Consider the following 45,058-nt stretch of genomic DNA (forward strand, 5'->3'; position numbering starts at 1 on the left):
TCACTGAGTTGCCGGGAGCACGCCAGTCGCGCGCTGGTGTCGAGCGGCCGGCCGGACAGGTCGGTACTGCGGTACTCCCAGAACCGGACCCGGCCGGCGGCCGCGCAGTCGTTCGGGTTGGTGATCTGGAAGCCCTGCTTCTTCACGTGGGCGTCCATCGCGGAGTCGATGAACACGACCTGGCTGGTCGGAAACCGGTTCAGCTCGACCCGGCCGAGGAACACGCTGTCGTCGGGCACGTCCGGCCCGCGGGTCAGCCGCACGTTCACGAAGATGTTGCCCGACCCGTCGTCGCTGTTGCGGACCTGGTTGTAGTAGCCCTCGTGCAGCGCCTTCAGCTCCGAGTCCTGGACGAAGACCCCGCCGGTACCCCAGACGAAGTCGACGTCACCCTCGACGTAGCTGTCGGTCACGAAGCCCTTGCCCTGCAACCGCAGGCTGTCCTGGTAGCCGAGGATCCGGACCCGGGCGAGCACGATCCGCTCGCCGTTTCCGCGGAACGCCTCGGCCTGTGAGCCGCGGTACGGCGTCAGGTTCTGCACGGTCGCGTCGGTCAGGGTGAAGTCGTCGGCGTCGACACCGAACGCGGCCCGCCAGCAGTTGAAGCGGTCGGGGTGGGCGAGCACGCGCCGCGGGCAGTACGCCTGCTCGATCGGGACGTTCGCCATCGCGTAGTCGCCGTTCAGCAGGTTGTTGTTCGGGTAGCCGATGACCGTCCGGCCCGCGCCGGCACCGATGATCGTGATCCCGGGTTTGGTCTGCGGCACGTAGATCAGCTCACGATAGAAGCCGGGCGCCACGGCGATTCGCGAGGTGTGGCCCTCGGTCACGAAGTCGATCGCGCCCTGGACCGAGCAGAAGTCGCCCTTCGGCCCTACGTGCAGCCGACCGTCGGTCGCCGGGTCGTGCCGGGTACGGAACCTCCACAGGCTCGGAACCGTGATCCCAGGATGGCCGACGACGAATCCGTGGTCGACGGTGACGTAGTACACCTGGCCGGGCGCCAGCCGCTGGTGCGGATGGATCGAGACCGTCCGGCCGTCGACGGTCACCGCCTCGTACGTCCAGGTGTGCGGCTGCCCGTAGTCGGACCGGGCGCCTCCGATCAGGCGCTGGTACGACGTCCGGTCGGCGAGGTCGATCGTGTCGACGACCTCTCCGCCCGCCCGGTGGATCCGGAGCTTGCCCTGGACACCGAGCTGCACAGGTCCGTCGAAGGTCAGCCTGAGTGTCGTGTCTGAGCAGGTGGCATCCGCCGTACCCCGCGGAGACAGCTCGGGGACGGTCGGACGCGTGGTCTTCCAGCCGGTCAGTTGCTGGAGCACCTTGGTCAGCTCGACGGCCGCGACCTGATGACCCTTGACGTTCGGATGGGTGCTGCCGTTGAAGTCGTCCGCGCCGAGCCACCCGGTCGTGTCGACGTACACGATCCTGCTGTCCTGTGTCGCCGCGACCGCGGCCTTGATGTCCGCGCTGTGCGTCCCGTTGAAGGGGCGGATGGCGAGGATCAGGGTACGCGGGTTCGCGGCGCGGATCTGGCGGAGGTAGGCCAGGTAGCCGCGGGTGAACCGGCTGCTCGGGTACGGCGCGTCGTTCGTGCCGAAGTTGACCACGACCGCGTCCGGGTCGAACGGCGCGGCCGGGAAGCCGGCCAGGTTCCAGCCGAACGACTCGGCCGCCGTACCGACGTTGCCGTGTCCCGGCTGGATGATGCCTTGTTTGCCGAAGCCGACCTGGTTGAGGTCGGCGCCGAACACCTTGCCGACCAGGTGGGGGTACGCCTTCGTGCCGTCGGCGCAGTCGCTGCCGAGCTCCGGGCAGAGCGCCATCACGCCTTGGGTGATCGAGTCGCCGTAGAACTCGATCCGGTGCTCGGCGGCCGTCGGCAACGGGATCAGGGTGGCCAGCGGCGCGAGCTCGATCTTCTCGAGGACGACACCGGACTGCAGCGGCACCGTCCAGCGGTTGACGTACTCGTCGACGTCCTTGACCAGGATCTCGGCGGTGTGCGCGACGTCCGGGTCGAGCCCCTCGACGAACACCTTGTGGTCCTCGTCGACCTTCACCAGCACGGGCTCCGCGCGGTCGACGGACACGTAGAGCTGGGCCGGCGACGTGATCGACGCGGTGTCGAACCAGGCGCCGAGCCGGTCGCCGGTGAAGCGGAAGCGCAGTGACGAGCCGGAGTTCACCGTGATCGCCACGTCGTCGTCGCGTCCCCAGTGGCCGTCCAGCTCGATCCGCGGGTCGAACGGTCCGAACGTGGCCGGGTTCGCGGCCGCGACGGCGCGCGCCGGCGCACCGGCCGGGGTGACGAGGACGCCGAGAACCAGGGCCAGACAGAGGCCGGCGGCGGACCAGCGGACGGAACGGAGGCGGGCGATGGGGCGGTGTGTCACGGGAGTCTCCTCGCGCGGACCGCCGTCCGGAAGGCCCGGGGCGGTGGGCGGGTAATCCTTTTCCTCGGCTACCGTCGCAGCGCGCCGGAGCTTCGTCAAGAGCTCGCCGAGAGAAGTTCGGCGCAACGGGAAAAGGTTTACATGTTTGCGGTAGCAGCGAATCGCGCCGCGGCATGGTCCAATGTGCGCGTGAGAAAGTCGACCAGGGATCGCGCCGGCCGGGCCACGATCCACGACGTGGCGCGACTCGCCGAGGTCTCGACCGCGACCGTGTCCCGGGTGCTCAGCGGCGGCAAGCCGGTCTCGGACCAGGTCGCCGAACGCGTCCGCGCGGCCGCCCAGGAGGTCGGCTACCGGCCGAACCCCGCGGCCCAGACCCTGCTGCGCGGCAGCAGCCGGACGATCGGGGTGGTCGCGCCGGACCTGGGCAACCCGTACTTCGCCGAGATCCTCAAGGGCATCTCCGCCGAGGCCGCCACCGACGGCAACCACACGCTGGTCGCGGGAACGGACGAGGACCCGGAGCGAGAGTACCGCGCGGCGATCGAGCTGGCCCGGTGGGTCGACGGCCTGCTGCTGTGTGCGCCCCGGATGAGCACGCCGCGGCTGAAGGAGGTCGCCGCCGCCAGCCGGAAGCTCGTCCTGATCAACCGGGTGCTGCGCCATCCGTCGGTGGGAGCCGTGGTCGTCGACTACCACCACGGTGTCCGGTTGCTGTGTGAGCATCTCGGGTCCCTCGGGCACAAGCGGATCGTCTACCTCGAAGGTCCGCCGCAGGCCTGGTCCGACCAGCAACGCCAGCGCGGGTTCCGGACCGCGGAGGCCGCCGGCCGGACGATCATCCGCGTGCCCTGCGGCTCGGCGCTCCGTGACGGCTTCAACGCGGTCGACGAGGCCCTCGGCCACCGCCCGACCGCACTGATCGCCTTCAACGACCACGTGGCCGTCGGGGTCCTCAGTCGCCTACGCGAGCTGGGCGTGTCCGTCCCCGACGACCTCTCGGTGGCCGGCGTCGACGACGCACCCATGAGTGCACACACCGACCCCGGTCTGACGACGTACGCCGTCTCCACGGTCGAGCTGGGCCGTCAGGCTTGGCAGCACTTCAACCCGACGGCCCCGGCCAACACCACACATCTCACCGGCGAACTGGTGATCCGGGGGTCCACGGCCCGTCCTCCGCGTCGCCGGCGTACCGCTCAGGCCTGAGCGGTGAAGCTGTAGCGGCCCGACTGCACCCGGCACACCAGCGCCCGATCGGCCGATCCCAGCACCTCGACACCGTCCTGCGCCGAGATCGGCTTCTCGGACTCGCGCACCGAGTCCGCGTCCGTCGTCGGCACGTGGACCGTCGCGGTCGCGCCCGGAGGGACCGTCACGTCCAGGGTGACCGTGCCGTCGGCCAGTTCCCAGCGCGTCGCGACCCGGCCGGTGGGAGCGTCGTACGCACCCTCCGCCCAGGTCAGCCGTCCGCCCGGCCGTGGCTTGATCACCAGGTCCCGGAACGCCACCGAGTCGGCTGCCTGGTCGATGCCGGCGACCCCGCCGTACAGCCACTCCCCGACCGAGCCCAGCGAGTAGTGGTTGAACGAGTTCATCGCCACCGGGCCGAAGCCGCCCTCCTCCGTCCAGCCGTCCCAGCGCTCCCAGATCGTGGTCGCGCCGTGGCGGATCGAGTAGCCCCAGGAGGGATACCGGTCGTCGTGCAGCAGGTCGTACGCCAGCTCGAGATGCCCGTACTTCGCCAGCATCGGGCACAGCAGCGCGACACCGGCGAACCCGGTCGTCAGTGATCGGCCGCGTCGCTCGAGATCGGCGACCAGGTGCTTGACGGCCGCCTGCTCGGACTCCTCCGGCAGCAGTCCGAAGGCCAACGGCAGCAGGTAGCCGGTCTGGGTGTCACCGCGAACCCTGCCCCCGGCATCCACGAACTCCCGGACGAACGCGTCCCCGATCCGTGCCCGCAGCTCGCCGTACGCGGCGGCCTCGCCGTCCAGTCCGAGCACGCGCGCCGCGGCGGCGGTGAGCTCGGCGCTGCGGGCGAAGTACGCCGTCGCCAGCACGTCGCGGTCCGTGCGGACGCCGACCTGCAGCCAGTCGCCGTAGTGACCACTGGTCCGCTTGCGCCAGATGAGGTCCGGGTTGGCCCGGTGGACGTAGTCGACCCAGTGCTTCATCGTCGGCCAGGCCTGCCGCAGGACACGTTCGTCGCCGTACGTCCGGTACAGCGTCCAGGGGACGATCGTCGCGGCGTCCGCCCAGGCGGGGGTGCCGTGCCGGCCGGTGATCACGTGCGGGATGACGTCCGGGATCGCGCCCTCGCCGGTCTGGGCGACCGCGAGGTCGCCGAGCCAGTTGCCGAAGAACGTCAGCACGTCGGCCTGGTACGCCGCGGTCGGCAGGAAGATCTGCGCGTCCGCCGTCCAGCCGAGGCGTTCGTCGCGCTGCGGGCAGTCGGTCGGCACGCTGACGAAGTTGCCGCGCTGACCCCAGCGGATGTTGCTGAGCAACCGGTTGACGCCCTCGTCGGAGCATGTGAACCGGCCGGCGACCGGGGTGTCCGAGTGCAGCGCGCGGCCGGTCACGTCGGCCGTGGTCAGCTCACCCGGGTAGCCGTCGATCTCGACGTACCGGAAGCCGTGGACGGTGAAGACCGGCTCGAAGAACTCTTCGTCGCCGCCTGCGCTGACGTAGTAGTCGGTCGCGTCGGCGGTCCGGAGGTTGGCGGTGTAGAGCTCGCCGTCGGGCTCGAGCATCTCGCCGTGCCGCAGCCGGATCCGGTCACCGGACGCGGCACCCCGGACCCGCAACCGGACGCGGCCGGCGATGTTCTGCCCGAGGTCGACGACGTAGCGACCCGGCCCGCGGGCGTCGACCGTCAGTGCCGGGAGGGCCTCCGTCATCCGGACGGGTTCGGTGCTGGCAGCAACCAATGTCGACTTGTCCGCACCGGCGTCACCGGCCGGCGCCCAGCCGGTGGCGTCGTACCCGGGACTCGACCAGTCGCCGAGCTCGAGGCGGGCGTCGTACGACTCCCCCATCAGCAGGTCAGCGAACCGCAGCGGGCCGGTGCGCTCGATCCACTCGCTGTCGGTCGCCACGATCGTCTGCGAGCCGTCGGCGTGGTCGACGACGAGCTGCGCGAAGAGTTGTGGCTTCTTGCCGTAGTGGTGCGCGTGACTGCGGGTGTCCCAGCCGACGTACCCGGACCACCAGCCCTCGCCGAGCACGGCGCCCAGGACGTTCTCACCTTCGCGCAACAGGTCAGTGACGTCGTACGTCTGGTACGCGAGGCGGTAGCGGTAGTCGGTCCAGCCGGGTGTCAGCTCGTCGTTGCCTACGCGCCGGCCGTTCGCACTGAGCTGGTAGAGGCCGTGGGCGGTCGCGTAGACGCGTGCTCTGGTGATCGGCTTGGTGAGGTCGAACGAGCGGCGGTAGTAGCGCGGTGCGGCCAGTGTGGCCTGGCGCACCGAGCGGGGCTCCTGGCGGTCGACCGGTGGTTCGAAGTACCCGTCGGTCTCGCAGTCGTGCTCGATCCAGCGTGCATGCCACTCTTCCGGGTGGAAGATTCCGGTGGCGAACGTCGCCGACGCCTCACACACCTTCCCCGCGGCGTCCCGGACCTCCAGCCGCCACACGTAGTCGGTCGACGACGTGAGCGGTGCGCCGCCGTGGTCGACATACGTCTGTTCGTCGGTGCGCCAGCTGCTGTCCCACACCCGGACGCCGTCGCGCTGGAGGACGACCCGGAAAGCGGATTGCCGGTCTCCGCGCACCGGCGACGCCAGGCGCCAGCTCAGCCGTGGCCGGTCGGTCCCGACGCCGAGTGGCTCGACCCTGTGCTCACAGCGCAGGTCGTACGGCGTCAGCGCCGGAACGCTCGGCGGATCGGTCAGCAGCCAGCCAGATGTCACCAGGACCACTCCGTTTCGGGTCGGTGAAGCTCGTAGTCGCGCAGACCGCCGGCGTGCTCCGTGCGGTCGCCGTACATGGGCCGGGACCGGCCCGGCGGGTCGATCGCGATCACGTCGTCACCACGCCAGGTCGTCCGGAACTCGTTGCCGGCCGCCGACTCGGTCGTGGTCTGCTCGACCATCGGGAAGGTCACCACGATTCGCTCGCCCTTGTGCGGCCGTGGAATGGAGAGGTAGCCGTCCGGCGCCCAGATGCGCTCGGCGCCAGTGCGCACCTCGTCGTTGCGGTGCAGTTCGAGGCGTGCGTAGCCGGCCCACTCCGGCGCCCGGACGCGCAGCTCGTCCACCGGCTCGTTGACCGTCAGCTCCATCTTGCCTTCGACCGGCAGATGGCTGATCACGTCGACAGTGCGGTGTGCGCGGGTGAGCAGGAGATTGACCCGGGTCACCGCGTCGTCTCCGGTGACGATGCTGTTCCATGCCCAGAACAGCCCGCGGACACCGGAACCGACACAGCAGGCTTGGACGTCGTTGGTATGACCGCGCCCGAGCGGTACGTCGGAGACGTAGTCGTTCGGAGCGCCGTACCCACAGAACGCGCCCAGGACGCGCTCGCCGACGTCGACGTACGTCCGCCAGCCCGGCTCGTCCCCGGACCGGTCGGGTGCGGACTTCACCCAGCTGACGTCCTGCAACTGCGACGCGGCCAGGTGGTTGCGCACGAACCGCTCCACCACCGGCCAGTACGACGTGAGCCCGCTGCCGGCGAGCGTCGTCCCCAGACCGATCAGGTCGACGAGTGAACAGGTCTCGTGCTCGTAGCGTTGGTCGGCGAGGTCACCAGGCGTCCAGCCGAACCGGGTCGCCTGCGTGAGCACCCAGTCGTAGCTGCGCCGCGTGAACTCGGTCAGGCCGTGGTCACCGGTATGCCTGGCCAGTCGGGCCAGCCCTTCGAGCGTGCCTACCCGGGTGTGGAAGTGACCGCTGCGGTAGACGCGGGCCGGGTTGAAGCTGCCGTCGTCCAGGTAGACGCCGCTCTTCTCGACGATCAGGCGGGCGAACCACTCGCACAGCTCCAGCGCGTCCTGGTTGCCCGTGGCCTGGTGATAGCGCAGGAGCGGCATGATCAGCCGGCCGGAGAACGACGCCGGATCCGGCGCGAGGTGGAGATCGATCGCGTTCGAGGACGGCCAGCCGTCCGGCGTGTACTCCGACGCGGGGTAGAACCAGACGTCGCGTTCCTTGATCGCGATTCGCTTCAAGGCCGCGACCTGCCGCTCCGCGGCCTGCTTGGCGCTCTTGTCACCGGTGGCGATCACCGTGGTGGTGAGGGCCAGCAGGGTCGCACGCTGGTCGATCAGGTTGGCATTCGCCCGCCAGTGACCGCGGGGGTGCTCTCGGCGATAGGTGAGCCCGTCCTGGTGCAGCAGGCCGAACAGGGTCTGCCGGTAGCGGTCGGCGACCTTCTCCCAGTGAGGCTCCCAGTTCTTCCCGCCGGTCATCTGCTGCGCGAGCAGGTACGCGTCGGTCAGCCGGCCGTGGCTGGAGCCGTAGTCCCAGTCACCGTGGTCCAGCCGGGCAGGGCGGGCGAGCAGGTTCGCGCTGAAGAACGGAATGCCGTCCAGGTCGTCGTCGGCCAGACCGGTCACCGCGTTCATCGCCAGCGCGGCCCGTTCCTCGAGCAGCAGGGTCGCCGGGATCGTCACCATGAGGAAAACCTTTGCCCCTGGAGTCGGCGATGTCAACGCTCCATCCACAGGCTGGCCGATCGGCCTTGTTTTCTTGACGTCTGCAGGCGGAGACTTGCGGGACTCGATGGTGGGAGGACTCGTGAGAGCAGCACTGCTTCAGGCACCGCGGCAGGTGTCGGTGGTCGACGTACCGGATGCCGCGATCGATCCCGGACTCCATTCCGGGCCCGATCCCGGACCCGATTCTGGGCCCGGTTCTGGGCCCGGTTCTGGGCCCGGTTCTGGGCCCGGTTTCGGGGCGGGTGGCAGCGTGCTGCTGCGGATGCGTGCGGTCGGGTTGTGCGGGTCGGACCTGCACACCTGGCGAGGGCATCATCCGTTCCGGAAGCCACCCGTGGTGCTCGGGCACGAGGGTGCGGGTGAGGTGGTGGCGTCGCGCGATCCCGCGTTCGGCGTGGGCGATCGGGTCGCCGTCCTGCCGGCGCTGTCGTGCTGGGAGTGCGGGCAGTGTGAGGCCGGGCGTCCACATCTGTGTCGTCGCAAGCAGGTCCCGGGTGGTGGGTGGCCGGGGATGCTGAGTGAGTACTTCGCCGCTCCGGGGCGGGTGCTGGTGCCGCTGGCCGACGGCATCGGGTACGACGAGGGCGCCTTGATCGAGCCGCTGGCGGTGGCGTGGCATTGCACGACCGGCGCGGTCACGGCCGGTGACTCGGTGGCGGTGCTCGGCGGTGGACCGATCGGCAGTCTGGTGGCCGCGGTGAGCCGGATCCGCGGGGCGTCGACCGTGCTGGTGAGCGATGTCAAGGCGTACAACCGTGAATTCCTGTGTCAGCAGGGCGTTCCGCACGTGGTGGACCCGGCCGTGGACGATCTGCTCGCGGCGGGCGCCGAGCTCACCGGGGACGGCTTCGACGTCGTCGTGGTCGCCTCGGGGCATCCGACGTGTCTGGCCGAGGCGATGGCGCTGGCTCGGCCACGGGGCCGGGTCGTGTTGCTGCCGATGTTCGCCGGCCCGTTGTCGGTCGACCTCAACCCGGCCGTGCTGAAGGAGATCACCCTCCAGGGGTCGACCATCTACACACCGGCCGACTTCGGCCAGGCGGCCCGACTGGTCAACGAGCGGATTCTGGACGTCCGTCCGTACCTCACCGCGACGTTCCCGCTGGCGGAGACTCCCGACGTGCTCACGTCGATGGACGCCGGAGTCGACCACCTCAAGCTGCAGATCGACCCGACCCGATGAGCGGCTCGGAGGTTGTGGCCACCTACTTGGTGGAGAGCTATCTGCCGCTGGCCGACGCCGCCGAGGTGATCGCGGGTGAGCAGTCGACCGGGACGTTCGTGGCGGTGGCTCGCGAGACGGCGGAGTTGCGGTCGCAGTTCGCCGCCCGGGTGCTGTCCGTGGAGGAGCTGCCGCCGACCGGCCATGGCGATCTGCCGGGGGTGATCCGGCCGCCGGGAGCGCGGCGGTCGAGTGGGCGGGTGCGGATCGCCTTCGGCGTGCAGAACTTCGGCCCCTCGTTGCCGAATCTGCTGGCCGCGGTCGCGGGGAACCTGTTCGAGCTCCGGCAACTGGCCGGGATCCGGTTGCTCGATCTCGAGCTGCCGTCCGAGTTCGCTGCTCGCTATCCCGGTCCGCGGTTCGGCGTGAGCGGCACCCGCGACCTGATGGGCCGGCCGGACGGCGTGCTGCTCGGGACGATCGTGAAACCCAGCATCGGGCTGCCGGTCGAGGAGTTGCGGCTGGTCGTCCGGGAGCTCGCCGAGGCGGGGATCGACTTCATCAAGGACGACGAGCTGGTGGGGAACCCGCCGCACTCGCGCCTCGCGGACCGGGTCGCGGTGGTGATCGAGGAACTGGACAAGGTGGCCGCGCGCACCGGGCGGCGGCCGATGTACGCGTTCAACATCACCGACGACCTGGACCGGATGGCGGCGAACCACGACCTCGTCCGGGCGGCCGGCGGGAGCTGTGTGATGGCCTGTGTGAACCTGGTCGGCCTGGCCGGTCTCGCGTGGTTGCGGGAGCGGTGCGACCTGCCGATTCACGGGCACCGCGCGATGACCGGCGTGTTCACCAGAGCGCACGGGCTGGGTATCGACTTCGTCGCCTGGTCGAAGCTGGCCCGCCTCGCCGGCGCCGACCATCTGCACACGAACGGCCTGTCGAACAAGTTCTACGAGACCGACGACGAGGTCCTCCGCTCGATCACCGCGGTCCGGCAGCCGCTGTTCGGCGGGTATCAGACGCTGCCGGTGCTGTCGTCCGGGCAGTGGGCCGGCCTCGCTCCGCAGACCTACCGCCGCACGGGAACGACCGACCTGCTGGTGCTTGCAGGCGGCGGGATCCACGGCCACCCCGACGGCTCAGGTGCCGGCGTCACCGCGATGCGTACGGCGTGGCGGTGTGCGGTCGAAGGCGGTGACCTGGACGCGTGGGCTCAGGCGGAACCCGCTCTGCGACGCGCCATCGAGACCTTCGGAGCCGGCCGTGGTTGAGGCGGCGTTCTACGGTGACGACTTCACCGGCTCGACGGACGCACTGCTGCAGTTCGCGCGGTGTGGGCTGCTGGGCGTCCTGCTGGTCGACCTTCCGCCGATCGACGAACTCCACGCCCTGGCCACGAGGTACGACGTGATCGGCGTGGCCGGTATCGCTCGGTCGCTACCTCCCGACGAGCAGGAGGCCGAGCTGCGGCCCGTCCTCACCGCCCTGCGTTACCTGAATCCGCGCGTCGTCCAGTACAAGATCTGCTCGACGGCGGACTCGTCTCCTGAGCTCGGCAGCATCGGCCGCGCCCTCGAGGTCGGCCGCTCGGTCTTCGGTCCCGCGACCGTACCGATCCTCGCCGCCCAACCCGACCTCGGCCGCTACACCGTCTTCAGCCACCACTTCGCCGCCGAGTCCGGCACCGTCCACCGACTCGACCGCCAGCCTCCCATGGCCTACCACCCCGCCACCCCCATGCGGGAATCCGACCTTCGCCGTCACCTGGCCGGTCAGACCGACCTCCGCATCGCGGGTCTCCACCTCACCGACTACGCCGACATCTCCGGCAACCTTGCGCGGTCGACGGCCGATGCTGTCGTGCTCGACGCTCTGACCGACAACGATCTCGAACGGCTGGGCCAAGCCATCGTTGCATCCGGCAACGGGATGCCGAGCTTCGCGATCGGCTCGGGCGGCCTGTCCCGCGCGGTGGCACTGAGCCTGTCGTCCACGGCGCGGGCCGCGGACCGAGCCGCTCTGCGTTCGGCGCGCGCCGCTCCGCGCTCGCCCGACGATGCCGGGAGCGGGCCCGCGCCGACCTCTGCCGACCGGGCGCAGGCTCTGGTCGTGTCGGGTAGCCAGTCGCCCAGGACGAGACAGCAACTCGGGCACGCCCTGGCCTCGGGCTGGCTGATTCTGACGGTGCCCGACCCCACCGCCGGTCAACAGGCCGTCGCCGCCCTGCTGAACGGGACTCCCGGAGTCGTCGTTCACACAGGTCGCCACACGGAGCAGCCGGCGCCGCACCTCGTCGGGACCTTCGGTGAAGTTTTGGCAGGTGTCGTCCGCAAGGTTGTGCACAATACCGCCGTACGTCGGGTCGCCATCGCCGGTGGCGACACCTCCGGACGCATCGTCCGCGCCCTGGGCGTCGCCACCCTCGAGGTGCTCCCGGCCGATCATCAACTGTCTCCCGGCACAGTGCTGTGCCGAGCCACGAGTTCCGACGCCCTGCTCGACGAACTTCACCTGCTACTCAAGCCCGGCCAACTCGGCGCTCCGGATCTCTTCGAGACCTTCCGTACGCTGTGCGCTCCGTCGGCCACCGTCCCGGATCCGGGCGGTGGTGAGACTCAGGCTCTGGACAGGTGAGCGTGGGGTGTCGCGGAGTTCCAGGGTGGTGGGAGATTGCTCGACCCGCAGGCCGGAGATGGTGATGTCCCGGACGGCCGGGTGGTGTGCGCCGGTGACCTCGGGGTCGGCGTGATGGGTGTCGATCAGGACTGCGGCCGCCGCGGTGGCGGCGACGTGTGTGTCGCGCAGCTCGATGTGCTCGATGATGCCGCCGCGGTGGGAGTTCGTCTTGAGGCGGAAAGCGTGGTTTACGGCGGGGCCGGTGACGTGGAGGTCGCGGGCGATCACGTTCCGGACGCCACCACTGGCTTCGCTGCCGATGGTGACCGCGCCGTGGCCTGTGCCGAACCGGCAGTTCTCGATCAGGATGTTCTCGCTGGGCCGGCCGACGCGGCGACCGTCGGCGTCGCGGCCGGACTTGATCGCGATGCAGTCGTCACCGGTGTCGAACGAGCAGCCGCTGATCACGACGTCCCGGCAGGAGTCGGGGTTGCAGCCGTCGTTGTTCGGGCCGCGGCTGTCGACGGTGATCCCGCGGACGACGACGTCGGAGCTGAGCACCGGGTGCACCACCCACATCGGCGCGTTGACGATGCGGACGTCCTCGATCCGCACGCGACGGCACTCGTATGCCTGGATGAAGCTGGGCCGGAAACCGTGGCCCGGCAGGAAGGTCCGCTGCTCGACCGGGACGTCGTCCTCGACCAGGCCGAGCAGGCGGTTCCAGTCGTCGACCGGTTTCGTGTCCCGCCACCAGGTGTCGTACGACGCGCCTCCGTCCAGCGTGCCCACTCCGGTGACGGCCACGTTCACCTCGTCGTACGCGTAGATCAGGGGTGAGTGGCTGAGGCACTCGATCCCCTGCCAGCGGGTGCGGACGATCGGGTACGCCGCCGGGTCGGTGAGGAACCGTACGGTCGCCCCGGCCGCGAGGTGCAACTCGACGTTGCTGCGGAGCCGGATGGGGCCGCTCCGGAACAGTCCCGCGGACACGACGACACGCCCGCCGGTCAGTTCACAAGCACCGACCGCCCGCTCGAACGCCGCCGTACAGTCTGCGCCCGGGCGGCCGCCGTAGTCCGTGACGAGGTGATCAGTCATGCGGGCGGTGTGCGGAGGCGCAGGGCGTTGGTGAGCGGGACAGCGATCACCCACGAGGGGTTCCAGGTGTTGCTGTGCCCGCGGCGTTGCCAGTGGGTCTGAAAGACGGCTTCGCCCTGTTCGCCGACGATCTGGAAGCCCCAGTCCCCGACGGCACCGCAGATGCCTTGTCCCAGCGCGTTCACGGTGGTCTCGGCGGCGGCGACGTACTCGGGCCGGCTGGTGACGGTGCCGAACTCGTGCAGCTCGTAGGTCGGGAAGAACGTGTCCAGGTGGTGGTTCTGGACGCTGACCGTCGGCCAGCCGATCGCGTTGAACCCGGCCGCTCGCAGCGGCGCGTCCAGGTCCTGCTCGGGCGACCAGACATAGACCCAGGTGAGCAGCCAGTCGGCGGCGACCTCGGCCCACCCCGCGTAGAGATCGTCGCCGGTCAGCTGAAAGAGCTCGTACGCGGCGAGGAAGTAGTACATCCCCGCTTCCTTGTCCTCGCACGCCGCGTCGAGCGTCGACCGGGCGAACGGGCGGTCGAACGTGCGCGCGTGCTGACCGTGGTAGCGGGTCAGCCACGTGGTCGCCTCCGGCAACAACCACGAGTCGTCCAGTACGGCGGACGCCTTGAGCGCGGCCAGGACGCACGGGATCCCCGCGGCCGACACCGCGGCCGACGCAGGAGTGCCGTCCAGCCGCCAGCCGATCGGAAACGTGCCGTCCGGCAGCAGCGCAGTCCGGAGGAACTTCACCGACGCGACCAGGGCATCCGGCCAGGACGGCGGAACCGGCTCACCGTGCGAGCGGAACAGCGCGACGATGTCGGCCAGGTCGGCGACCGTCTCGCCGTACGCGCGGCTGGACACCATCGCGCGCCCGCCGGTGCGGAAGCTGGTCCAGCGCCGGCTGCCGACCTGGTAGGCGTTGTGCCGCAGACCGGGCGTCCGCGTCGAACTGCCCGCCAGGTAGAACTCGACGGCCGCGCGGCACCGGTCGATCCGCGACCGGTCGCCCGACTCGAAGCCGAGCCGGGCGTCACACCAGGCGAGCTTCAGTGCCTGGCCGGTCCAGCCGTACAGGAAGTGCCGGGCCTTCACCGGGCCGTTCCCGGTGACGTCGCTGAACTTGGTGTAGCCGGCCACCGTCCCGGCGCGGTACCACCGGTTGTCCAGGGCAACGGTCTTGCGGTCGACGACCTCGTCCAGGGTGAGCGGTCGCGCGCCGGGTTCGTCGAAGAGCCCGCGCCCGGTCCGGACGAGGTTCCGGAACGCGTGCCCGCGATCGTCCTGCGATCCCCAGTCGAGCACCAGCCGCTGCGTGTAGACCTCCCCCGGCAGCAAGGTGAGGTAGCCGTCGTCGGTCGACTCGGTCTCGGCCTTGCTGACGTACCGGACGTCCTGCTTGCCGTCGAACATCAGTACGCCGCTCAGCGCCGCGACCACCGGTCCCTCCCGGCGGATGAGACCGAGCGAGCCGTAACGCACCGAACCGTCGGCCGACCGGCGCGCCGCCGGGCGGGAGAACACGCTCAGCCAGCGACGCTCCCGACCGGCCCGCCACTCGAGGTTCACCCCGGGGATCGGCAGCCGGTCCTCCTCGGCGACGAAACCGCCGCCGGGTGCCGGCCCGATCCGCGGGACGGCGCGCGCCGGGTCGGCGGACGGGTTGTCGTTGTAGAGCAGACCGGGAAGGGTGACCTGGCAGTCGGTGAGCCGGCCGAGGTCGAGCAGCAGACCGACGGCGAGGTCACCCAGCCGGCGCTGTCCGCTGTTGCGCCAGCGAACCTCGAGGTTCAGCCGGTCGGCCTCGTCGAACGAGAGCCGCACCTCCACCGCGACCGGCCCGGTCCGGCAGCCCGCCCGGTGCTCACCCGGTCGCCGGGAGAGCCACCACCCCTCGGGCTGCATCGCATTGGGTTGCCACGGGCGACCGGCCGAGCAGGTCAGCAGTTGGGCGACCGGCCGCTCGACGTACGTCGTGCCGGCTGCCGACTGTCCGAGGTGGAGGACCACCCCGTACGGAGTCCTGCGGAGCTCCGCGGTCCGGTCACCGGAGGTCAGCGCGGGCATCAGCTGGTCCGCCGGATCTGGATGGCCTGGTACTGCGTTCCGGGCAGCCTGACTGTCAACGAGTCGGTGACGGTCTCGTGCGTCCGGCGCACGCTGTGGTTCCAGACGTCCAGGACCTCCACCTGGTACGTCCCGGCCGGCAGGTTGAACGTACGGTCGGGGAACTGGTGCTCACCGAGGTACTGCAGGTAGTAGCTCCCCGGGACAGCGAGCGTCGGGGCGTCCCGGTAGTCGTCGACCGGCTGCACGCCGTCGGGCAGCTCGTCCAGCACTTCACGCAGCAGCCGCAGCCGCTGCGCGACCACGCCGACCGGCCGCAGTCCTCCGCCGGACCAGGGGCCGTCCTCGCCGTCGACGTACCACTCGCCGTGGGCGACGTGCGCGCCGCGGACGGTCCCCTCCCAGATTCGAGTGAGCATCTCCTGCGGGGTGAGGCTGGTCTCGGGGGTGGACCCGTTGCCCTCGTAGCCGCAAGCATCCACGAGCACAGGCTTGCGGTAGTCGCGGCGGAGTGCGCTGACCCCACGCAGGTTCTCCAGCGGAACGCTGAGGTGGGTCAGCCATGGGACTCCGGCGTCGTTGGTCGCGTGCGCGGAGACGAGGTGCCGGCCGGAGTCGAGTTCCGCGATCTGCTCGGCTCGCGATCTCAGGTCGGCGGTCGGCTCCAGGCACCACGTGACGTTGCGGTAGGCGGCCAGGCGGTTGACCAGCTCAGGCACGAACCGGTCGTCAGGGATGACGATCTCGGCGGCCATGTCGACCGCCAGCAGGTCCTGCACCTGCTGGTCCAGCTGAGCCAACCGCTGCGGAACCCGGAGGCGGACGCGGTCGAAGGGCGAGGCGGCCAGCGCTCGGCAGGCTTCGGACCAGTTCTCCTCCGTCCCGAACCACGTGGTGGTCAGCGGATGGTACGACGTTCCGTCGGCCCGGCGCAGCTCGGTACCGGCCGGGCGGACAGGACCGCGGGTGGTCGAATGGGTGCAGGTGAAGCTGTGCGCCTCGTCGGCCAGCTTGTAGTGCCAAGTCCCTTCGAGACTCGGCATGAAGCGGACGAGCCAACGGCCGCCGTCGGGAAAGGACTCGACGTACGCGCCGTCGTGGTCGTGATGGAAGTCCACGCCGACCGGTCCGTCGACCTGGAGCTCCAGCAGGCCCCAACGTTCTACCTGTGTCATCGGGTGCCTCGCAGAGCTAGGTACGGGCGCGCCGGAAGCGGGATGCGACAGCTGCCGGAGTAGGAGGTCAGCGCAGTGATGGTCATCGCAACGGTGTCGATCAGGTCGAAGTGGTACGGATTGCCGGGCGGAAGGTCGAGGTCGACGGCCGACGGCTGCCGGTCACCGAGGTAGTGCAGGACGCAGTGCTCCGGGTCGACGTCGCCGTCGGCCCGCCGTGGCAGCCCGGCGAAGACGTCGCGGAGGAAGGCGATCCGGGCGGAGCTCTCGCCGTACAGGCGGCCGCCGATCGAGATCCAGGCACGAATCTCCCGGTCCACGAAGGACTCGCCGTGGCCGACGTACCCGCCGAGCGACATGCCCTGCCAGAAGCGGTGGACGAGTTCGTCGGCGGTGAGGTTGCCCCAGCGGCGGCCGGCGTTGCCCTCGTAGCCGATCTCGTCGATCACCACCGGCTTCGGGCACGATCGCCAGGCAGCCACCTCGGCGCCGTCCCAGTGCTGCACGCTCTGGTGGGTGATCCACGGCTTGCCGAAGTCGTACGGCGAGAACACCTCGTACATCTTGGTGCCGTTGTGGATGGACCGCAGCCGCTGGTACGGGTCGAATCGCTGGACCTGCTGCAGCAGCCGGTCCCAGTCCGCGATCGTCTTCTCGTGGTTGAAGTCGTACTCGTTCGACAGCGACCACCAGACGTTCCGGTACGCCGCCAGCCGGGCGACCACATACCGCAGGAACGCCTCGTCCTGCGCCGGCGTCATCCGGTCGAACCCCCAGACCCCGCGGTCGTAGGGGTGGAACAGGATCAGGTCGGCCTGGACACCCAGCTCGAGCAGGTCGGCGACCCGGCTCTCGAAGTGCCGGAAGAACGCCGGGTCGAAGACCTCCACGTCGACCTCGCCCGGAGTGGCGCCGGCGAACGGCAGGCGGTCCGGCCGCATGCCCTCGGTCGGCAGCAGGCACATCCGGACCTTGTCGAAAGGTGCCGTCCGCAACGACGCGAGGGTCAGCTCCTGGATCTCCTTGGACTCGTACGTCCAGTGGTAGCAGGTCGTCCCGACGCAGTCGTAGCGGGTGCCGTCGGCGTACGCGAAGTGGTGGGTACCGTGCACCCCGACCGGCCCGTGGTTGCCGGGACCGGGCGGGGTGCACTCGAACGAGCCGCGATGCCCGTCGAGCTCTGGTGCGGAGCTGCTGGTGACGTACTCCCACCGGCCTTCGGAGTCCGGCATGAACCGCGCCCGGTAGACACCGTCCCCGTCGTAGAAGCCGTCGACCGTGACCACCCGGTTCCGGAACCGGTACGCGACCCGCAGCGTGACGTCCGCGAACGGGGTGCCGTCCGACGGTCCGGACCAGGTCAGCTCGTGCAGTCCCCAGCGCTCGACAGTACTCATGGAAGCCGGTCTCCCGCCTGGATCCACTCCGGCGAGAGGATCACGTGCTTGATCGTCTTGCGCAGGTACGAGTACGCGACGTGCAGGCGGCCGTCGCGGGTCTGCAGCAACGTCGGGTACGAGTACCCGAACTCGTTGTCGCGGTACTCCTCGTCCTGCACCTGGAGGTTGCGCCAGTACGGCCAGGTGGCCCCGTCGTCCTCCGACAGCGCCAGTGTCAGCGGGGTCCGCAGCGTCTTGCGCCGTACGCCGCCCCGGCCGTCGGGCACCCAGCGGAACTGGTCCCGCTCGGCCGACGAGTCGTTGAAGACCAGAACCAGCCGGCCGTCCGCGAGCCGGAGCAGCTGGATCGCGGAGTTGTTGTTCGGCAGCGCGGTCCGCTCGGGCGCCGACCACGTCCGGCCGCCGTCCTTGGAGACCGAGCGGTGGATCCGGTCCGCGGCCCGGCTGCGGAAGTAGCCGAGCAGCTCACCGGGCGCGATCTCGACCGCGCTCAGCTGGACCTGTCCCAGTCCTTCGGGCAGGTCGCCCTTCGTCCACGTGCGGCCGCCGTCCGAGCTCAGCTGGACGACCGTCGTCTCACCGTTGCGGTCACAGTCGTACGCCGGCAGCAGCCAGTCTCCGTTGCTCAGGACAACGATCGGGTTCCGGATGAAGCTTCCCGGGCGGTCGAAGAGCACGTCGCCCGGTCCCCAGGTGAGCCCGCCGTCGCGGGAGACCCGGCGGAGGACGCGCGACGTGCTCTGGTCGTGCGGCTCGTTGGAGGTGTGCAGGAGCCAGACCTGCCCCGTGGGCAGAACGAACAGCAGCGGGTTCTGCTCCGAGCGGTCGGGGTCCGCGGACATGCGCTCCGGCACGGTCCAGGTGTCGGTGCCGGCGGGGAGCCGGGACAGCACGATGCTGGTGTCCGGCTCCCCCTCCCCCGGACCGTTGAACCACGCGCAGAGCAGGTCGCCGGCCTGGGTCTCGACCAGCGTCGCCGCGTGACTGTCGCCCGGATGCAACGTCGGCAGTAGGGCGGTCGAGAGGTCGGCGTCCGGCCGGAGGCGGCCGTCGAACCGGGGGTCGGCGACCGGGCCGGAGTAGGGGGTCGTCACCATGTGAGGCCCGCGGCGGCCTGAGCCTTGATGTAGTTCGGGATGTCGACCTGCTCGGCCACGTGCAGCGACGACGCCACGTCCATGCCGTCGATCAGCACGTGCTGGCGGAACACCTTGTACAGCGGGATGTCCCAGTACTCGGTGTTCTGGTAGTTCGTCACCACCGCGTTGTCACCCCAGTACACGCCCGACGTGTCGATCCCCTGCAGCTCCGGCAACGCCGTACCGAACGCGTTCACCACGGTGTCGGTCGGGAGCACCGCCTTCACGCCGTACGACGAGAGCCGGGTCTGGATCTCCTCCGACACCAGGTACTTGACGATGCCGAGCGCGGCCTCCTTGTGCGCGGACTGCGGCGGGATGAAGGCGGCCCGCGTGTTCGGCTGGTAGATCGCGGTCGAGCCGCGCGACAGCACCGGCATCGAGGTGACGCCGATCTTCACGCTCTTGGCCCACTCGGTGTAGTCCTCGACGTCGTCCTGCTCGATGTACAGGTCGTTCAGGGCATAGGCGTTCAGCTTCGACAGCGTGTGCACCGCCATCGCCACGTGGCCGGGGAAACTCATGTCGCCCTTGAAGAAGTCGTCCACGGTGGTGAACGTGTTGCCCGGCAGCATCAGGAACCGGTACATGTTGTCGGCGACCCGCTTCCACTCCACCGACGTCAGGTTGACCTTGACGTCCTCCGGCGCGGGCTGCTCGCTGGCGCCCGGGACGAACGGGTACAGGCCCAACTGGTTCAGCGCCAGGTAGTTGTCCGGGTGCTGCATGAAGCCCTTGTAGTGGTCGATCCCGTCGTTGCGGGTCAACGCCCGCGCGGTCTTGTAGATGTCGTCGTACGTCGACCCGACCCGCGGGTACCGGACCCGGAATCTGTCGAAGATCAGCTTGTTGTAGAGCAGCACGTGCTCGTCGATGAACACCGGGACGCCGTACAGGCCGCCGTCGGAGCGGGACTTGACCTGCTCGACTGTTCCCGGGTTGAGCGCGGACAGGTCGATCCCGGCCTGCTGGACCATCGCGGTCATGTCGGTGACCCAGCCGCGCGGCTCCAGGTCTCGGTCGATCCGGGTCCGCGGGTCCTCGAGGATCAGGTCGGGCACCCGGGTCGTCCTGGCGATGTCCTCGTACCGGATCGGGTAGTCCCAGGTGGCGTACTTGATCCTGACGTTCGGGAACTTCGCCCGGATCGCGTCGCCGAAGACGGTGTCGAAGTACCGGGTCGCCTCCCGGCCCTCGTCGTCGCCGCCGAGCTCGAACGGCTTGAAGTTCGCGGCGAAGATGAACAGCTCGTCGTCGTCCACCGAGAACGGCTTGTTGTACCGGTTCGGGATCTCGACGGTGCCGGCCGCGGACCGGGCACCCGCGCGCGGGACCGCCGAGGTGGAGCTGGTGGCCGCCGCGGCGGCCGTCCCCGGCAACGCACCGCCGAGGGCGGCCAGGCCGCCGATGAGGGCGCTGTTCCGGACGAAGCCGCGACGCGACATTCCTTTGCTGTCGGACATGGTTGACCTTTCGTGAGGGGCGGGCGGTGTCAGGCCGTCAGGGCCGGAGCGACACCTTTCAGGTCGAGCTGCTCGGCGAAGTGACAGGCGACCCGGCGCCCGCCCACCTCGCGCAGCTGAGGTACTTCGGTGCGGCACCGCGCCTCGGCGTAGCCGCAGCGCGGGCTGAACGGGCAGCCGGGCGGGACCTTGGACGGGTCCGCGATCTCACCGCGCAGCATGATCCGCGACCGCTTGCCGCGCGACGCCGGATCGGGATCGGGAACGGCGCTCAGCAGCGCCTCGGTGTACGGGTGCAACGGCTTGGAGTACAGGTCCTCGGTCGAACCGCTCTCCACCAGCTTGCCGACGTACATCACCGCGACGTCGTCGGCGAGGTGCTCGACGATGCCGAGGTCGTGGGAGACGAACAGGTAGGTGAGCCCGGACTCCTCCTGCAGATCCTTCAGCAGGTTGAGGATCTGCGCCCGGACGGACACGTCGAGCGCGCTGACCGCCTCGTCCGCGACCACCAGTCGCGGATCGGTCGCCAGTGCCCGGGCGATCACGACCCGCTGGCGCTCACCGCCGCTGAAGGCGTGTGGATAGCGATGCGCGTACTCCGCCCGCAGTCCGACCCGCTTCAGCAGCGCGGCGACCTTCTCGTCGATCTCCGCGCGGGAGCCACGCTCCTGCACCCGCAGCGGCTCGGCGATGATGTCGCGCAAGGTCTTGCGCGGGTCCAGCGACGCGTGCGGGTCCTGGAAGATCAGCCGGACCTCGGCGCGGTAGGGCTTCAGCTCCTTCTCGGACAGCTTCGCCAGGTCCACACCGTCGTAGAGGATGCTGCCCGCGGTCGGCTCGTACGCGCGGACGATGCAGCGGCCGAGGGTCGTCTTGCCGCAGCCCGACTCCCCCACCAGCCCGAGGGTCCGGCCCGCCTTGATCGACAGGTCGACACCGTCGACCGCCTTCACCACCCCGCGATGCCGGCCGAAGAAGCCGCCGTGCAACGGGAAGTGCATGGTCAGGCCCCTGGTGGTCAGCAGGTCGTTCATCGATTCTCCTCGCCGTACAGGAGACAGGCGACGTCGGTGTCGTCGGCCCGCACCCGGGTCGGCACGGTCAGGTCGCACTTCCCGGCCATGAACGCGTCACACCGCGGGTGGAACCGGCAGCCGGACGGACGTTCGTACGGTGGCGGCACGGTCCCGCGAACGGCGGCCAGCCGGGCCTGACCGCGTTGCCCGAGCCGGGGCACCGACCGGACCAGCGCCTGGCTGTACGGGTGCTTGGGAGCACTCAGGACCGACGTGGCCGGACCGTGCTCGACCACCTCGCCGAGGTACATCACGGCCACCTCGTCGGCCACCTGTGCGGCCACCCCGAGGTCGTGGGTGATCAGCATGATCGCCATGCCGAGCTCCTGCTGGAGATCCTGCAGCAGGTCCAGGATCTGCGCCTGGGTGGTGACGTCGAGCGCCGTCGTCGGCTCGTCCGCGATCAGCAACCGCGGCCGGCACGACAGTGCCATCGCGATCATCGCGCGTTGCCGCATGCCACCGCTGAGCTCGAACGGGTACGAGTCGATCCGGCGCTTCGGGTCCGGGATGCCGACCCGGCCGAGCATCTCGATCGCCCGCTCGCGTGCCGCCACCTTGCCGATCTCGTCGTGCAGCCGGATCGCCTCGACGATCTGGTTGCCGATCGTGTGCACCAGGCTGAGCGAGGCCATCGGCTCCTGGAACACCATCGCGATGTCCGACCAGCGCACCTCGCGCAGGCGCTTGTCCTTCGCCGCCAGCAGGTCCAGCGGGTCGTCCGACGGCTCGTCGCCGTACAGCAGGATCTGGCCGCCGACGATCCGGGCCGGACGTTCGACCAGGCGCAGGATCGAGCGAGCGGTGACGCTCTTGCCGCAGCCGGACTCGCCGACCACGGCCAGCGTCCGGCCCCGCGGCACGGTCAGGCTGACCCCGTCGACGGCCTTGACCACACCGTCCTCGAGCTCGAAATGCGTTTGGAGATCACGGACTTCCAGCAAAGGCTGAGCCATCAGGGTGCTCCTACTTGTAGGGGTCCGCGGCGTCGCGGAGGCCGTCGCCGACGAAGTTCATGGCCAGTACGACGACCACGACCGCGAGTCCCGGCGTCAGCAGCCAGGGGGCGGTGGCGACCGCACGGATGTTCTGCGCGCCCTCGAGCAGCACACCCCAGCTGACGGCCGGCGCCTGCAGCCCGAGGCCGAGGAAGCTCAGGCTGGTCTCGCCGAGGATCATCCGCGGGACCGCCATCGACACCGACGCGATGATGTGGCTGGCGAACGACGGCACCATGTGACCGACGATGATCCCGCGCTGACCGACCCCGTCCAGCCGGGCGGCCATCACGAAGTCCTCCTCGCGCAGGCTGAGGAACCGCCCGCGGACGTCGCGGGCCAGCCCGGTCCAGCCGATCAGCGACAGGATCACGGTGATCGCGAAGTATCTGGTCAGCGGCCCCCAGCTGTTCGGCAGGGCCGCCGACAACGCCATCCACAGCGGCAGCGTCGGGATCGACATGATGAACTCGATGACGCGCTGGATCGCGTTGTCGACCGGGCCGCCGAAGTACCCGGAGATGCCGCCGATCAGGATGCCGAGCACGAAGCTGGCGGCCACGCCGACCAGGCCGATCGAGAGTGACACCTTGGCGCCGTGAATCAGCCGGGACAGCAGGTCGCGGCCGGACTGGTCGGCGCCGAGCAGGAAGAACGGCTCGCCCTTGGTGGTCGGGCCGATCAGGTGGATGTCGGACGGGATCAGCCCGAGCACCTTGTACTCGTCACCGCGGACGAACAGGCCGACGTCGACGATCTTGCTCCGGTCGACGGTGAAGGTCTGCTCGAACGTCTCCTGGCTGCGGGTGGACGAGTACCCGTAGACGAACAGGCCGTGCTCGGTGGACAGGTGCACCCGCTGGGGCGGCGCGTACGGCAGCGACGTGTGCGCGGAGTCGCTCGCGGCCGGGGCGAAGAACCCGGAGAAGACCGCGACGAAGTAGATCGGGACGAGGACGACCAGCCCGATCAGCGCGAGCCTGTGCCTGCGGAACTGCCGCCACATCAGCCGCCACTGCGGCAGCGCGCCGTGGTCCCGCAGGCTCTTCACCACCTCGGGCGCGGCCTGCGGCGGCGGCGCGGGCTGTTCCTGGATTGTCTGGACCATCGGGCGCTATCCCTTCGACAGCCGGTGACGGATCCGCGGGTCCCACCAGGCCAGCGCGAGGTCGCTGAGCATCGTGCCGATCACTGTCAGCGCGCTGAGGATGAGGACGAAGCTGCCGACGAGGTACATGTCCTGGCTCCTCACCGCGCCGAGCAGCAGTGGGCCACTGGTCGGCAGGCTCATCACGACCGACACGATCGTCTCGCCGCTGATCAGCCCGGGCAGCAACCAGCCGACCGTGCTGAAGAACGGGCTGAGCGACATCCGCACCGGGTACTTGAGCAGCAGCTTCCATTCCGGCAACCCCTTCGCCCGGGCGGTCGCGACGTACGGCCTGTGCAGCTCGTCGAGCAGGTTCGCGCGGGTGATCCGGATCAGGCCGGCGGTGCCGGCCACGCCGACCACGACGATCGGCACCCACAGGTGCGAGATCAGGTCGAGCAGCTTGCCCAGGTTCCAGGCGGCGTCGGCGTACTCGGGTGAGAACAGTCCGCCGACGCTCTGGCCGAAGTACCGGAACCCGATCCACATCATCACCAGCGCGAGCATGAACTCCGGCACGGCCATCCCGATGAAGCCGAGGAAGGACGCGACGTAGTCGCCGGGCGAGTACTGCCGCAGCGCGCTGTAGATGCCGATCGGGAAGGCGATCGACCAGACGAACAGCAGGCTGCCGATCGACAGCAGGATCGAGAGCATCACCCGGTTGCCGATCAGGCTGGCGACGGACTGGTTCCAGGCGAACGACTGGCCGAGGTCGCCGTGCAGGACCACCCCGGAGATCCAGGTCCAGTACTGCACCAGAAACGGCTTGTCCAGGCCGTAGTGCCGTTTCAGCTCGGCGATCTGCGAGTCCGGGATGTCCTGGCCGCGGGCCTCGGCGTTCGCGATCACCGTGGTGGTGTAGTCGCCCGGCGGCAGCTTGATGACGACGAAGGTGACGAACGAGATCGCCGCCAGCGTGATCGCCATCCACAGCAGCCGCCGGGCCAGGAAGCGCAGCATCTACTGTCCGATCGCGAACTGTTCGGGATGGACGATGCCCGGGGCAACCGCCTCGATCATCGTGTCCGGCACGTTGTGGAAGTCGTTCTTCACGATGCCGTAGGTGTTCGGGACGGTGCTGATGCCGATGTAGTAGAACTGGTCGGCCGCGATCTGCAGGATCTGCTTGCCCAGGTCCAGCGTCTTCGCCGGGTCCGGCTCCTGCCGGCCCTGGGTGAACAGCTCGAGCTGCTTCTTCACCTCGGCCGGCGGCTCGACACCTTCCTCACCCTTGGACTGGTACCACTGCGCCCAGCCGATGCCGTACCGCGCGCTGCCGTCGTTGGTCGGCACCCAGTAGTGGTCGCCGCCGGTGCCGGTCGGCAGCACGAACGTGCCACCGGTCCAGGTGCCGGCGTCGTGGTCGTTGGCCCTGACCCGCTCCTTGGCGAGGTCCTCGCTCACCGCCTGGGTCCGCAGCTCGACGCCGACCGCGCGCCAGCGCTTCTTCACGAACTCGATCGCCTCGACATGGTCCGGGAACGACTCGCTCACCAGCACGGTGACCGACACCGGCCGGCCGTCCGCGCCCAGCCGGCGGCCGTCGGCCGCCTTCTTCAGCCCGGCCTTGTCCAGGTGCTCGTTCGCCTTGGCCTCGTCGAACTCCAGGTACTGCGTGGCCAGCTGCTCGTTGTAGTACGGCGAGTCCTTCGGCGGAGCGCAGTTCCACGGCTCGCCCTGGCCGGCGTACACCGCGTCGATGATCTCCTTGCGGTTGATCGCGTAGGACAGGCCGATCCGGAAGTCCTTGTTCGCGAACAGCGCCCGCTTGACCGGGTTCTTGTGGGTCTGGTTGATGCCGATGATCATCGTGTTCGTCAGCTGGGTCGGCACCTCGAAGATCCGGTAGCCGCCCTTCTCCCGGTTCTGCGCGACCACCGGCTTGTTCTGCGCGGTACCGAAGTTGCGGTACTGCATGCCGAACTCGCCGTTCATCACCTTGAGCAGCTCGACCTGGGGGTCCTGGACCACCTCGACGCGGCAGGCGTCGATGTACGGCAGCTGCCGGCCGGCGTCGTCGATTTTCCAGTAGTACGGGTTGCGGGACAGAGTGACCGCGGAGCCCTTGCCCAGCGGCGTGGTCACCTTCCAGGGCGCCAGGGTCGGCTGCTCCGGGTTGGTCCACGGATTCTGCTTCTGCGCGAACAGGTCGACCCAGCTGCCGACTCCGGCCTTCTTCGCCAGCGCGTTCGCGTTCTTGTTGTATTTCAGGTGGAACTGCTGGAAGTAGTGCTTCGGCAGCAACATCCCGTAGGCACCCTCGCGGAGGAAGATCGCGTCGGCGATCTGGCCCAGCAGCGACGGCTGCGGTGCGGTGTAGGTGAGCTTCACCGTCCGCTCGTCGACCTTGTCCATCTGCACCAGCTTGCCGGTGTCGGGCGAAAGGAAGGCGTCGTAGACCCCGTCCGGGTGCAGGCCGGGGTCGCACTGCACCTCGAGGACCGTGAACATCAGGTCGTCCGCGGTGCACGGCTTGCCGTCGGACCACTTCAGCCCTTCGCGGAGGGTGAAGGTGAACACCTTGCTGTCGGCATCGACCGTGTACTCGGCGACGTTCGCTTCCATCTCGTCGTACCCGGGTTTGCCGGTCTTGTCCGGCTTCCAGCGCACCAGCGGCTCGTAGTGCATCGCGTACCACAGCCACTGAGTGTCCTCCTGGGTCAGCATCGCCGACCGCCAGGTGCCGCCGTACATGGTCTTGCCGGCCAGCGGCTTGATCACCGGCGGGTTCTTCGGCAGCCGCTGGTCCAGCGGCGGCAGCGTGCCCTTGTCCACCAGCGCCTTGAGCATCGGCGACTCCAACTGGTCCGCCGTCGCGGCCTGGGCACCGGACCCGGCCGGCTTGGTGTCGAAGAAGCTGCACCCCGGCACAGTGGCGGCCACCAGGACTCCGAGTCCGCCTTGCAGCACCCGTCGCCGGTCGACCTTGCGTACGTCTCCAGACATCGTCACATTCCTCCCTGCTCGACCGTGATGTTGCTGAACTGCGCGGTCCCGTAGTCCACGAGGCCGTTGTCCTCCCTGCCCCCGTCGACCGCGAAGCCGATGTAGAAGGTCGGGCTCGGCATCGCGATCCGCTCGTAGCCGAACCGGTCCCACTTGACCTTGTCCGTCGAGATGAAGGCCTCGAACTCGACCTCCCGGGCGTGCGGGCGCTCGCGCCGGAGCAGCCGCAGCCAGTACTGCTGGGCCGGGTCGAGGTACTCGTCCTCGGTCCACGGCCACGGGCCGACACTCGGCGACGGCCCGTCGGTCTGGAACCGGATCGCCTGCGCCTTCATGCCACCGTCGTCGGTGACCCCGGCCACGCCACCGGCGTCGCCGACCGTGCCCGTGCCGCCGGCCACGCCGAACCCGATACCGCCGTACATGAACGGGGCGGCCGGGTCGAGACTGTCGCGGATCATCAGGCCGGCGGTGAGGCCGTTCGCGATCTTGCTGATGCTGTCGAGCCGGGCGGTGAGCTGGGCGACCGAGCCGGCACCGCCGACGCGGAGCTTGCGGTAGACGTAGTGGAAGTTGCTCGACCGGCCCAGGATCCGGCCGGACCCCTTGATCGTCAGGATCCCGCCGTCGAGGCTGCCCGACCCCGGCACCGGCGGCCTGCCGACCGACGCCGAGGTCCAGCCCGGTGTGCCGGACTGCCGGTTGACGTGCACCGGCACCTGGGTCGACTGGGTCGCCGTGCCGTTCCGGTCGGTCGCCCGGGCGGTCAGCCAGTACGAGCCGTCGGCAACGTTCCTCCACTGGACCCGGTACGGCGCCCTGGTCGCCGTACCGATCAGCTGGTCCCCGGCGAAGAACTCGACGGTCGCCAGTTCGCCGCCCTTGTCGGGTGCGGCGTCGGCCTCGATCGTCACCGTGGCGGTCGTCCGCGCGGTGACGGTCTGGTTGTACTTCGGGCCGGTGATCCCCACGGCCGGGTTGCCGACCGGGTCGGGGACGATCGAGTTGAGGTAGTTCTCCAAGTAGGTGTAGCCGTTCGGAGCGATCTTCTGGGCGTCCGACGGGTCGTTCGGGTCGAGACCGTTGGCCTTCTCCCACCAGTCCGGGATGCCGTCGTGGTCGGAGTCGGCCGCGGCCTGGGTCGAGGTCAGCACCGGGAAGCCGCCGACCTCCTTCTGCGAGTTGATCAGCCGGCCGGTGCCGTGGCGGGCGTCGTTGACGATCCGCGCGTCGGCCGCGTCCCGCCGCGGCAGGATCGCCCCCGCTCCGCGCAGGACGGCGTCGTACGCCTTGGCCGCGGACTGGGTGTCGATCTCGTCCGCAAACGGCAGCGGCCGGGCGAGCTCGTTGATCCCGCCGATCGGGTAGCGGATGCCGCGGCGGTTGTGCGCGGTCACGTCCGGATGACCCTCGACCTGGTTGCCGGCCACGTGCCACTGGCCGCCGCGGTTCGCGCTCACGATGACCGGCGCGACTTCGGACAGGGTGCTCGGGCCGGGCTTGTAGTAGTTGCCGACGATGTTGATGCCGTTGGCCCACTCACCGCCGTACACCGAGGTGTAACCGTGGTCGTAGATCACGTTGTTGCGGTGGTCGACCTCGAGGTTGATGTTCTCGGTGTAGCCGAACCGCGGCTGCCGGCCACCCTGGTGGGCGATCAGGTTGTGGTGGTAGCTGTTGCGCTCACCACCCCAGATGCCGCCGTACCCGTGCCGGTTCTTCGGGTGCGCCGACAGCGCGAGCCCCTCGGCGATGATGCACCACTGGATGGTGACGTCGAAGTTCCCGTACGGCGACAGGCACTCGTCGACCGCCCAGCTGAACGAGCAGTGGTCGATGATCAGGTTGCGGATCTCCGGGCTGACCGAGCCGGGCACGTTGGTGTTGAACGCGTCGTCGGCGGCCGCGTTCCGGTCGCCGAGGCGGAACCGCAGGTACCGGATGACGATGTCGTGCGCACCGCCCTTGATGCTGGTGCCGCGGCCGGACACGCAGATGCCGCCCCCGGGGGCGGTCTGGCCGGCGATCGTCAGGTTGTTGCCGGCGATCTCCAGGCCGCTGTCCAGCTCGATCGTGCCGGAGACCCGGAAGACCACGGTGCGGTCCGACCCGGAGACGGCGTCGCGGAGCGAGCCGGGGCCGGAGTCGGCGAGGGTCGTCACCTCGTAGACGGATCCGCCGCGGCCGCCCGTCGACCACTTGCCGGCGCCCTCGGCACCGGGGAAGGCCGGGAGCCGGTCCTCGGTGGTCCGGGTGCGCGCGGCCTGGGCGGGAACCGTGACGCCGAGGGTGGCGGCGGCTCCGACGGCGGCGGTGGTTCCGACGAACCCGCGACGGGTCCAGCCGGTGGATGCTTCGGTCATCGTCCATGCCTCGCTTTCGGCAGGGGGCGGCTGCTGCGCCGGCCAGATTTGAATATCTAGTCAGCTTCGAATGGAACGACGGCCTCATGGTCACGGAGGTTACGAGCCGATGTCAAGAGCGTGACACCCGGTTTCCGCAATCGTTTGCAGTCTGTGCTTTCGTCGGCAGCAATCGTTTGCACTCAACTCTTGCCGGGTGCTCGCGGGCAATGGTTACCTTCACCCATGCCCCTTCGAGCACAGCGACAGATCGCGGCCCGGCGCCCACTGCGGCTCGGCGCAGCGACCATCACCGGCGGCTTCTGGCACGACCGCCGGGAGACGAACCGGACCTCGACCATCCCGGCAGCGGCGCGCCGGCTGGAGGAGGCCGGCACCTTGCGGAACCTGCGGCGCGCGGCCGGCCATGAGCCGGCCGGCGACGGGTTCGCCGGGAAGCTGTTCGCCGACACCGACGTCTACAAGTGGCTCGAGGCCGTCGCCTGGGAGCAGGCCCGGTCGGCGTCGGCCGAGCTCGCCGAGTGGCAGAAGACCACCAACGCGTTGGTGGAAGCCGCCCAGGAGCCGGACGGCTACCTCAACAGCTACGTCCGGCTGGTGCTCGGCGGGCAGCGGTTCGGCGACCTGGAGAAGGGCCACGAGCTGTACTGCGCCGGCCATCTCCTGCAGGCCGCGGTCGCGCAGTCGCGCGCGACCGGGGACCACACGCTGCTGGCGGTCGCGACCCGGTTCGCCGACCTGCTCTGCAAGACCTTCGGCCCCGGCCGGACCGAGGGCGTCGACGGTCATCCGCTGATCGAGATGGCGCTGGTCGAGCTGTACCGGGAGACGGGGACGTCGGCGTACCTCGAGCTGGCGTCGTACTTCGTGGAGGCGCGCGGGCACGGGCTGCTGGAACCGCCGGGTCATCACGGGCCGGCGTACTTCCAGGACCACCTGCCGGTGCGGGACGTCCGCACGCTGACCGGTCATGCGGTGCGGGCCCTGTACCTCGCCGCGGGCGCCACCGACGTCGCGGTCGAGACCGGAGACCAGGAGCTGCTGGACGCCCTGCGGTCGAGTTGGCAGACGATGGTCGAGAGCCAGACCTATCTCACCGGCGGAGTCGGATCACGCTGGTACGGCGAGGCGTTCGGCGACCCGTTCGAGCTGCCGCCGGACGCGGCGTACTGCGAGACCTGCGCGGCGATCGCGAGCGTGCAGTGGAGCTGGCGACTGCTCCTCGCGACCGGCGAGAGCCAGTACGCCGATCTGATCGAGCGGACGCTGTACAACGCGGTGATCTCCGGTGTCTCGCTGACCGGTCGCGAGTTCTTCTACGTGAACACGCTGAAGGTCCGCAACAACGCGTTCGCCGACGACCAGCGGTCCGCGGTGGCGGGCCGGCAACCGTGGTTCGGGACGGCGTGCTGCCCGCCGAACGTGATGCGCACGCTGTCGTCCCTCGACCAGCTGATCGCGACCTCGGACGACGACGGTGTGCAGGTGCACCTGTATGCGCCGGCCACGGTGGCCGCGGAACTGGCGGCCGGCTCGGTCGGCCTCGAGGTGGCGACGCGGTATCCGTGGCACGGGCGGGTGACGGTGACGGTCACCGGGTCGCCGGCGCAACCGTGGACGTTGGCGCTGCGGCTGCCCGCGTGGGCCGCGGGCTGCACGGCCTCGGTCAACGGGATCGCGCAGCCGACCGGGCCGGCCGGGCGGATGCTCGAGCTTCGACGGACCTGGACGGTCGGCGACGAGGTCGTGCTCGACCTGCCGGTGGGTGCACGCCGTACGGTGCCGGACGACCGGATCGACTCGGTGCGCGGCTGTGTGGCGATCGAGTGCGGGCCGTTGGTGTACTGCTTCGAGCAGGTAGACCAGGACCTCGTACTGGATGCGGCTGCTGTCTCGGCCGGCGACCTGGTCGAGGTGGAGCGCCCTGACTTGCTGGGTGGGGTGACGACGGTCGAGGTGCCGGCGCGGGACGGCCGGATGCTGACCGCGATCCCCTACTATGCATGGGCGAACCGCGAGGTCGGGCCGATGACTGTGTGGATCGATGCCCGCTGACTCAGTCGCCGGCGAGCCGTTCGGCGACCGTCCGGTCGGTGATCAGTACGTCGACCCAGCGGCCGAGGAGAGCCGCCCGGATGGCGGCGTACTTGCGCATTCCGCCGGCGACACCGACGCTGCGCAGGTCGTCGCTGCGCACCTGTGCGGCGGACAGACCCAGCACTCGCTGGTCGATCTCGGACCGCACCGGTTTGCCGTTTCCGTCGAAGAACCGCAGGCAGATGTCCCCGACGGCACCCTGGTCGCGCAGCACCTTCTGGTCCTCGGCGGTCATCGCGTTGCCGCTCTCCCGGAGCAGCGGCGACGGCTCCAGACTGCCGATGCCGACCAGCAGCAGCGTGAGCCTGGACCACGCGTCCATCACCTCGCTGACCACCGGATCCCTCACCAGTGTCCGCTTCGCGTTCACGCTGCCGACCAGACCGGGCACCGGCAGCAGGACGGGCTGGGCGCCGGTGAGGTCCGCGAGCCGGCCGATCAAGCGCGCGGCCCGGGCCTGCGCGGCCGGGTTGCCGACGCCGCCGAGCACCTGCACGACCTCCTCGGCGACCTGCGTCGGCCGCGGTGTCATCGACTCGACGGTCGCCAGCAGGGTGGAGCTCCAGGACGAGATCCCGATCCGGTCGCCGCCGGTCAGCGTGGTCTCCAGGTACACCGCGGCGGCCGCGCCCAGGGCCGGGATGATGTGTGCGTCGTCCTCGCCGCTGGCGTCGACCACGATCACCTCGCGCAGCCCGTACCGCTGCTCGACCGCGCCTTCCAGCTCGGTGTGCACACCGCTCGGCGGGATGACCACGGTCCGGACGATGCCGGCCACCACCGCCTGCTTGAGCAGCCGGGACACCCGCGGCTGCGAGATGTGCAGCTGCGCGGCGATCTGCGGCTGGCGGACGCCCTGCTCGTGGTAGAGCTTCGCGACCTTGGTGAGCAGCCGCAGGTGATCCGCCGACGGCTGCCGCCGGACACCCGGCCGCGGCCCCGGTCCAGCACTCGCCGTCGTCATGCCCAGCATGCTAACCGCATCGGAGAGAACTCTTGACGTACTACGAAGACCCCGGACCCGGGTACGGCGTGCTGCCGCCACGGGCCGCCGTCCGCTCCGACGTCCCCTCGGTCAGCCTCAACGGGAGCTGGCGATTCCACTACGCGGAATCGGTCGCCGGGGCCGCGGACGGGTTCGAGCGGGAGGACTTCGACGACTCGGAGTGGGCGTCGATCCCGGTGCCGTCGAGCTGGCCGATGCACGGGTACGGGCGGCCGATCTACACGAACCAGCCGTACCCGTTGCCGGTGGATCCGCCGTACGTGCCGGATGAGAACCCGACCGGGGACTACCGGCTGGTGTTCGACGCACCCTGGGACGGGCCTTCGGTCCTCCGCTTCGACGGCATCGACTCGTGTGCACGGATCTGGCTGAACGGTGTGGAGCTGGGGGTGACCCGCGGGAGCCGGCTGCCGAGTGAGTTCGACGTCAGCGCCGTACTGCGGCAGGGCCGGAACGTGCTCGCGGTGCGGGTGCACCAGTGGTCGTCGGGGAGCTACCTCGAGGACCAGGACATGTGGTGGCTGCCGGGAATCTTCCGCGATGTCACGCTGCGCGCGCGCCGGTCGATGACGGACGTGTTCGTGCACGCCGACTACGACCATCGGACCGGCGGCGGGACGCTGCTGGTCGAGACCTTGCCGGGTGCCGTGGTGCGGGTGCCGTCGCTGGACGTCGTGGCGGAGGCCGGCGAGACGGTGACGATCCCGGCGGTCGAGCCGTGGTCGGCGGAGGTACCACGGTTGTACGAAGCGGTCGTCGAGACGCCGGACGAGACCGTCTCGCTGCGGATCGGCTTCCGCACGGTCGCGATCGTGGACGGCGTACTGACGGTCAACGGGCGGCGGGTGCTGTTCCACGGGGTGAACCGGCACGAGCACGATCCCGTGCTCGGTCGCGTCGTACTCGAGCACCGGCTGCGGCAGGAGCTGCTGGTGATGAAGCAGCACAACATCAACGCGATCCGGACCAGCCACTACCCGCCGGACTCGCGGCTGCTCGCGCTCTGCGACGAGCTCGGGTTCTGGGTGATGGACGAGTGCGACTACGAGACGCACGGCTTCTTCCTGCTGGACTGGCGCGGGAACCCGGCCGACGATCCGCGGTTCGCCGACGCGTCGCTCGACCGGATGCGGCGGCTGGTGGAGCGGGACAAGAACCACCCGTCGGTGATCATGTGGTCGCTCGGGAACGAGGCCGGCGCCGGGCGGAACCTGTCGGCGATGGCAGCCTGGACGCGGGAGCGCGATCCGTCCCGGCCGGTGCACTACGAAGGTGACCTCACCTGCGCGGACGTCGACGTGTACAGCCGGATGTACGCCTCGCACGCCGAGGTCGAGGCGATCGGCAAGCGGGCCGAGAAGCCGCTCGAGGATCCCCGGCTGGACGCGCGCCGGCGGGCGATGCCGTTCGTCCTCTGCGAGTACTCGCATGCCGGCGGCAACGGTCCCGGCGGGCTGCCGGAGTACGAGGAGCTCTTCGACCGCTACGAACGTTGCCAGGGCGGCTTCCTCTGGGAGTGGATGGAACACGGCATCCTCCGCCCCGACGGCACCTACGCCTACGGCGGCGACTTCGGCGAGGAACTGCACGACGGCACCTACGTCCTGGACGGCCTCGTCTTTCCCGACCTGACCCCCCAGCCAGTCCTGCTGGAAGTCCGCAAAGCGTTCGAACCGGTGCAGTTGACGGTGGAGCCCGGCGTACTGCGGATCACGAACAGGTACGACGTACGCGACACGTCGCACCTGAGTCTGCAGTGGGAGCTCGCGGACGAGGGTCAGCCGGTCGCGCGCGGATCACTGGAGATGCCGGTGATCGCGGCCGGTGGTGAGGCGAGCGTGGAGCTGCCGTCGGTCCCGGCGCAGAACCGCGAGCGCTGGCTGACCGTCCGAGCCGTGCTGGCCGAGGACACAGCCTGGGCCTCTGCGGGCCACGAGGTTGCCTTCACCCAAACCCAGCTCACACCGTCCGCCTCTCCTACTTCTCACCTACCCGCCGCCGTGCGGCCGGAACGGCCGCACGGCCGCGGGCTTCGGCTGGGGCCTGGGGAGTTCTGCGCTCGGACCGGGCGGCTCACCAAGCTTCAGGACTGGTCTGTCGAACACGTTCCGTTGGAACTGTGGCGGGCGCCAACTCAACATGATGCGCGCACCTGGGACGCGACCACGCTCGACCGGAAGACCCGCTGGGCCAACGCCGGACTGCACCGTCTTCGCTACCGGACCGTCTCCGTCGAGGCCGAAGGTGATGAGGTGGTGGTGGTGACGATGGTCGGCACCGCCGCGACCGACGCTCGCGTCCTGACGACGTGCAGGTGGACCTCGGACGGGAGGCGACTCACGGCGAACGTGCACGTGGAGCCGGTCGGTGAGTGGACGGTGCCGTGGGCACGGGTCGGCATGACGCTCGGCCTGCCTGCGGGTTTCCGGGACGTCACGTGGTTCGGGCTGGGCCCGGGCCAGGCCTACCCGGACTCACGGGCGGCCGCTCGCGTCGGCCGCTACACCTCGACCGTCGATGATCTCCAGGTCCCGTACCTCTGTCCGCAGGAGAACGGTGCCCGAGGCGACGTCCGCTGGGCGGAGCTGTCGGGTACCGCGGGCAACCTCAGACTGTCCGGCGATCCTCACCTGGCGATGACCGTCCGCCGCTGGACGACCGCTGAACTCGCGACCGCCGGCCATCTGCACGACTTGGTTCCCGGTGACCGCGTGTGGGTGACCCTCGACGCCCTCCAGCACGGCCTCGGCAGTCCGACCAGCGGCGCCCCGATCCTGCCGCCGTACGACTTGCAGCCACAGGCACACCGCTTCCGCTTCACCCTGGGTTGACAGGCCGCGGGGCCGGACGTCTCCTGTGAGAGGGGGTCAATTCTCACAGGGGGTGAGGCAGTGAAGCGTTTCGTGGTGGCCGGTGTGGTCTGCACCGGCGTGGTGGCTTCGCTCGTGTCGGCACCTGCCGGCGCGGCGCCCGGAGACGTGGGCGTGAGCGATCAGGCGTACGTACGGTACGACGGCGGTACCGATCCGGTACTGGCCGCCTGCTCGACCAACAACAGGCAGCAGAACGAGCCCGCCGCGAGCGTGGCCCCGCACAACCCGCAACTGATGTCGTCCGGGTCCAACGACTACTGCCCAGTCCCGACCGCCGGCGGCACCTGGGCGGGCTTCTACTACTCGGGCAACGGCGGTACGTCCTGGACCAACAGCCTGCTGCCCGGCTACCCGGGCGACACCTCAGCGGCCGGTACGGCGTCGCCACTGCAGCGGATCGGGCTCACCAACGCCGGAGACCCGGTACAAGCCTGGGACAACGACGCGCACCTGTACTACGCGGGTATCGCCTTCAACCGGACTCGACCGGCACTCGGCTCGATCTGGGTCGCGCGGTACGACTGGACGGGTGGCCCGACGCCGTCGTACGAGTTCACGACGCTGGTCGAACGCGGGACGCCGAGCCCGATCTTCCTCGGCCTGTTCCACGACAAGATCCAGCTCGAGGTGGACCGCGGCGCCGACAGCCCGCATGAAGGCAACGTCTACGTGTGCTGGGCCCGGTTCACCGCCAGTGGCCCGAACAACGGGGTGTTCCTGGCCCGGTCGAGTGACGGCGGTCAGACCTTCCGCAGCCAGAAGATCTCCGAGTCGGTGCACGGCAGCCAGTTCTGCGACATCGCGGTCACCCGCAACGGTGACGTCTACGTCGCGTGGCGGCAGTTCGAGTTCAACCCGGATCGCGGTCAGTTGCAGGGCAACGCGGTCGCGTGGGTCAAGTCGACCAACGGTGGCAAGTCGTTCACCAAGCCGGCCGTGGCCACCCCGTTCCTCGGCTGGGACCCGGGCGACCAGACCGTCTCCGCGCCCGCCTACGGCCAGGCGAAGTACGACGCCTGTCTGCGCGGCGACGGGACACCGGGGGCCTGCGCGAGCCCGGAGCCGCGGGCGTTCGCCCGGGACTGCGGCGACGGACCGCTCGCCTGTCAGTCCGGGTACGTGTTCCACCGGGTCAACTCGCAGGTCCGCATCACGGCGGACCCGACGGCGGCGGGTGATCCCGACGAGGTCTTCGTGGTGTACGACGGCAGCGTCCCGGGATCGCAGACGTCGACGGGTACGACGTACGGCACGATCAGCGCCGGCGTCGGCAGCCAGGCGTCGGTCTACTTCCTGCGTACGACGACGGGCGGGGCGTCCTGGTCCACGCCGGCCCGGATCGACGTACAGGTACGCGGACACCAGTACTTCCCCGACATCGTGGCGGAGTCCGGCCGGCTGCACGCCGTCTGGCAGGACAGCCGGTTCGATGCCGCCTCCGGTCCGGACGGGCGTGACTTCCGCAGCGTCCCGGTCGGCAACCGTGCGGTGGCGGCGAACCCACCGGGCGCGGTGTCCGCGGATGCGGGACTTGCGGCCTTCTACGCCCTGTCGGCCGACGGTGGCGCGACGTGGACGAGCTCCGAGGTGAGCACGGTACGGACGATGCCGCAGTACGAGCAGTTCGGTGATCGCGACGTCCCGTTCTTCGGCGACTACAACTACATCGCCGCCTCGGGGACCACCGCGTTCATGACCTGGACGGACCACCGGGACGTTGTCTCCGGCACCGATCCACGCTACGCACCGGACGGCACCGACGGCTTCGACGTCCTCCAGTGCCGAGCCGCCAACCCGGACGGCACCTTCGGCCCGGACACCTGCCCGAACGCAGGAGGCCTGGACCAGAACATCTACGGCGCCGTGCGGTAACCCACCCGACGAGCAGCCGGACCTGCCTCAGTGGTAGGTCTGGCTGCTGGGTGGGGCTGACTCCATCCAGGCGAGGACGCCGGTGAGGGCTTCCTCGGTCATCGCGAAGTGGACGGTGCGGTCGCGCAGGTCGACGTCGACGATGACGTGGCCGGCGTACGTGACGAGGGGCTCGTTGCCCATCGGGCGGCGGCTGGTGACGCTCTGCAGCTGGCGGCGGTTGACGACCAGCTTCGGCCACCAGGCCAGGCTGAAGACCCGAAACCACTGCAGGTCGTCGCCGACGTACCGGGCCAGGCCGAGGGCCCAGCCGCGGCCATGGTCCTTCTGGGCGAGCTGCAGGCTGCAATCGAACGTGCCGCCGTCCCTGGACAACCAGCGACGACGGCACGCGAAAGCGATCACCAGCAGTACGGCGGCAAGCAGACAGACCCCGACGACATCGAGGACTATCCGCATACCTTGCGACCCCATTTCCGGTGCCCATGTTCCGGTGTTGCCGCGGGCACCCCGGAGAACCGTACTGTCTGTGACAATATTCAATTATGGCAGGTCGGGTCAGCCGGCCTTCTCGGCGGCCCTCACCCGTGCTTCGGCGAGCCGGAGCTCCTCCTCGCCGGCGTCGGTGTCGATCCCGGTCGCCTGGGCTCGCTCGAGGTCACGACGGGCCTCCTCGAGGTCGATGTCGTGCCCCATCTCGGCGTTCTCGGCCAGGATCGAGACCCGGTCTCCTGCCACCGAGATGAAGCCGTCCGGCGCGGCCGCGACGAAGTACTCGTCGTCGACGGTCCGCACCTGGACGGTGCCACCCTGCAGCAGGCCCAGCAGCGGCGCGTGGCCGGGCAGGATACCGACGTCACCGTCCGTCGTCCGGGCGATGACGATCTTGGCCTGGCCCTGCCACACCGTCCGCTCGGCCGCGACCAGCGCGACCTCGAGGTGCTTGGCAGAAGCTGTATCAGAAACAGACATGTCAGTCACTGTTCCTTTTGCAGCTCGGCCCACTTGCGCTCGACGTCCTCGAGCGAACCGACGTTGAAGAACGCCTGCTCGGCGATGTGGTCGCACTCGCCTTCGGTGATCTTCTTGAAGGACTCGATGGTGTCCTTCAGCGGCACGGTCGAGCCCGGGATGTTGGTGAACTTCTCCGCCATGTAGGTGTTCTGGGAGAGGAACTGCTCGATCCGGCGCGCCCGCGCGACGGTGATCTTGTCCTCCTCGGAGAGCTCGTCGACACCCAGGATGGCGATGATGTCCTGCAGTTCCTTGTTCTTCTGCAGGATCTGCTTCACCCGGACGGCCACGTCGTAGTGCTCCTGGCCGATGTACTGCGGGTCGAGGATCCGCGACGTGGAGGTCAGCGGGTCGACGGCCGGGTACAGACCACGCGACGCGATGTCGCGGGAGAGCTCGGTGGTCGCGTCGAGGTGGGCGAAGGTGGTCGCCGGCGCCGGGTCGGTGTAGTCGTCCGCGGGCACGTAGATCGCCTGCATCGAGGTGATCGAGTGACCCCGGGTCGACGTGATCCGCTCCTGCAGCACGCCCATCTCGTCGGCCAGGTTCGGCTGGTATCCGACCGCGCTCGGCATCCGGCCGAGCAGGGTGGAGACCTCGGAACCGGCCTGGGTGAACCGGAAGATGTTGTCGATGAACAGCAGCACGTCCTGCTGCTTCACGTCACGGAAGTACTCCGCCATCGTCAGCGCCGACAGCGCGACCCGCAGGCGCGTGCCCGGCGGCTCGTCCATCTGGCCGAACACCAGCGCGGTGTCCTTGAAGACGCCGGCCTCTTCCATCTCGTTGATGAGGTCGTTGCCCTCACGGGTCCGCTCGCCCACGCCGGCGAACACCGACGTACCACCGAAGTTGTGGGCGATCCGGTAGATCATCTCCTGGATCATGACGGTCTTGCCGACACCCGCACCGCCGAACAGGCCGATCTTGCCGCCCTGCACGTACGGCGTCAGCAGGTCGAGCACCTTGATGCCGGTCTCCAGCATCTCGGTCTTCGACTCGAGCTGGTCGAACGCCGGCGCCTTGCGGTGGATCGGCCAGCGCTCGGTGATCTCGAACTCGGACTCGTCCTGGTTCAGGCACTTGCCGGTCACGTTCCAGACCCGGCCCTTGGTGACGTCGCCGACGGGCACGGAGATCGCCGCGCCGGTGTCGCGCACCTCGGCGCCGCGGACCAGGCCGTCGGTCGGCTTCATCGAGATCGCCCGGACGATGTTGTCGCCGACGTGCAGGGCCACCTCGAGGGTGATGGTCTGGGTGGTCTCGCCGAGGGTCAGGTCGACCTCGAGCGCGTTGTAGATCTCGGGCATCGCATCGGCCGCGAACTCGACGTCGACGACCGGGCCGATCACCCGGGCGACGCGACCGACGCCCGCGGCGCCGGCCTCGTTGTTCTTCTCGGTAACCGTGGCAGTCATCTCTCTCACTCGCTCCCGGCGGATGCGTCGGCCAGCGCACTGGCACCACCGACGATCTCGCTGATTTCCTGGGTAATTTGCGCCTGGCGGGCCTGGTTCAGGTCCCGCGTCAGCTTCTCGATCAGGTCCTGCGCGTTGTCCGTCGCCGACTTCATCGCCCGCTGCCGGTTGGCCAGCTCGGAGGCCGCGGCCTGCAGCATGCAGTAGTGGATCCGGCTGGCGACGTACTTGGGCAGCAGCGCGTCCAGGACGTCCTCGGCGGACGGCTCGAACTCGTACAACGGCAGTACGTCGTCGGCTGCCGGCGCCTCCGCGCCCTCGACGACCTCCAGCGGCAGCAACCGGATCACGTCCGGGCGCTGGGTCAGCATCGACACGAAGCGGGTGAAGACGATGTGGATCTCGTCCACACCGCCCTCGTCGGTCGGCGTCAGGAAGGCCCCGATCAACTCGTCGGCGATCTCCCGGGCGCGGGCGAACGACGGGGCGTCGGAGTCACCGCTCCAGGACTTCGCGAGCTCGCGCTGCCGGAAGGTGTAGAACGCGATTCCCTTCCGGCCGCTGAGGTACGGCACGACCTCTTTCGCGTCCTCACGCAAGAGCTGGTTCAGCCGCTCGCCCTCGCGGATCACGTTGGCCGAGTAGGCCCCGGCCTGGCCACGGTCGGAGGTGATCAGCAGGACCGCGGCCCGGCGCGGATTCGCCTTCTCGGTGGTCAGCGGGTGGTCGACGTTCGAGAACGTCGCCACCGCCGACACCGCACGGGTGAGCTCACGCGCGTACGGACCGGCGGCCTGGGCGCGTTGCTGCGCCTTGACGATCCGGGACGCCGCGATGAGCTCCATCGCACGGGTGAGCTTCTTGATCGTGGAGACCGAGGCCTTACGCTCACGAAGCTCCCGCAGACTGGCTGGCATGGTCGATCAGCCCCGCTTCTGCCGGACGATCTGCTCCTGCTCGACGTCGCCCTCGTCCATCGCCTCGGCTTCGGCCTCGGTGCCGAGCAGCGTGCCCTCCGAGGTCTGGAAGGTCGGCTTGAACGCCTCCAGGGCCTCGGTCACCGCCTGGGCCGAGTCGTCGTCGAAGAGGCCGGTCTCGCGGATGCTGTCGAGCACCTTGCTCTCCCGGCGCAGGTAGTCCAGGAAGTCCCGCTCGAAGCGCAGTACGTCGTCGACGGGGACATCGTCGAACTTGCCCGTCGTACCGGACCAGATGGAGACGATCTGCTCCTCCACCGGGTACGGCGAGTACTGCGGCTGCCGGAGCAGCTGGACCAGCCGCTGACCGCGGTCGAGCTGGCGGCGGGACGTGGCGTCGAGGTCGGACGCGAACATCGCGAACGCCTCCATCGCACGGAACTGGGCCAGGTCGAGCTTCAGCGAGCCGGCGACCTTCTTCATGCCCTTGATCTGGGCGGCCGTGCCGACCCGGGACACCGAGATACCGACGTCGATGGCCGGCCGGATGTTGGCGTTGAACAGGTCGGACTGCAGGAAGATCTGGCCGTCGGTGATCGAGATGACGTTGGTCGGGATGAACGCCGACACGTCGTTCGCCTTGGTCTCGATCATCGGCAGCCCGGTCATCGACCCGCCGCCGAGCTCGTCGGACAGCTTCGCGCAGCGCTCCAGCAGGCGGCTGTGCAGGTAGAAGACGTCACCCGGGTACGCCTCGCGGCCCGGCGGGCGGCGCAGCATCAGCGACATCGCGCGGTACGCCTCGGCCTGCTTGGTCAGGTCGTCGAACACGATCAGCACGTGCTTGCCCTGGTACATCCAGTGCTGGCCGATGGCCGAGCCGGTGTACGGCGCGACGTACTTGAAGCCGGCCGGGTCGGACGCCGGGGAGGCGACGATGGTGGTGTACTCCATCGCGCCGGCCTCCTCGAGCGCGCCGCGCACCGCGGCGATCGTCGAGCCCTTCTGGCCGATGGCGACGTAGATGCAGCGGACCTGCTTCTGCGGGTCGCCGGACTCCCAGTTGGCCTTCTGGTTGATGATCGTGTCGACCGCGATCGCGGTCTTGCCGGTCTTGCGGTCGCCGATGATCAGCTCGCGCTGGCCGCGGCCGATCGGAATCATGCCGTCGATCGCCTTGATACCGGTCTGCAGCGGCTCGCGAACCTCCTGGCGGTCCATCACGCCGGCCGCCTGCAGCTCCAGCGCGCGGGTACCCTCCAGGTCCTTGATCTCGCCGAGGCCGTCGATCGGCTTGCCGAGCGGATCGACCACGCGGCCGAGGTAGCCCTCGCCGACCGGTACCGACAGCACCGCGCCGGTCCGGCGGACCTGCTGGCCCTCCTCGATCCCGTCGAACTCACCGAGTACGACGACACCGATGTCGCGGACGTCGAGGTTCAGCGCGATCCCGCGGGTGCCGTCCTCGAACTCGAGCAGCTCGTTGGTCATCACCGAGGGGAGACCCTCGACGTGCGCGATACCGTCACCGGCGTCGACGACCGTGCCGACCTCTTCCCGGCTGGTTTCGGCCGGTTGGTACTCGTTCACGAACTGATCCAGGGCGTCCCGGATCTCCTCCGGCCTGATCGTGAGCTCAGCCATTGTGTTTCCTGCTTCCTTGACCTTGCTGGCCTGTTGTGGCTCTAAAGGCGTTTTCGACAATTCAGGCCCTTAGCACCAAAGATTCTGTCGTTAAGGACCGTCAGCCGGCGATGCGCCGTTGCGCTTCGTCGAGCCTGGCCGCGATGGTTCCGTCGATCACTTCGTCGCCGATGTCCACCCGGACGCCGCCGACCACGTTCGGGTCGACGATCACGTTCAGCTGGATCTCCCGACCGTACTGCCGGCCGAGGGCGTCGGCCAGCCGGCTGCGGTCGGCCTCGGACAGGTCGTTGGCCACCCGTACGGTGGCGATGCTGGCGTTGCGCCGGGCCGCGGCCGCGACCTGGAACGCGCGCAGCGACGCGGCGAAGCCGCGGCCCCGCCCGTCGACCGCCCGCTCGGCCAGTCGCACTGTGGTGGCGTCGGCCTTGTTCTGCAGCAGGCCGCGGATCAGTGCCTGCCGGGCCGCCAGCGGGATGTTGCGGTCGCTCAGCTTCTCGCTCAGCGCTCGCTCCACCGCGACCACCCGCTCCAGCCGGAACAGCTCGTCCTCCACGTCGTCCAGCTTGCGCCGGCTGTCCGCGGCGGCCATCTCGGCCTCGACGCTGAGCTGGTCCAGCGCGTTGCCGAGGTCCCGGCCGCTGACCCAGCGGCCGGACACGGCGGCGTTCAGGACCTCCAGCGCCTGGGCGGAGATCTTGCCGCCGAACAACTGCTGCACCAGACCGGTCTTGGCGCCGGCCGGCCGGGCCGGGTCGGTCAGGGCCCGCCGGAGCGAGCCGTTGCCGTCCAGCACCTTGGCGACCGAGAACAGCTCGGTCCCCAGGTCGTCGGATGCGGTGACACCCGCCAGGGCCTCCTCGGCCCGGGCGAGTGACTCCTGCGACTTGCCGCGCATCAGCCGTCCGTTCCGACGGCCTGACGCGCGGACTCCGACGCCTCGAGCTCGGACAGGAACCGCTCGACGGTGCGACGCTGGCGCGCCTCGTCCTCGAGCGACTCGCCGACGATCCGGCCGGCCAGGGTGGTGGCCATGTGGCCGACCTCGCTGCGCAGCGAGGCGACCGCCTGGGCCCGCTCGGCGTCGATCTGGGTCCGTGCGTGCGTCACGATGCGCTCGGCCTCGGCGTTCGCCTGCTCACGCATCTCCGCGATGATCTGCGCACCCTGCTCACGCGCGTCCTCACGGATCTTCGCAGCCTCCTGGCGGGCCTCCGCCAGCTGCGCGTTGTACTTCTCCAGTGCCGCCTTCGCCTCGGCCTGGGCCTGCTTGGCCTCGTTCATCCCGCCTTCGATGGCCGCGGTCCGATCGGCGTACGCCTTCTCGAACTTCGGGACGACGACCTTGGCGAATGCGATGGCCAGCAGGACCAGGAAGACGAAGCCGAAGATGATCTCGGCGGTGTGCGGCAGGAGAGGGTTGACTTCCTCACCCTCCGCGGCCAGCGGGAGCACTTTCGTCAACATGTCTGTGTCCTGTCAGTCAGAGGAGATGGCTCAGGAGGCGCGGAAGACGAACGCCAGGGCGATACCGATGATCGCCAGAACCTCGGTGACGCCGAAGCCGATCCAGGCGATCGACTGGAGCTTGCTCTGGGCCTCGGGCTGACGCGCGGTGCCGTTGATCACGGCGGCGAAGATCAGACCCACGCCGACGCCCGGGCCGATCGCGGCGAGGCCGTAACCCAGGACGGCGATGTTGCCGGCAATCTCGAGAGCGAACATTGCTGGTTGTTCCTTTCGGTACGGATAGGGGCTATCCGGGTTTCCGTTACTACGGTCTAGGGGGTACTGCGGTACTGCGGATCAGTGGTCCTCGGCGATCGCGCTGCCGATGTACTGCGCGGTCAGCACGACGAAGATGTAGGCCTGGATGGCCTGGACGAACAGCTCCAGCCCGGCGATCGCGAAGCCCATCAGGAAGGTCAGGATGCCGACGCCGGCCAGCCCGATGCTGCCGGCCTCGAAGACCATGTACTCGCCGCCGAGGACGAACACCAGCAGCAGGATGTGACCGGCGAACATGTTCGCGAACAACCGCAGGCTCAGGGAGATCGGCCGGACCAGGATGTTCGAGATGAACTCGATCGGGATCATCAGCGGCATCAGCCAGCCCGGCACACCGGCCGGCATGGTCTGGTGCTTGAAGTAGCCCCAGACGCCGTGCTTCCTGATGCCGACCGCGTTGTAGATCACCCAGCTCATGACGGCGGCGACGTAGGCCCAGCCGACGTGGCTGAAGGTCGGGAACTGGACCAGCGGGACCGTCGCGGCCACGTTGTTCAGCAGGATGAAGAAGAACAGGCCGCACAGGTACGGCACGTACTTCATGTACTCCTGGCTGCCGATGGCGTCGCGGGCGATCGAGTTCCGGACGAAGTTGTAGCCGAGCTCACCGGCGAACTGCAGCTTGCTCGGCACGACCTCGGCCTTGCGGGACGCACTCCAGAAGAACCAGACGATCACGACGACGGTCAGCGCGGCCACCAGCACGGGCTTGGTGAACCAGTCCACGCCGTTGATGATCGGCGGAAGGTCGAAGCTTTCGGGACCGGGCGGAGTGAACTCGGTCGAAACGCCGGCAATCACCGGGTCTCCTCTCGCGTCGTGCTCAAGTCGGACGCCTTGTAGCAAAGGGCAGGGCGGCTCAGGGCATGGCGGTCAACAACCTCAGACCCGGCAGGGATCAGGACCGCGACCCGTACCGGAAGTGCAACATCGCAACGGTGAGCCCGGCACCGAGGACGATGCCCACCGGAAGCAGGAACTGGGTGCCGAGCAGGCGATCCAACCCGAACCCGATGCCGCCGTACACCGCGACACCGCCGATCAAGTAGGACAGGACCCGCCAGCCGTCGCCCGAATTCGGGGGTGATGGCTTCGGATCCTTGTGCTCGCTCATTGGCACCCGAAAGGTACCAGTACCGAACAGAGGTGGTCACATCGGCACCCGTTACCTCCGCCACAGCGCAGAGGTGCTCGCCGGCGAACTCGCCCCGCTCGCTCACGTCACTACCCAGGGTGCTCATGCGGTCACCTCCCCGTCCAGGTCGTAGATCGGCACGCGCAGCCGCGACCAGGCCCAGATCTCGCCGGCCATCCAGCCCATCACGACCACCAGCGCGCTGATCCCGAGCACGGTCAGATTCACGTGCGCGGCAAGGCTTTCCGAGCTCAGCGCGAGGGCGAGCAGGCCGCCGAAGATCGCGATCCGGCCGGTGTACGACGCCATCGCGACCGCCAGCTGCACGGTCGGAGTCGTCCGGCGGGACAGGTGCAGCGCGAACAGCCCCGCGCCGGAGAAGACGATCACCATCAGCAGACCCAGCAACGCGCCCCACAGCCCGGCGAGACCGGCGGCGACCGTGGACACCGCGGCGGCGTTGACGCCGACCACGAGTGCGGCCACCAGAGCGCCACGCAGCATTGCCAGCGCCGGGTGCCTGGTTGCCTGGCCGGCGACTTTCGGGCTCTGGGCCGAGGAAGCCATCTGGT

Annotated in this window: 34 protein-coding genes; 7 read left to right on the top strand and 27 right to left on the bottom strand. The window is 69.4% G+C overall.

All coding sequences use genetic code 11. The annotated features are described in order from the left end of the window. Positions 1-2,399, bottom strand: a 2,399-nt coding sequence (locus E1218_RS11945) for a pectinesterase family protein (protein WP_132319305.1), incomplete at its 3' end; no start/stop codon positions are given. A 189-nt stretch (positions 2,400-2,588) separates the two neighbouring features. Between E1218_RS11945 and E1218_RS11950 the strand changes: the two genes are divergently transcribed. Then, a complete protein-coding gene (locus tag E1218_RS11950; protein ID WP_165949236.1) occupies positions 2,589-3,608 on the top strand; it encodes a LacI family DNA-binding transcriptional regulator in 1,020 nt (339 codons plus the stop codon). On the opposite strand, the gene E1218_RS11955 is transcribed toward E1218_RS11950, so the two are convergent. Continuing rightward, positions 3,599-6,313 (bottom strand): alpha-L-rhamnosidase, encoded by a 2,715-nt coding sequence (locus E1218_RS11955; RefSeq protein WP_233712180.1) that lies wholly within the window; start codon positions 6,311-6,313, stop codon positions 3,599-3,601. The two genes, E1218_RS11950 and E1218_RS11955, sit on opposite strands and share 10 nt — an antisense overlap. Then, the gene (locus tag E1218_RS11960) at positions 6,310-8,022 is read right to left on the bottom strand and encodes a glycoside hydrolase family protein (RefSeq protein WP_132319311.1); all 1,713 of its coding nucleotides are present in this window, start codon (positions 8,020-8,022) and stop codon (positions 6,310-6,312) included. The genes E1218_RS11955 and E1218_RS11960 overlap by 4 nt, the downstream gene beginning before the upstream one ends. A 292-nt stretch (positions 8,023-8,314) precedes the next feature. Between E1218_RS11960 and E1218_RS11965 the strand changes: the two genes are divergently transcribed. Genes E1218_RS11965 through E1218_RS11975 form a run of 3 tightly spaced genes read left to right on the top strand, consistent with a single transcriptional unit; the run spans position 8,315 to position 11,866 of the window. Continuing rightward, entirely contained in the window at positions 8,315-9,247 is a 933-nt protein-coding gene (locus E1218_RS11965) for a zinc-dependent alcohol dehydrogenase (protein WP_132319313.1), read from the top strand. Further along, positions 9,244-10,503 carry a RuBisCO large subunit C-terminal-like domain-containing protein gene (locus E1218_RS11970; RefSeq protein ID WP_132319315.1) on the top strand — a complete coding sequence of 420 codons (1,260 nt, stop codon included), beginning with the start codon at positions 9,244-9,246 and terminating at the stop codon, positions 10,501-10,503. The genes E1218_RS11965 and E1218_RS11970 overlap by 4 nt, the downstream gene beginning before the upstream one ends. Next, entirely contained in the window at positions 10,496-11,866 is a 1,371-nt protein-coding gene (locus E1218_RS11975) for a four-carbon acid sugar kinase family protein (protein WP_132319317.1), read from the top strand. Before E1218_RS11970 ends, E1218_RS11975 begins: the two co-directional genes overlap by 8 nt. Here E1218_RS11975 and E1218_RS11980 read toward each other — a convergent pair. Genes E1218_RS11980 through E1218_RS12035 form a run of 12 tightly spaced genes read right to left on the bottom strand, consistent with a single transcriptional unit; the run spans position 11,747 to position 28,722 of the window. Continuing rightward, positions 11,747-12,949 (bottom strand): glycoside hydrolase family 28 protein, encoded by a 1,203-nt coding sequence (locus E1218_RS11980; protein ID WP_132319319.1) that lies wholly within the window; start codon positions 12,947-12,949, stop codon positions 11,747-11,749. The two genes, E1218_RS11975 and E1218_RS11980, sit on opposite strands and share 120 nt — an antisense overlap. Next, positions 12,946-15,006 (bottom strand): hypothetical protein, encoded by a 2,061-nt coding sequence (locus E1218_RS11985; RefSeq protein ID WP_132319321.1) that lies wholly within the window; start codon positions 15,004-15,006, stop codon positions 12,946-12,948. The genes E1218_RS11980 and E1218_RS11985 overlap by 4 nt, the downstream gene beginning before the upstream one ends. After that, positions 15,006-16,181 carry a DUF5605 domain-containing protein gene (locus tag E1218_RS11990; protein ID WP_132319323.1) on the bottom strand — a complete coding sequence of 392 codons (1,176 nt, stop codon included), beginning with the start codon at positions 16,179-16,181 and terminating at the stop codon, positions 15,006-15,008. Before E1218_RS11990 ends, E1218_RS11985 begins: the two co-directional genes overlap by 1 nt. Then, positions 16,178-17,578 carry a DUF5060 domain-containing protein gene (locus tag E1218_RS11995; protein WP_132319325.1) on the bottom strand — a complete coding sequence of 467 codons (1,401 nt, stop codon included), beginning with the start codon at positions 17,576-17,578 and terminating at the stop codon, positions 16,178-16,180. The genes E1218_RS11990 and E1218_RS11995 overlap by 4 nt, the downstream gene beginning before the upstream one ends. Continuing rightward, a complete protein-coding gene (locus E1218_RS12000; RefSeq protein ID WP_132319327.1) occupies positions 17,575-18,678 on the bottom strand; it encodes a sialidase family protein in 1,104 nt (367 codons plus the stop codon). The genes E1218_RS11995 and E1218_RS12000 overlap by 4 nt, the downstream gene beginning before the upstream one ends. Further along, positions 18,672-20,183: an ABC transporter substrate-binding protein gene (locus tag E1218_RS12005; RefSeq protein ID WP_132319329.1), complete on the bottom strand. Its 1,512-nt coding sequence runs from the start codon at positions 20,181-20,183 to the stop codon at positions 18,672-18,674. The genes E1218_RS12000 and E1218_RS12005 overlap by 7 nt, the downstream gene beginning before the upstream one ends. Before the next feature lie 29 nt (positions 20,184-20,212). Continuing rightward, complete coding sequence (locus E1218_RS12010; protein ID WP_132319331.1) at positions 20,213-21,220, bottom strand: ABC transporter ATP-binding protein; 1,008 nt, start codon at positions 21,218-21,220, stop codon at positions 20,213-20,215. After that, positions 21,217-22,218 (bottom strand): ABC transporter ATP-binding protein, encoded by a 1,002-nt coding sequence (locus tag E1218_RS12015; protein WP_132319333.1) that lies wholly within the window; start codon positions 22,216-22,218, stop codon positions 21,217-21,219. The genes E1218_RS12010 and E1218_RS12015 overlap by 4 nt, the downstream gene beginning before the upstream one ends. Positions 22,219-22,228: 10 nt before the next feature. Beyond that, positions 22,229-23,368 (bottom strand): ABC transporter permease, encoded by a 1,140-nt coding sequence (locus E1218_RS12020; protein WP_132319335.1) that lies wholly within the window; start codon positions 23,366-23,368, stop codon positions 22,229-22,231. 6 nt (positions 23,369-23,374) lie between these two features. After that, a complete protein-coding gene (locus tag E1218_RS12025; protein ID WP_132319337.1) occupies positions 23,375-24,373 on the bottom strand; it encodes an ABC transporter permease in 999 nt (332 codons plus the stop codon). Next, entirely contained in the window at positions 24,374-26,359 is a 1,986-nt protein-coding gene (locus E1218_RS12030; protein WP_132319339.1) for an ABC transporter substrate-binding protein, read from the bottom strand. Between the two features lie 2 nt (positions 26,360-26,361). After that, positions 26,362-28,722: an Ig-like domain-containing protein gene (locus E1218_RS12035; RefSeq protein ID WP_132319341.1), complete on the bottom strand. Its 2,361-nt coding sequence runs from the start codon at positions 28,720-28,722 to the stop codon at positions 26,362-26,364. A gap of 225 nt (positions 28,723-28,947) precedes the next feature. On the opposite strand from E1218_RS12035, the gene E1218_RS12040 reads away from it, so the two are divergent. Next, complete coding sequence (locus tag E1218_RS12040) at positions 28,948-30,777, top strand: glycoside hydrolase family 127 protein (protein ID WP_132319343.1); 1,830 nt, start codon at positions 28,948-28,950, stop codon at positions 30,775-30,777. Between the two features lies 1 nt (position 30,778). Here E1218_RS12040 and E1218_RS12045 read toward each other — a convergent pair whose 3' ends face one another. Then, on the bottom strand, positions 30,779-31,783 hold the full coding sequence (locus tag E1218_RS12045; protein WP_132319345.1) for a sugar-binding transcriptional regulator: 1,005 nt from the start codon (positions 31,781-31,783) through the stop codon (positions 30,779-30,781). A gap of 32 nt (positions 31,784-31,815) precedes the next feature. On the opposite strand from E1218_RS12045, the gene E1218_RS12050 reads away from it, so the two are divergent. Continuing rightward, positions 31,816-34,656, top strand: a complete 2,841-nt coding sequence (locus E1218_RS12050) for a glycoside hydrolase family 2 TIM barrel-domain containing protein (protein ID WP_132319347.1) — start codon at positions 31,816-31,818, stop codon at positions 34,654-34,656. Positions 34,657-34,716: 60 nt separating this feature from the next. Further along, positions 34,717-36,570, top strand: a complete 1,854-nt coding sequence (locus E1218_RS36010) for a sialidase family protein (protein ID WP_165949238.1) — start codon at positions 34,717-34,719, stop codon at positions 36,568-36,570. 27 nt (positions 36,571-36,597) lie between these two features. Here E1218_RS36010 and E1218_RS12060 read toward each other — a convergent pair whose 3' ends face one another. The 11 genes from E1218_RS12060 to E1218_RS12110 all read right to left on the bottom strand — a co-directional run bounded on the left by E1218_RS12060 (position 36,598) and on the right by E1218_RS12110 (position 45,053). Next, positions 36,598-37,029: a DUF2550 domain-containing protein gene (locus tag E1218_RS12060; RefSeq protein WP_132319349.1), complete on the bottom strand. Its 432-nt coding sequence runs from the start codon at positions 37,027-37,029 to the stop codon at positions 36,598-36,600. 99 nt (positions 37,030-37,128) lie between these two features. Continuing rightward, on the bottom strand, positions 37,129-37,542 hold the full coding sequence (locus E1218_RS12065; RefSeq protein ID WP_132319351.1) for a F0F1 ATP synthase subunit epsilon: 414 nt from the start codon (positions 37,540-37,542) through the stop codon (positions 37,129-37,131). A gap of 5 nt (positions 37,543-37,547) precedes the next feature. Beyond that, a complete protein-coding gene (gene atpD, locus E1218_RS12070) occupies positions 37,548-39,002 on the bottom strand; it encodes a F0F1 ATP synthase subunit beta (protein ID WP_132319353.1) in 1,455 nt (484 codons plus the stop codon). 5 nt (positions 39,003-39,007) lie between these two features. Next, on the bottom strand, positions 39,008-39,919 hold the full coding sequence (locus E1218_RS12075) for a F0F1 ATP synthase subunit gamma (RefSeq protein WP_132319355.1): 912 nt from the start codon (positions 39,917-39,919) through the stop codon (positions 39,008-39,010). Positions 39,920-39,925: 6 nt separating this feature from the next. After that, positions 39,926-41,563 carry a F0F1 ATP synthase subunit alpha gene (gene atpA / locus E1218_RS12080; protein WP_132319357.1) on the bottom strand — a complete coding sequence of 546 codons (1,638 nt, stop codon included), beginning with the start codon at positions 41,561-41,563 and terminating at the stop codon, positions 39,926-39,928. Between the two features lie 100 nt (positions 41,564-41,663). Next, positions 41,664-42,461, bottom strand: coding sequence for a F0F1 ATP synthase subunit delta (locus E1218_RS12085; RefSeq protein ID WP_132319359.1), 798 nt, complete (start codon positions 42,459-42,461; stop codon positions 41,664-41,666). Next, complete coding sequence (locus tag E1218_RS12090) at positions 42,461-43,030, bottom strand: F0F1 ATP synthase subunit B (RefSeq protein WP_132319361.1); 570 nt, start codon at positions 43,028-43,030, stop codon at positions 42,461-42,463. Before E1218_RS12090 ends, E1218_RS12085 begins: the two co-directional genes overlap by 1 nt. 30 nt (positions 43,031-43,060) lie before the next feature. Continuing rightward, positions 43,061-43,288, bottom strand: a complete 228-nt coding sequence (gene atpE / locus E1218_RS12095) for an ATP synthase F0 subunit C (RefSeq protein ID WP_132319363.1) — start codon at positions 43,286-43,288, stop codon at positions 43,061-43,063. An 81-nt stretch (positions 43,289-43,369) separates the two neighbouring features. Then, positions 43,370-44,152 (bottom strand): F0F1 ATP synthase subunit A, encoded by a 783-nt coding sequence (atpB, locus tag E1218_RS12100; RefSeq protein WP_132319365.1) that lies wholly within the window; start codon positions 44,150-44,152, stop codon positions 43,370-43,372. A gap of 97 nt (positions 44,153-44,249) precedes the next feature. Then, positions 44,250-44,465, bottom strand: a complete 216-nt coding sequence (locus E1218_RS12105) for an AtpZ/AtpI family protein (RefSeq protein WP_132319367.1) — start codon at positions 44,463-44,465, stop codon at positions 44,250-44,252. A 123-nt stretch (positions 44,466-44,588) separates the two neighbouring features. After that, positions 44,589-45,053 carry a hypothetical protein gene (locus tag E1218_RS12110; protein ID WP_132319369.1) on the bottom strand — a complete coding sequence of 155 codons (465 nt, stop codon included), beginning with the start codon at positions 45,051-45,053 and terminating at the stop codon, positions 44,589-44,591. Positions 45,054-45,058 lie beyond the last annotated feature (5 nt).

Source organism: Kribbella turkmenica, assembly GCF_004348725.1.
GTDB lineage: Bacteria > Actinomycetota > Actinomycetes > Propionibacteriales > Kribbellaceae > Kribbella > Kribbella turkmenica.

What these genes read in the sequence shown, in the direction of transcription:
- E1218_RS11960 (WP_132319311.1), bottom strand. Translation starts at nt 8,022, where the DNA reads ATGGTGACGATCCCGGCGACCCTGCTGCTCGAGGAACGGGCCGCGCTG.
- E1218_RS11970 (WP_132319315.1), top strand. Translation starts at nt 9,244, where the DNA reads ATGAGCGGCTCGGAGGTTGTGGCCACCTACTTGGTGGAGAGCTATCTG.
- E1218_RS11980 (WP_132319319.1), bottom strand. Translation starts at nt 12,949, where the DNA reads ATGACTGATCACCTCGTCACGGACTACGGCGGCCGCCCGGGCGCAGAC.
- E1218_RS11985 (WP_132319321.1), bottom strand. Translation starts at nt 15,006, where the DNA reads ATGCCCGCGCTGACCTCCGGTGACCGGACCGCGGAGCTCCGCAGGACT.
- E1218_RS11990 (WP_132319323.1), bottom strand. Translation starts at nt 16,181, where the DNA reads ATGACACAGGTAGAACGTTGGGGCCTGCTGGAGCTCCAGGTCGACGGA.
- E1218_RS11995 (WP_132319325.1), bottom strand. Translation starts at nt 17,578, where the DNA reads ATGAGTACTGTCGAGCGCTGGGGACTGCACGAGCTGACCTGGTCCGGA.
- E1218_RS12000 (WP_132319327.1), bottom strand. Translation starts at nt 18,678, where the DNA reads ATGGTGACGACCCCCTACTCCGGCCCGGTCGCCGACCCCCGGTTCGAC.
- E1218_RS12005 (WP_132319329.1), bottom strand. Translation starts at nt 20,183, where the DNA reads ATGTCCGACAGCAAAGGAATGTCGCGTCGCGGCTTCGTCCGGAACAGC.
- E1218_RS12010 (WP_132319331.1), bottom strand. Translation starts at nt 21,220, where the DNA reads ATGAACGACCTGCTGACCACCAGGGGCCTGACCATGCACTTCCCGTTG.
- E1218_RS12015 (WP_132319333.1), bottom strand. Translation starts at nt 22,218, where the DNA reads ATGGCTCAGCCTTTGCTGGAAGTCCGTGATCTCCAAACGCATTTCGAG.
- E1218_RS12020 (WP_132319335.1), bottom strand. Translation starts at nt 23,368, where the DNA reads ATGGTCCAGACAATCCAGGAACAGCCCGCGCCGCCGCCGCAGGCCGCG.
- E1218_RS12025 (WP_132319337.1), bottom strand. Translation starts at nt 24,373, where the DNA reads ATGCTGCGCTTCCTGGCCCGGCGGCTGCTGTGGATGGCGATCACGCTG.
- E1218_RS12030 (WP_132319339.1), bottom strand. Translation starts at nt 26,359, where the DNA reads ATGTCTGGAGACGTACGCAAGGTCGACCGGCGACGGGTGCTGCAAGGC.
- E1218_RS12035 (WP_132319341.1), bottom strand. Translation starts at nt 28,722, where the DNA reads ATGACCGAAGCATCCACCGGCTGGACCCGTCGCGGGTTCGTCGGAACC.
- E1218_RS12040 (WP_132319343.1), top strand. Translation starts at nt 28,948, where the DNA reads ATGCCCCTTCGAGCACAGCGACAGATCGCGGCCCGGCGCCCACTGCGG.
- E1218_RS12045 (WP_132319345.1), bottom strand. Translation starts at nt 31,783, where the DNA reads ATGACGACGGCGAGTGCTGGACCGGGGCCGCGGCCGGGTGTCCGGCGG.
- E1218_RS12060 (WP_132319349.1), bottom strand. Translation starts at nt 37,029, where the DNA reads ATGCGGATAGTCCTCGATGTCGTCGGGGTCTGTCTGCTTGCCGCCGTA.
- E1218_RS12065 (WP_132319351.1), bottom strand. Translation starts at nt 37,542, where the DNA reads ATGTCTGTTTCTGATACAGCTTCTGCCAAGCACCTCGAGGTCGCGCTG.
- atpD (WP_132319353.1), bottom strand. Translation starts at nt 39,002, where the DNA reads ATGACTGCCACGGTTACCGAGAAGAACAACGAGGCCGGCGCCGCGGGC.
- E1218_RS12075 (WP_132319355.1), bottom strand. Translation starts at nt 39,919, where the DNA reads ATGCCAGCCAGTCTGCGGGAGCTTCGTGAGCGTAAGGCCTCGGTCTCC.
- atpA (WP_132319357.1), bottom strand. Translation starts at nt 41,563, where the DNA reads ATGGCTGAGCTCACGATCAGGCCGGAGGAGATCCGGGACGCCCTGGAT.
- E1218_RS12085 (WP_132319359.1), bottom strand. Translation starts at nt 42,461, where the DNA reads ATGCGCGGCAAGTCGCAGGAGTCACTCGCCCGGGCCGAGGAGGCCCTG.
- E1218_RS12090 (WP_132319361.1), bottom strand. Translation starts at nt 43,030, where the DNA reads ATGTTGACGAAAGTGCTCCCGCTGGCCGCGGAGGGTGAGGAAGTCAAC.
- atpE (WP_132319363.1), bottom strand. Translation starts at nt 43,288, where the DNA reads ATGTTCGCTCTCGAGATTGCCGGCAACATCGCCGTCCTGGGTTACGGC.
- E1218_RS12105 (WP_132319367.1), bottom strand. Translation starts at nt 44,465, where the DNA reads ATGAGCGAGCACAAGGATCCGAAGCCATCACCCCCGAATTCGGGCGAC.
- E1218_RS12110 (WP_132319369.1), bottom strand. Translation starts at nt 45,053, where the DNA reads ATGGCTTCCTCGGCCCAGAGCCCGAAAGTCGCCGGCCAGGCAACCAGG.